At 35.7% G+C, this 57,671-nt stretch carries 66 protein-coding genes, 1 pseudogene and 1 riboswitch (1 of these 68 cut by a window edge); of the genes and pseudogenes, 28 read left to right on the forward strand and 39 right to left on the reverse strand.

Features of this window, described 5'->3' with window-relative positions:
- Positions 1-207 precede the first annotated feature (207 nt).
- Positions 208-1,140 (forward strand): hypothetical protein, encoded by a 933-nt coding sequence (locus BW724_RS12290; protein WP_088075496.1) that lies wholly within the window; start codon positions 208-210, stop codon positions 1,138-1,140.
- 138 nt (positions 1,141-1,278) lie between these two features.
- On the opposite strand, the gene BW724_RS12295 is transcribed toward BW724_RS12290, so the two are convergent.
- The 5 genes from BW724_RS12295 to BW724_RS12315 all read right to left on the reverse strand — a co-directional run bounded on the left by BW724_RS12295 (position 1,279) and on the right by BW724_RS12315 (position 5,562).
- The gene (locus BW724_RS12295) at positions 1,279-2,178 is read right to left on the reverse strand and encodes a replication-relaxation family protein (RefSeq protein ID WP_140354962.1); all 900 of its coding nucleotides are present in this window, start codon (positions 2,176-2,178) and stop codon (positions 1,279-1,281) included.
- A 2-nt stretch (positions 2,179-2,180) separates the two neighbouring features.
- Positions 2,181-2,456: a hypothetical protein gene (locus BW724_RS12300; RefSeq protein ID WP_140354963.1), complete on the reverse strand. Its 276-nt coding sequence runs from the start codon at positions 2,454-2,456 to the stop codon at positions 2,181-2,183.
- A 793-nt stretch (positions 2,457-3,249) separates the two neighbouring features.
- Positions 3,250-3,879, reverse strand: coding sequence for a hypothetical protein (locus tag BW724_RS12305; RefSeq protein WP_088075499.1), 630 nt, complete (start codon positions 3,877-3,879; stop codon positions 3,250-3,252).
- 617 nt (positions 3,880-4,496) lie between these two features.
- Positions 4,497-4,976, reverse strand: a complete 480-nt coding sequence (locus BW724_RS12310; RefSeq protein WP_176371398.1) for an HNH endonuclease — start codon at positions 4,974-4,976, stop codon at positions 4,497-4,499.
- Between the two features lie 400 nt (positions 4,977-5,376).
- Positions 5,377-5,562, reverse strand: coding sequence for a hypothetical protein (locus BW724_RS12315; protein WP_088075501.1), 186 nt, complete (start codon positions 5,560-5,562; stop codon positions 5,377-5,379).
- Between the two features lie 207 nt (positions 5,563-5,769).
- Between BW724_RS12315 and BW724_RS12320 the strand changes: the two genes are divergently transcribed.
- The 3 genes from BW724_RS12320 to BW724_RS12330 all read left to right on the forward strand — a co-directional run bounded on the left by BW724_RS12320 (position 5,770) and on the right by BW724_RS12330 (position 8,305).
- Entirely contained in the window at positions 5,770-6,504 is a 735-nt protein-coding gene (locus BW724_RS12320; protein WP_088075502.1) for a hypothetical protein, read from the forward strand.
- A gap of 216 nt (positions 6,505-6,720) precedes the next feature.
- Positions 6,721-7,365, forward strand: a complete 645-nt coding sequence (locus tag BW724_RS12325) for a class I SAM-dependent methyltransferase (protein ID WP_176371399.1) — start codon at positions 6,721-6,723, stop codon at positions 7,363-7,365.
- A gap of 328 nt (positions 7,366-7,693) precedes the next feature.
- Entirely contained in the window at positions 7,694-8,305 is a 612-nt protein-coding gene (locus BW724_RS12330) for a class I SAM-dependent methyltransferase (protein ID WP_088075504.1), read from the forward strand.
- A gap of 65 nt (positions 8,306-8,370) precedes the next feature.
- On the opposite strand, the gene BW724_RS12335 is transcribed toward BW724_RS12330, so the two are convergent.
- The 3 genes from BW724_RS12335 to BW724_RS12345 form a co-directional block, all read right to left on the reverse strand.
- Positions 8,371-8,574 carry a hypothetical protein gene (locus BW724_RS12335; RefSeq protein WP_088075505.1) on the reverse strand — a complete coding sequence of 68 codons (204 nt, stop codon included), beginning with the start codon at positions 8,572-8,574 and terminating at the stop codon, positions 8,371-8,373.
- A gap of 69 nt (positions 8,575-8,643) precedes the next feature.
- The gene (locus tag BW724_RS12340) at positions 8,644-9,063 is read right to left on the reverse strand and encodes a universal stress protein (RefSeq protein WP_088075506.1); all 420 of its coding nucleotides are present in this window, start codon (positions 9,061-9,063) and stop codon (positions 8,644-8,646) included.
- Positions 9,064-9,120: 57 nt separating this feature from the next.
- Positions 9,121-10,557: a SulP family inorganic anion transporter gene (locus BW724_RS12345; RefSeq protein WP_419178076.1), complete on the reverse strand. Its 1,437-nt coding sequence runs from the start codon at positions 10,555-10,557 to the stop codon at positions 9,121-9,123.
- Between the two features lie 349 nt (positions 10,558-10,906).
- Between BW724_RS12345 and BW724_RS24080 the strand changes: the two genes are divergently transcribed.
- The 5 genes from BW724_RS24080 (at position 10,907) to BW724_RS12365 (ending at position 15,458) form a co-directional block, all read left to right on the forward strand.
- A complete protein-coding gene (locus tag BW724_RS24080) occupies positions 10,907-11,470 on the forward strand; it encodes a YncE family protein (protein ID WP_235848961.1) in 564 nt (187 codons plus the stop codon).
- On the forward strand, positions 11,467-11,823 hold the full coding sequence (locus BW724_RS24085) for a YncE family protein (protein ID WP_235848962.1): 357 nt from the start codon (positions 11,467-11,469) through the stop codon (positions 11,821-11,823). Before BW724_RS24080 ends, BW724_RS24085 begins: the two co-directional genes overlap by 4 nt.
- Before the next feature lie 199 nt (positions 11,824-12,022).
- A complete protein-coding gene (locus tag BW724_RS12355) occupies positions 12,023-13,471 on the forward strand; it encodes a SulP family inorganic anion transporter (RefSeq protein ID WP_235848963.1) in 1,449 nt (482 codons plus the stop codon).
- An 18-nt stretch (positions 13,472-13,489) separates the two neighbouring features.
- The gene (locus tag BW724_RS12360; RefSeq protein ID WP_088075508.1) at positions 13,490-13,903 is read left to right on the forward strand and encodes a universal stress protein; all 414 of its coding nucleotides are present in this window, start codon (positions 13,490-13,492) and stop codon (positions 13,901-13,903) included.
- Between the two features lie 268 nt (positions 13,904-14,171).
- Complete coding sequence (locus tag BW724_RS12365; protein WP_088075509.1) at positions 14,172-15,458, forward strand: MFS transporter; 1,287 nt, start codon at positions 14,172-14,174, stop codon at positions 15,456-15,458.
- A gap of 47 nt (positions 15,459-15,505) precedes the next feature.
- Here BW724_RS12365 and rnjA read toward each other — a convergent pair whose 3' ends face one another.
- Positions 15,506-17,170, reverse strand: a complete 1,665-nt coding sequence (gene rnjA, locus BW724_RS12370; protein ID WP_088075510.1) for a ribonuclease J1 — start codon at positions 17,168-17,170, stop codon at positions 15,506-15,508.
- Positions 17,171-17,919: 749 nt separating this feature from the next.
- On the opposite strand from rnjA, the gene BW724_RS23650 reads away from it, so the two are divergent.
- The 8 genes and pseudogenes from BW724_RS23650 to BW724_RS12395 all read left to right on the forward strand — a co-directional run bounded on the left by BW724_RS23650 (position 17,920) and on the right by BW724_RS12395 (position 23,402).
- Positions 17,920-18,084 carry a hypothetical protein gene (locus tag BW724_RS23650; protein WP_176371400.1) on the forward strand — a complete coding sequence of 55 codons (165 nt, stop codon included), beginning with the start codon at positions 17,920-17,922 and terminating at the stop codon, positions 18,082-18,084.
- A gap of 58 nt (positions 18,085-18,142) precedes the next feature.
- Positions 18,143-18,877, forward strand: a pseudogene (locus tag BW724_RS12375) (transposase); the annotation flags it as partial.
- Between the two features lie 459 nt (positions 18,878-19,336).
- The gene (locus tag BW724_RS12380) at positions 19,337-20,347 is read left to right on the forward strand and encodes a chymotrypsin family serine protease (RefSeq protein ID WP_088075511.1); all 1,011 of its coding nucleotides are present in this window, start codon (positions 19,337-19,339) and stop codon (positions 20,345-20,347) included.
- A 327-nt stretch (positions 20,348-20,674) separates the two neighbouring features.
- Positions 20,675-21,022: a hypothetical protein gene (locus BW724_RS12385; RefSeq protein WP_088075512.1), complete on the forward strand. Its 348-nt coding sequence runs from the start codon at positions 20,675-20,677 to the stop codon at positions 21,020-21,022.
- Between the two features lie 670 nt (positions 21,023-21,692).
- Positions 21,693-21,902, forward strand: a complete 210-nt coding sequence (locus BW724_RS23960; protein ID WP_205160370.1) for a hypothetical protein — start codon at positions 21,693-21,695, stop codon at positions 21,900-21,902.
- 47 nt (positions 21,903-21,949) lie between these two features.
- On the forward strand, positions 21,950-22,420 hold the full coding sequence (locus tag BW724_RS23965; RefSeq protein ID WP_235848964.1) for an APC family permease: 471 nt from the start codon (positions 21,950-21,952) through the stop codon (positions 22,418-22,420).
- 122 nt (positions 22,421-22,542) lie between these two features.
- Positions 22,543-22,962 (forward strand): APC family permease, encoded by a 420-nt coding sequence (locus BW724_RS23970; RefSeq protein ID WP_235848965.1) that lies wholly within the window; start codon positions 22,543-22,545, stop codon positions 22,960-22,962.
- Between the two features lie 53 nt (positions 22,963-23,015).
- Complete coding sequence (locus BW724_RS12395; RefSeq protein ID WP_176371401.1) at positions 23,016-23,402, forward strand: DoxX family protein; 387 nt, start codon at positions 23,016-23,018, stop codon at positions 23,400-23,402.
- Between the two features lie 1,073 nt (positions 23,403-24,475).
- Here the strand turns inward: BW724_RS12395 and BW724_RS12400 are convergent.
- The 10 genes from BW724_RS12400 to BW724_RS12445 all read right to left on the reverse strand — a co-directional run bounded on the left by BW724_RS12400 (position 24,476) and on the right by BW724_RS12445 (position 31,896).
- A complete protein-coding gene (locus BW724_RS12400) occupies positions 24,476-25,408 on the reverse strand; it encodes a type II secretion system F family protein (protein ID WP_088075514.1) in 933 nt (310 codons plus the stop codon).
- A 4-nt stretch (positions 25,409-25,412) separates the two neighbouring features.
- Positions 25,413-26,387, reverse strand: a complete 975-nt coding sequence (locus tag BW724_RS12405; RefSeq protein ID WP_176371402.1) for a type II secretion system F family protein — start codon at positions 26,385-26,387, stop codon at positions 25,413-25,415.
- A 1-nt stretch (position 26,388) separates the two neighbouring features.
- On the reverse strand, positions 26,389-27,741 hold the full coding sequence (locus BW724_RS12410; protein WP_088075516.1) for a TadA family conjugal transfer-associated ATPase: 1,353 nt from the start codon (positions 27,739-27,741) through the stop codon (positions 26,389-26,391).
- A gap of 11 nt (positions 27,742-27,752) precedes the next feature.
- Positions 27,753-28,952: a CpaE/TadZ family protein gene (locus tag BW724_RS12415; RefSeq protein WP_088075517.1), complete on the reverse strand. Its 1,200-nt coding sequence runs from the start codon at positions 28,950-28,952 to the stop codon at positions 27,753-27,755.
- A complete protein-coding gene (gene cpaB / locus BW724_RS12420) occupies positions 28,949-29,497 on the reverse strand; it encodes a Flp pilus assembly protein CpaB (RefSeq protein ID WP_176371403.1) in 549 nt (182 codons plus the stop codon). The genes BW724_RS12415 and cpaB overlap by 4 nt, the downstream gene beginning before the upstream one ends.
- A 41-nt stretch (positions 29,498-29,538) precedes the next feature.
- Entirely contained in the window at positions 29,539-30,444 is a 906-nt protein-coding gene (locus tag BW724_RS12425) for a pilus assembly protein TadG-related protein (RefSeq protein WP_088075519.1), read from the reverse strand.
- A 1-nt stretch (position 30,445) separates the two neighbouring features.
- Positions 30,446-30,829: a TadE/TadG family type IV pilus assembly protein gene (locus tag BW724_RS12430; RefSeq protein WP_176371404.1), complete on the reverse strand. Its 384-nt coding sequence runs from the start codon at positions 30,827-30,829 to the stop codon at positions 30,446-30,448.
- Entirely contained in the window at positions 30,826-31,317 is a 492-nt protein-coding gene (locus tag BW724_RS12435; protein WP_088075521.1) for an A24 family peptidase, read from the reverse strand. Before BW724_RS12435 ends, BW724_RS12430 begins: the two co-directional genes overlap by 4 nt.
- A 155-nt stretch (positions 31,318-31,472) precedes the next feature.
- The gene (locus BW724_RS12440) at positions 31,473-31,640 is read right to left on the reverse strand and encodes a Flp family type IVb pilin (protein WP_088075522.1); all 168 of its coding nucleotides are present in this window, start codon (positions 31,638-31,640) and stop codon (positions 31,473-31,475) included.
- Between the two features lie 85 nt (positions 31,641-31,725).
- Positions 31,726-31,896: a Flp family type IVb pilin gene (locus BW724_RS12445; protein ID WP_088075523.1), complete on the reverse strand. Its 171-nt coding sequence runs from the start codon at positions 31,894-31,896 to the stop codon at positions 31,726-31,728.
- An 84-nt stretch (positions 31,897-31,980) separates the two neighbouring features.
- Positions 31,981-32,064, reverse strand: a riboswitch (cyclic di-GMP riboswitch).
- Between the two features lie 165 nt (positions 32,065-32,229).
- Here BW724_RS12445 and BW724_RS12450 point away from each other — a divergent pair.
- Positions 32,230-32,568, forward strand: coding sequence for a DUF192 domain-containing protein (locus BW724_RS12450; RefSeq protein WP_088075524.1), 339 nt, complete (start codon positions 32,230-32,232; stop codon positions 32,566-32,568).
- A gap of 141 nt (positions 32,569-32,709) precedes the next feature.
- Here the strand turns inward: BW724_RS12450 and BW724_RS12455 are convergent, their stop codons facing one another.
- The 6 genes from BW724_RS12455 to BW724_RS12480 form a co-directional block, all read right to left on the reverse strand.
- Positions 32,710-33,249: a hypothetical protein gene (locus tag BW724_RS12455; RefSeq protein WP_205160371.1), complete on the reverse strand. Its 540-nt coding sequence runs from the start codon at positions 33,247-33,249 to the stop codon at positions 32,710-32,712.
- Between the two features lie 1,095 nt (positions 33,250-34,344).
- Positions 34,345-36,189 (reverse strand): muramidase family protein, encoded by a 1,845-nt coding sequence (locus tag BW724_RS12460; protein ID WP_176371405.1) that lies wholly within the window; start codon positions 36,187-36,189, stop codon positions 34,345-34,347.
- Between the two features lie 283 nt (positions 36,190-36,472).
- Positions 36,473-37,096 carry an NUDIX hydrolase gene (locus BW724_RS12465; RefSeq protein WP_088075526.1) on the reverse strand — a complete coding sequence of 208 codons (624 nt, stop codon included), beginning with the start codon at positions 37,094-37,096 and terminating at the stop codon, positions 36,473-36,475.
- 46 nt (positions 37,097-37,142) lie between these two features.
- Positions 37,143-37,706 carry a hypothetical protein gene (locus BW724_RS12470; protein WP_088075527.1) on the reverse strand — a complete coding sequence of 188 codons (564 nt, stop codon included), beginning with the start codon at positions 37,704-37,706 and terminating at the stop codon, positions 37,143-37,145.
- 87 nt (positions 37,707-37,793) lie between these two features.
- Entirely contained in the window at positions 37,794-38,351 is a 558-nt protein-coding gene (locus BW724_RS12475; protein ID WP_140354965.1) for a hypothetical protein, read from the reverse strand.
- A gap of 70 nt (positions 38,352-38,421) precedes the next feature.
- Entirely contained in the window at positions 38,422-38,931 is a 510-nt protein-coding gene (locus tag BW724_RS12480) for a hypothetical protein (protein ID WP_176371406.1), read from the reverse strand.
- 303 nt (positions 38,932-39,234) lie between these two features.
- On the opposite strand from BW724_RS12480, the gene BW724_RS12485 reads away from it, so the two are divergent.
- The gene (locus tag BW724_RS12485) at positions 39,235-40,404 is read left to right on the forward strand and encodes a muramidase family protein (RefSeq protein ID WP_088075530.1); all 1,170 of its coding nucleotides are present in this window, start codon (positions 39,235-39,237) and stop codon (positions 40,402-40,404) included.
- A gap of 70 nt (positions 40,405-40,474) precedes the next feature.
- Here the strand turns inward: BW724_RS12485 and BW724_RS12490 are convergent, their stop codons facing one another.
- The 3 genes from BW724_RS12490 to BW724_RS12500 are packed head-to-tail and all read right to left on the reverse strand — an operon-like array spanning position 40,475 to position 42,213.
- Entirely contained in the window at positions 40,475-41,611 is a 1,137-nt protein-coding gene (locus tag BW724_RS12490) for a zinc-dependent alcohol dehydrogenase (RefSeq protein WP_088075531.1), read from the reverse strand.
- A 19-nt stretch (positions 41,612-41,630) separates the two neighbouring features.
- Entirely contained in the window at positions 41,631-41,990 is a 360-nt protein-coding gene (locus BW724_RS12495; RefSeq protein WP_088075532.1) for a spore coat protein, read from the reverse strand.
- Positions 41,983-42,213: a spore coat protein gene (locus BW724_RS12500; RefSeq protein WP_088075533.1), complete on the reverse strand. Its 231-nt coding sequence runs from the start codon at positions 42,211-42,213 to the stop codon at positions 41,983-41,985. The genes BW724_RS12495 and BW724_RS12500 overlap by 8 nt, the downstream gene beginning before the upstream one ends.
- Positions 42,214-42,436: 223 nt before the next feature.
- Between BW724_RS12500 and BW724_RS12505 the strand changes: the two genes are divergently transcribed.
- Positions 42,437-42,643, forward strand: coding sequence for a hypothetical protein (locus BW724_RS12505; protein ID WP_088075534.1), 207 nt, complete (start codon positions 42,437-42,439; stop codon positions 42,641-42,643).
- Positions 42,640-42,936, forward strand: coding sequence for a spore coat protein (locus BW724_RS12510; RefSeq protein ID WP_088075535.1), 297 nt, complete (start codon positions 42,640-42,642; stop codon positions 42,934-42,936). The genes BW724_RS12505 and BW724_RS12510 overlap by 4 nt, the downstream gene beginning before the upstream one ends.
- 118 nt (positions 42,937-43,054) lie before the next feature.
- Here BW724_RS12510 and BW724_RS12515 read toward each other — a convergent pair whose 3' ends face one another.
- Positions 43,055-43,774, reverse strand: a complete 720-nt coding sequence (locus BW724_RS12515; RefSeq protein WP_088075536.1) for a polysaccharide deacetylase family protein — start codon at positions 43,772-43,774, stop codon at positions 43,055-43,057.
- 157 nt (positions 43,775-43,931) lie between these two features.
- Positions 43,932-46,712, reverse strand: a complete 2,781-nt coding sequence (locus tag BW724_RS12520) for a YhgE/Pip domain-containing protein (protein WP_088075537.1) — start codon at positions 46,710-46,712, stop codon at positions 43,932-43,934.
- 625 nt (positions 46,713-47,337) lie between these two features.
- On the opposite strand from BW724_RS12520, the gene BW724_RS12525 reads away from it, so the two are divergent.
- Positions 47,338-47,910 carry a hypothetical protein gene (locus BW724_RS12525; RefSeq protein WP_088075538.1) on the forward strand — a complete coding sequence of 191 codons (573 nt, stop codon included), beginning with the start codon at positions 47,338-47,340 and terminating at the stop codon, positions 47,908-47,910.
- A 14-nt stretch (positions 47,911-47,924) separates the two neighbouring features.
- Positions 47,925-48,854 carry an OmpA family protein gene (locus BW724_RS12530; RefSeq protein WP_088075539.1) on the forward strand — a complete coding sequence of 310 codons (930 nt, stop codon included), beginning with the start codon at positions 47,925-47,927 and terminating at the stop codon, positions 48,852-48,854.
- Between the two features lie 80 nt (positions 48,855-48,934).
- Here the strand turns inward: BW724_RS12530 and BW724_RS12535 are convergent, their stop codons facing one another.
- Positions 48,935-49,567 (reverse strand): vitamin K epoxide reductase family protein, encoded by a 633-nt coding sequence (locus BW724_RS12535; RefSeq protein WP_088075540.1) that lies wholly within the window; start codon positions 49,565-49,567, stop codon positions 48,935-48,937.
- A 264-nt stretch (positions 49,568-49,831) separates the two neighbouring features.
- On the opposite strand from BW724_RS12535, the gene BW724_RS12540 reads away from it, so the two are divergent.
- Entirely contained in the window at positions 49,832-50,797 is a 966-nt protein-coding gene (locus BW724_RS12540; RefSeq protein WP_088075541.1) for a phosphotransferase enzyme family protein, read from the forward strand.
- A gap of 94 nt (positions 50,798-50,891) precedes the next feature.
- On the opposite strand, the gene rsgA is transcribed toward BW724_RS12540, so the two are convergent.
- Positions 50,892-51,971: a ribosome small subunit-dependent GTPase A gene (rsgA, locus tag BW724_RS12545; protein ID WP_088075542.1), complete on the reverse strand. Its 1,080-nt coding sequence runs from the start codon at positions 51,969-51,971 to the stop codon at positions 50,892-50,894.
- 547 nt (positions 51,972-52,518) lie between these two features.
- Between rsgA and BW724_RS12550 the strand changes: the two genes are divergently transcribed.
- The 3 genes from BW724_RS12550 to BW724_RS12560 are packed head-to-tail and all read left to right on the forward strand — an operon-like array spanning position 52,519 to position 53,854.
- Complete coding sequence (locus BW724_RS12550) at positions 52,519-52,818, forward strand: DUF2089 family protein (RefSeq protein ID WP_088075543.1); 300 nt, start codon at positions 52,519-52,521, stop codon at positions 52,816-52,818.
- A gap of 5 nt (positions 52,819-52,823) precedes the next feature.
- Positions 52,824-53,123: a hypothetical protein gene (locus BW724_RS12555; RefSeq protein WP_088075544.1), complete on the forward strand. Its 300-nt coding sequence runs from the start codon at positions 52,824-52,826 to the stop codon at positions 53,121-53,123.
- A gap of 44 nt (positions 53,124-53,167) precedes the next feature.
- Complete coding sequence (locus BW724_RS12560; protein ID WP_088075545.1) at positions 53,168-53,854, forward strand: hypothetical protein; 687 nt, start codon at positions 53,168-53,170, stop codon at positions 53,852-53,854.
- Positions 53,855-53,934: 80 nt separating this feature from the next.
- Here BW724_RS12560 and BW724_RS12565 read toward each other — a convergent pair whose 3' ends face one another.
- The 7 genes from BW724_RS12565 to BW724_RS24095 form a co-directional block, all read right to left on the reverse strand.
- On the reverse strand, positions 53,935-54,306 hold the full coding sequence (locus BW724_RS12565) for an iron chaperone (RefSeq protein WP_088075546.1): 372 nt from the start codon (positions 54,304-54,306) through the stop codon (positions 53,935-53,937).
- A gap of 97 nt (positions 54,307-54,403) precedes the next feature.
- The gene (locus tag BW724_RS12570) at positions 54,404-54,862 is read right to left on the reverse strand and encodes a hypothetical protein (RefSeq protein ID WP_088075547.1); all 459 of its coding nucleotides are present in this window, start codon (positions 54,860-54,862) and stop codon (positions 54,404-54,406) included.
- Between the two features lie 46 nt (positions 54,863-54,908).
- Complete coding sequence (locus tag BW724_RS12575) at positions 54,909-55,724, reverse strand: GNAT family N-acetyltransferase (RefSeq protein WP_088077900.1); 816 nt, start codon at positions 55,722-55,724, stop codon at positions 54,909-54,911.
- Positions 55,725-55,769: 45 nt separating this feature from the next.
- A complete protein-coding gene (locus tag BW724_RS24285; RefSeq protein WP_268876151.1) occupies positions 55,770-55,895 on the reverse strand; it encodes a hypothetical protein in 126 nt (41 codons plus the stop codon).
- Positions 55,896-55,946: 51 nt separating this feature from the next.
- The gene (locus tag BW724_RS12580) at positions 55,947-56,495 is read right to left on the reverse strand and encodes an SMI1/KNR4 family protein (protein WP_088075548.1); all 549 of its coding nucleotides are present in this window, start codon (positions 56,493-56,495) and stop codon (positions 55,947-55,949) included.
- Between the two features lie 42 nt (positions 56,496-56,537).
- Positions 56,538-56,867 (reverse strand): hypothetical protein, encoded by a 330-nt coding sequence (locus tag BW724_RS24090; RefSeq protein WP_235848967.1) that lies wholly within the window; start codon positions 56,865-56,867, stop codon positions 56,538-56,540.
- 30 nt (positions 56,868-56,897) lie between these two features.
- Complete coding sequence (locus tag BW724_RS24095; protein ID WP_235848968.1) at positions 56,898-57,077, reverse strand: hypothetical protein; 180 nt, start codon at positions 57,075-57,077, stop codon at positions 56,898-56,900.
- A gap of 168 nt (positions 57,078-57,245) precedes the next feature.
- Between BW724_RS24095 and BW724_RS12590 the strand changes: the two genes are divergently transcribed.
- Positions 57,246-57,671, forward strand: partial view of a hypothetical protein gene (locus BW724_RS12590; RefSeq protein WP_235848969.1) — the 5' portion only. The gene runs 189 nt beyond the window's last position; only the first 426 of its 615 coding nucleotides appear in the window; it begins with the start codon at positions 57,246-57,248; its stop codon lies off the right edge, out of view.

The raw sequence follows: 57,671 nt of genomic DNA on the forward strand, positions 1-57,671 counted from the left end.
TATACCCCCTAACGAATTTGGCTATTTTCCTTTCGTCTATTAATCTATGGTTATACAGGTTGAATTACTTTATTGGCCAATAAGTCTTTCGCATACATTATGGAGGTTCTTACCTTCTATCCTGTAAATCAACAAGTGCTTTTACTTCTAAGTAAGAGGAAATTCAATGATACACGAATTATAGCATCTAAGAAAAGAGGAAGCTAAATGCCATTAACAGCAGAACAAATAGATGAAATAAGAGCACAATCGTTTCTAAACCATATTGACAAGGTTTGGATTAAAGAAAACTATAATGTTTCGGTTAGAACTGCCGATAGAATTATTAAACGACTGGGATTAATACATGCCAAGCAAAGGACGATCCAGGTTATTAAAGGCTATCTTTCAGGTGATTCAACCAGGAAATTAGCTAAAACCTATAATATGAGTGCCCAAAACGTTAGACAACATCTTAGGGTTAGAGGCATAAAACTAAGAGAAGCACGGAACATGTATCAAGCAAATTTTAATTACTTTTCAAAGATTGATAGTGAAGAAAAGGCGTACTTTTCGGGCTTCGTATACGCCGATGGATGCTTGACCAGAAAAGGGACATTGACGATTACAGTTTCAAAGAAAGATAGGGATATATTAGAAAAATTTAAGAAGGCAATGGAGGCAGAGCACCCTATAAGGCACCATGTAGCAAAAACTCGTGTTGGAGATTTTGAAGTTACATCATTTGATGTAACTTCTCCAATCTTAGAAAAGGACCTACAGAAAATAGGGGTTGTTCCTTGCAAAACTTTAAAGATTACATTCCCTAAAAATTTGAAGAAAAGTCTATATAAGCCCTTTATTAGAGGTTATTTAGACGGCGATGGTACATTTGGTCTTTATAAAAATGAACAATACTCTCTCGATTTGGAAGGAACAGTATCCTTTTTAGAGTCGGTACGTGAAATAATACAAAAAGAGGTGGATGTTCCAGCAACTGCAAAACTTTATGGCGCACATAAGTCCAAGAACATACAACGTCTTCAATTGCGAGGAAAACACCAAGTCATGTCCGTGTTAGAATGGCTATACCAGGATTCTAAGATACACTTAGATAGGAAATATAATAGATTTCTAAAGATGTATAATATAAAAAAATAAATTATAGTATGAAGAGTTTCATAAGTAAGTAGTAAATGGATGTCAATTGACATCCATTTACTTGTGAAAATTGCTCCAACAAAATATATCCTCTTACGCAATTATTGGGATAACGGAAAATCCCCCAAAAAATTTATTTTAATCATCAAAAAATAATAGCGGTACTTTTATTTTCTTTATTCGGGCGTCTATATTTGAATCAAAGTACTCATTAATTAACCGTTTCTTCTTCTCAGTATTTTCGACTCTTTCTCCACCTATAAATCCAAAATGTGCACCTATCACAATCGTTCGATTCTTTTCAGGGAGTTCATACCACTTTTTATGGGCTTCTTTATATAGCTCTTTCCTAATACGTTCTTCTTCTGCCTGAACATATTTCTGGCGTTTTTCTTCCCAACTTGTTTCTGTTTTTTCTACAACTGGTTGTTGTATTGCTTCATTACTTTCTTTATAAGTCTCCACTTTGTCAATCTCCATTGATGTTGCTCTTGAAGGGATGGGGATGTTATTATTCAGTAACAATTCTTGATTATTTTGAAGTAGCTGCATTAATCTGTATTCCCCAACTAAAATATCCACCTCCCAACAATAATGCACTAGCCCAATTGAAGCAGCACTAAAAATACGTTTTAAGTTTGCATTTTTTTCCAATGGCACATCGTCTTGACTAGTTACAAATGTTATAGCAATCCATGGAATTGGTTGATTCTTATTTAAGCAGTGATCGAAAAAGTTTTTATAATTCTCAAATTTCCCCACCAGTTGACTTAGACGCATTGAACCCGTATCAACTTCCACTGAAATAATTTCCCCATTCACCAATTGCAATTCTCCATCTGGGAGTAACTTGTTGTTCTCATAATTTTGTGGACAATATAAATTATGTCGGACAAAATAACCATCTCGCTCTTTACGGATCGCATATTCTACAAACATCAAATGATGTTTAATTGTTTTTTTTATATCGGAGAGCCTTTTTGCAGTAAAATCACCATACACGCCACCGAAACCAGCAGTGGGATCTTGTTGGTCCACTTTTATATAACCCTTAACAAAATCCACACCTTTTTTTTTAATAAATGAATATCTTCCTTTGAATCATTGTCACTACTCTTTGAAGATATTAGCCCTTCTTCTTCACGAAGCCTCTTTATAGCCTTTGACACATACGTTTTTTTAGTATCAATACAAGAGTCTAAGTGGTTAAAAAGAATTAAAGCTAATAGTTTGTTCGTTAGAAAACGATACTTATAAATCTGTTCCAATATTCTTTTCTCTAGTTTTGTTATGCTGTTTCTTGACTTTCGTTTCATTGTTATTTCTCCTTCGAAAAAAAATTTTTTGAAAGCTTGATAAGGGGATATTGCAGAAATCAATTCCACCTATTGTATATATTTTTGAAGGGCAGCTATGATGGATCTTTTTCTTCTCTTATCTCATCCCTTCCCCATATGAAAAAGCCCACTTGTAGACATCTAGAGATAATGTCAACAAGCGGGCTTTTTTCCCTTTTAGAAATAAATAATAGAATTACTTACTTCTTACGATTATATTCTAAGTCATTTTTTCTACAAAAATTGAAACGACTTAACAAACAATAGAATAGTTTTCCGCATTGCGCGGCACGATACATCCTATCCTCAGATAGAAATTAGAATAAAAGATTAACTTATATTTTTATTATAGATAGCCTATTCGTTTCGGTAAACTGGTAAAAGAACCCATACCTTGTGGGTGATGTTCTGTTTATGGGATTATGTGAAACAAACAAAATTGCAATCAAGCGGCGAAATTTAAAGTGCAATTTAAGCTATATATTCACATAAGAAAATCAGCTCCTAAATGTAGCCCTAACCCTTGAATAAACAGGGTATTTGCAAACACAAAAAAATACACAGGTTATGCAATTAAAAATGCTACGACTAAATGAGCCACTGGCAAGTAAAAATATCCTACATCCCCAATAACACAAGGAAAATTGTTCCTTTTTTACCACCAATTATATGTGGAAACTTTGGAAAAAAAATAGTCCGGCATTCGTTTATCTTTTTGAAGAGAAGATTAAATCAGTAGAGAAGGCAAACAACTTTCTCCACTGCAGGTCATTTATTCATTTAAAATATGCTTGTTAACCAATTCACTAAAGTTGTCATTCACATAATTTTTAACGAATTTGTCTCTTTCTAATGAATTATCTTTTTTGAAGATCTTCATCCACTTATATTTAACTTTATTATTTTCCTGCCAAGTATTTAGCGCTTTAACCTCTAATGCAATAATTATATGGTGGAGGTCCCGAAGTTCTTTAATTCTTCCCTCTTTATCAATTTCCATATAAGTGGATCTAATCAATTCATGAATTTCTTGTTTATATTTTTCCAATTCATCAGCTACCTTTTCCCATATTTCTGTATCTGTAAAACCTTGTTCAGATGGTATATCCATCATCAATAGTCCTTCCTCATTTTGGTCTACACCTATTCTTCTTAAATCAAAAAACATGTGTAGATTATCAAAGATATCGTCCAAGGGGATATTTTCTTCGGCACTCAATCTATTAATGTGAATTGCAATTTTTAAATCTAAACTATCATAAACCTTAGTATTTCTAGCTCCTACCTTTTTCGTATTTAAATGATGAATATTCCTTTGACTTAAGGAGTTAAACCAATTATTTAAAGTATTCGCGTGAACTCCTACGTTATTCGCTACTTTGCTCACAGTTATTTGTTGCACTTTGCTCGCCTCCACTATGGTTAGTAAAATTTTACACAAGTGCTAAACTAGCTTAGTAGTCAAAGCTTTTCCGTAAAAATGCTTTTACTCCAACTTGCTAATTTAGTCCGTACTAACCTTATCGGCAGATTCATGGCAATCTCGTGGATGTAATTTCTTCCATTAAGCAAGAAAAAAGACTAAGGTATTTTACCACCTTACTCTCCCTAAACATTTCTGTTTTCAGGACGTTATATCAATACATAATTATTGCGTTAATTTCATCAATGCGTGAACAATATTGTTACAATGTTGGAACAACTTCTGCCATTAGATTGTAGTTTAGTACCAATGCACGTTATGAATACTACAACAAAGCCTTCTCTACTTAAATATATAGTTAGTATAGATGTTTTATATATGTTGTATGTGTGTTGTATATACATTGTACATGTTTTCGGTATAAACTATGCCACATCATCTATCATTTGTTTCTCTCTACACTTCAATCAGACAGACTTTTTAATCTTCAATTCCTAATCCCTATAAACAGCTATTAAGAATAAACTTAGATTAGTTTAGCACCCGTGGTTAATTGACATATCTTATACGTTGAGAAAAAACAATAATCCTGTAAACTACTTACACAATCCCTTTTCTATAAAATTTTCATAATCTTTATATCCCTTGTTTCGGTTACAGACAAAACAAGCGCAAACACAATTTTTTACTGTCTTCTTCCCACCCTTCGATCGAGGTAAAACATGATCAATAGTATTTCCAAACTCACCACAATAGTGACATGTATAATTATCACGATTGAAGATAAACTCCCTGAAAGTTTTCCTATTAAATAAGTTAAGTATAAGTTTCTCATGGACAACTCTAACATTGCCCTCGTTTACTAGAATACAAGCTACATCGTAATCGATCGCACTCTTGTATCGTTTTCCGCTACTAGTCTTACCTTTTATATAAATTTGTTCACTATCACTTAGAATGCTGCTGTCATAACTGAATAATATATCCTCTACCTTATGTTCCTCTCTAAAAGGGGTACATTCTAAACAATAACCTCTTCGCTTTCCTTTACCGCCGCCTTTTGCTCTAAACTCCATGTAATATTTAACCTCTTTGCATATTCGGCATTTTTTATAAATACGACAACAATTCCCTTTTACGACCGATATCTCCATTTTACATTCACCCTTTTCTGTGTAGTAACACTCTACATTCCACTAAACTACTACCACAACATTCGTGTTTGAATAATTCTATAATTATTATTATGTTACTTATATATCTTTTCACGAAAAGAGACCCCTTAAAAACTCCTAAAATCAAATTTTTGAAACCCAAAGATGTTCAACTTCTTAATCCCTCTTCCTCGAAATGGAATGTTAATTAGGTGTAACCGGAGGTGTGTTTATTTAATTGGGTAAGGGGTGAGGTCAAAGCAATAACTAATCACCTCTTACCCCGAAGTGATCAGTAGTGCCACTCTATAAGAAATAGGCACTAATCGTTTACTATGAACTGACGCATTTCTTCTTCGGATAAATCCTTAGGTAATTTACCGTTTTGCTTACAGTATTCTGCCAGCGCTCTTGTCCTCACCTTTTGTTCGTTAGGACTAGGCGGAAAAGCAAAGACTCCATCGGGAAAAGCATCATCAAATTCTTCTATCTTCTTTCGATTCACCATAAATTACTCCCCCTCTAAAACATCATTATAGTTTCCAAAAAAGAACAAACGTTCTTTAATATTATATTAATACAACCTACGAAGCCATATCAAGATGATTTTAAGCTTCAATCGCTATTCCTTTGAAATAAAGTCAAACACAGGGCACACCTTAAATATGTTTTCGTTTCATTTCCTGTTATGATGGTTAAAAAGGAGGTGTTGGATGTGGAAATTTCTGAGGGTAAAGCACAAGTCATTCATCTTTTAGTAACACAGATTCAAGAAAATACTTCTATTGATTGTGTAACAAAATTCTCTCTATCGACTTATGCTACGCAATTGAAATTCAATAGTTACGTAGTAGGGATTTCACCGACTGATGACACGGTGTTTAGCAAAAACATCGACATCGAAAAGGTCCAATACCTAATGACTTATATCGTTGAATACCTTGTTAGCAACACACTAAGTGTTGAAAATTTTGCACTTACTAAGTATTACTTAGACTCACTGTACTTGCTCCTAACGGATCATGGGGCCCTTCATATTACATACCAACCATCCTTTTTATTACGAAGCAGTGAATTGGGTGAGCAGTTAGGCGTTTCTCGAACGACTATCAAGAGTATGGTTAAAAATGGAATGGAGACTATTGAACAGGTAGGATATTCTTCTTTTCCGAAACATAACGAGTTTTACTGGAAGGATGGCATCTGGGCTTCGCGGATACAAAGCATACACCAACAACAAAAGATACGAAATCAAACGAAAGAAGATCTAATTAGAGAAATTGAACAGGATATTAATGATTTTACTAATCGCTACAACGGGGATTTTCATACTGTATTTGCTGATGTGTTAAGTGGAATAAAGAACAAATATGACCTAGCAGAACCAGATGACTTTGCAGATTGGAAGGGTTTATTAGAGGACTTAGAATTGTTAAAGAGGAATAGTTGATTTTCATCATTAGTTTAGTGTTATACAATTACCGTTTATGAAAATAAACGATTGTTAATAAAAGATATATTGTTTTACTATCTGTACTCCTAGAACTTAACATCCCAATTACTAAAAATCTCAGGAACAATTTTAAAATCTTAACTTTTATTCAGTCCCTTGATATAGTATAAGAACATACATTCATTAAAAATATAAAAGATAGCGGTGAAAAGTTTGATAAAAGAAAATGCAATACGATCAATACCACTTAAGGTAGACCCATCAAGTGGTGAATTTTTAGAGTATTTAGCACGGTATTATTTTATACTCCCCTATTGTAAGGGACGAGTTTTAGACTTAGGTTGTGGGTTCGGATATGGAACTAAATTAGTGGCAAAAGCAAAGAAGAAGGTTATCACAGAATTAAGAGGAATGGATTTCAACAAAGAAGCTGTAGAACTTGCACATAAATATCACTATCATCCACTTCTATCTTTTCAACTAATTAATCCTAATAATTGTTTATTGGATAATAAAGACTTATATAATACAATCGTGTCTTTAGAACTTTTTTCAGTTATACAAAACCACAAAGAATTTTTAACAACAATATATCATTCCCTACACCCCGGTGGTATGCTTATTCTGTCTATTCCATTAAAGACCAAAAAGAAACAGCCCCAAAAGAGTCATGACCATTTATTTGGTTTAACCGAAAAGGAAATTTATGATTTATTGTATAACGATGGATTGGGAATAGCATTCATTCAAGTAGAAATTTATTTCCAGCGAGGAGTTGTCATTGAGAAAAATAAACAAGACAATATGGCATATCCCAAAGCGATTGTTGTGGCAAGAAAGGATACTGCCATTTTGTAGCTGAACATTGAATAATATTCTAAAAAACGATGTTCTTACTACAATCTAACCACTCCCTGTGGTAATATGGTTTATAAGTCATAAGTAGTAGGCGATATCCAAATAAGATGATATTTTCGTTTTATGTAAGTCTTGTGCAGGAACAAAAAAACAAAAGACAAACGTTTCTCTTTGAAAAAATACTAGATTTTTTTAATTGTAATAATAAAGGAAGTGTTCAAAATTCCCTTAAAAGATTCCTCTCTATCCTCGGAACCCTCGTAACAAATCATTTTTCCACCAATCCGGTGAAAATTTAAAACAAAATAAAATAAGCGGTGATTATTTTATGTTGGATTATACTGGAGAACGGGTAATCCCAGAACAAATGAAGCCAGATAATGGACTCTTGTTAGAACACTGTGCCCGGTATTATTTTGCTAGCAGCCATGTTCATGGACGAGTCCTTGATATAGCTTGTGGTGCTGGTTATGGTAGTAAAATGCTATTAGATTATTCTGTAAACAAAGTAACGGAAGTTGTGGGAGCAGACATTGACGAGAAAGCGATAGCATATGCTAACATTCACTACCTGAATCCAAAAATGACTTTTACTACAGCTGATGTCATGGACAAAAACTTAAAAAGTAAGATTAATACGTTTGACTCGATTGTTTCATTTGAAACTATTGAGCACGTTAAGGATGATCGTTACTTTATAAAACAAATGCTTTCATTACTTAATCCGAAAGGAACTTTAATTTTGTCCACTCCTTTTGGAGAAGGTAGAGACTATCCATCTAAATGGCCATATCATTATTTTCAACTTACTCAGGAGGAATTTAAGGCACTCTTTAACGACTTTTCAACTGTGGAGTTTTACTTCCAAAACGGAGTAATGTTCGAACCTCCACAAGAAAGTCGCCATTATCCTCTCGGTGTAGCTATTGCAACCAAATAAGAGTTGATAAACCACTTTCTATCATTGGAATCGTGGTTTATTTTTATAACAAAAAAACGTCCATGCTAATATTGCACATTAACGTTTTTTATAGGAATCCTAATAGTTTTTAAGGTGGCTAAGAATTCATTACCTGCAAAACCTTCTTTTGGAGTAATTTCTACTAGATCATCCTCCTTAAAACAGGAGATACCACGATAAAAACCCACATATAGCCTTACTTTTTCCTGCTCTTCTTGTGTCAATGAGCGTTGGAACTTAATTTCCATATATATTCCCCCCTTATTTCAAAGGAATCAAAAATTGGACCATACACATAAGTGTTGGTCCAATCACTTTTATTTAACCATTAATACAGGCGCTTTTACGTACTTCATTACTTTATGACTAACACTTCCTAATATCATGGTTTGAACTCTACTTCTACCACGACTACCTAAAATCAAACAATCAAAATTGTTATCATTAACATGTTTGATGATCGTTTCAGCTGGAACTCCGTGGAGAATCTTGATACTAGAAGGGATACCTTCCCCTGCTATTTTGTTGCTAAAAATGGATAACATCTCTTCCCGCTTTTTCGTGACAGTAGCTGTATCACCGTATTGCAATACGTCAGATTTGGATTTACTTCCATCTACCACGTAAATAATTTCAATACTTGCATTTCCAGATAACTTTGCTAGTTCAATAGCTTTGTCTGCTGCACGATGGGAATGATCGGAACCATCGGTAGCCAATACTAGTTTCGAAAACATGTCAAGGCCCCCTACTGCGCCATATAGTATTGACTCCCTTCCAATACTACTGACCCATTAATGTCCTGAAGCTTTACTTAGGCCTCCGATTTTATCCATTAAGAGCGAGCTTTCCTTATTTAATCCTCGTATGACCACTTCTATTCCCTTTTGTTCATACTTCGATTCTATTTTATCCATTGCTCCAACGGCAGAGTCATCCCATAGATGTGCTCCAGATACATCTATTATAACCTTTTTTACATCATCATTGAAGTTAAAAGATTCTAATAAATCTGTTACGGATGCAAAGAACAACTGCCCTCTTACGCGATAGACTTTTATAGTCTTTGATTCTAAAGAAGACTCCACTTTCACCTTAGATATTTTCATAGCAAAGAAAATGGCACTTAAGACAACCCCAGCTAATACCCCTTTAGACAAATCATGGGTGTACACAACCGTACCAACCGTTACTACCATTACTGTTGCGTCTGTTCGAGGAATCTTATGAAGATTACGTAAGGAACTCCAATCAAATGTACCGATAGATACCATGATCATGACACCAGCAAGGGCTGCCATTGGGATTTGTACCACGACACTACCTAATACAATAATTAAGAACATCAGTACTACACCAGCTACAAGGGAAGATAACCGTCCACGTCCACCAGATTTTACATTAATGACAGATTGCCCAATCATGGCACATCCTGCCATACCACCGAAACATCCAGTTACCATGTTTGCAATCCCTTGACCACGACTTTCTTTATTTTTATCACTTTCCGTATCGGTCATATCATCAACGATGGATGCCGTTAAAAGTGATTCCAATAAACCAACGATTGCAAGTGCTAATGCATACGGAAAGATAATCGCAAGTGTTTCAAAAGTCAGTGGAATATTAGGTAGCGCGAAGATTGGTAATGTTTGCGATAACGCCCCCATATCACCTACTGTACGAACTCCTGCATTCATAAAGATAGCAATTGCTGTTACCACGACGATGGCAACAAGTGTTGACGGAACAGCTTTCGTAAAACGAGGTAAAATGTAAATAATTAATAATGTTAATGCTACCAAGGAATACATAATCCACGTCTCACCAACAAAGTGCTGTAATTGGGAGGTGAAAATGAGAATTGCCAACGCATTAACAAAGCCAATAAGCACCGACCTAGGAATGAATTTCATGAAGCTTGCCAATTTAAATACCCCAAATAATAATTGCAAGATACCAGTCAAAATGGTTGCTGCCAATAGATACTCTAATCCGTGATCAGCAACTAATGTAATCATAAGGAGGGCCATCGCTCCTGTTGCCCCTGATATCATACCAGGACGTCCCCCAATAAAAGCAATTACAAGACAAATACAAAAGGATGCGTATAGACCTACCATAGGATCTACTCCAGCAATAATAGAGAAGGCAATAGCTTCTGGGATTAAGGCTAATGCAACCACAATTCCTGCTAAGACATCTCCGCGAACATTCCCCAACCATTCCATATTTAGTTTTTGTGTTAAATTCAATTGATGCACCTCTTTCATTTATTTTTATTTGTTTTTTGAACTCTCCCGCAGAAAGTTCGATCGGCAAGAACGTTTATGAGTGTACCATTTTGTCTCAAAAAACGAAAATAGGATGTAAGCGTTAGTCATCCTATTTTTTCTTCAAATTTCTCTAAATTTCTCTTATTTACTATTTAAGTTCACAAAATGGACATATTTAAATATATCTATAATTCTCAATATTCAAACACACCCCCTTCATTATCTATTTCCTTCGCGAAAATATTTCTGCTCTCGAAATATTTATGTTAAACTTGTTATAGTAAAAAAATAAGGAGTTGAAAACATGTCTGAACATTTAATTGTACTAAACAAAGACGAAGACACAATTTCTATTGTTAATTTAGACACAAAAGAAGTAGAAAAAACGATTGCAACGAGTCATAATCCCCATGAAGTGGTTGTTACACAGGACGGCAAAAAAACGTATGTAGCCTGTTCCCTAGGCAACAAAGTAGATATTATCGATAATGATACGTTTGAAATCGTTAAACGGATAGAACACCCCGATTTTAACTTCCCACACGGCGTTGGTCTTACAAAGGATGGGAAAAAGCTTTACTTAGCATCTACATACAGTGAGAAAGTATTTATTATTAATACGGAAACGGATGAAATTGAGAAGGTTATCCCTACATACCAAGATAAATCTCACATGATTTCCTTTTCTCCTGATGGAAATACCGTTTATATCCCTAACATCGGAAGTAATAATATTACAATTATGGATGTTGAAAAAGAAGAAATCACAAACCACATTCCTGTTGGCCCTGGACCTGAAGGGGTTGCCGTACATCCAAACGGAAAACATCTTTATGTAGCGAACCAAGGGGACAATACTTATTTGTGATTGATACAGAATCGTATGAGGTTTTATTTAAGCGTCGTGTCGGTGGAATTCCAGTACGACTTGTATTTTCACCAGACGGTAAGTATGCCTTAATTGCTAATCGCGAATCGGGAGATGTTTCTATCATTGAAACAGAACAGCAAATAAATGGACAAGTCCGGCCGTGGGAAATTAAACGACTTCCTGTAGGTGTTTGGGCTGGAGGAATTGTATTCAATGATGAGGGGTCTTTTGCTTACGTGGCCAATAATAAAACAAACGATGTATCCATTATTGATATGAGTACATTAAAAGAAGCAGGTCGCATTGATGTTGGCATTCACCCTGATGGGATCGCTTATTTAAAACGTTAATAAAATAATTTTTTTACGAAAATGCCTGAAGAAAAAATTTTTAGGCATTTTTCATTTTCCCCCACTCCATTTACCTCAGCTCAGGTTCCGTTTACTTTTATGTTATTAAACCCAAAGGTATATTCTACTATTTACCAATTTAAACCTCCCTTTATTATCACATCCTTAAAGTAGGATTAAACAAAAAAGGAGGTTTAAAGTGAATACAGTAAAAGAACAATGGTTCGGAAACATTAGGGGCGATATTTTGTCAGGCATAGTTGTAGCGTTAGCATTAATTCCAGAAGCTATCGCATTCTCTATTATTGCAGGAGTCGACCCTATGGTTGGTTTATATGCTTCGTTCCTAATACCAGTGGTTATCGCCTTTGTCGGTGGCAGACCGGGAATGATTTCAGCTGCTACTGGTGCGATGGCCCTACTAATGATTGATCTTGTAGCGAGACACGGACTAGAGTATTTATTAGCGGCAACCATATTAACTGGCGTTTTACAAATCCTAGTTGGGCTCTTTAAATTAGCCCGATACATGAAATTCATCCCCCGTTCGGTTATGGTTGGATTCGTAAATGCTCTTGCCATTCTTATTTTTGAGGCACAAATCCCCCATTTATTTGGACAAGGTTGGCTTGTATTGGCTTTGGCCGCTGCCACATTAGCGATTATTTACCTTTTTCCGTATATTACTACTATCATCCCTTCTACGCTGATAGCCATCGTTGCTCTTACGGCATATACCATGTTTTCGGGGACAAGCGTGTTTACGGTTGGAGATATGGGAACATTAACGCAAACGTTACCAGTATTTCTGCTGCCACAGGTACCGATTGCTTATGAAACATTGGCAATCATTTTTCCATACGCAATATCATTAACCATCGTTGGTATTCTCGAGTCGCTACTTACAGCTACCATTGTGGATGATATGACAGATACAGATAGTAATAAAAATAGAGAAAGTAGTGGACAAGGGGTTGCTAATATCGTTGCGGGCTGTTTTGGGGGAATGGCAGGATGTGCTATGATTGGACAATCGGTTATTAATGTTAAATCTGGAGGACGAGGTCGTCTTTCTACCCTCGTCGCCGGTATTGTCCTTATCTTATTAATTATGGTACTTGGAAATATTGTCGTACAAATACCCATGGCAGCATTGGCTGGGGTAATGACAATGGTGTCCATTAGTACATTTGATTGGAACTCATTGCGGACGTTATTCATCGTTCCTGCCACCGATTCCATCGTAATGGTCGTAACCGTTGCTACAGTTGTCATTACTCATGACCTCTCTAAAGGGGTGTTTGCCGGAATTCTGTTAAGCGCCATCTTCTTTGTTTCCAAAATTTCTAAAGTGACGATTGAAAGTAAACTTGATGATAGGAAGAAAAAACGGACGTATTTCATTACAGGGCAACTTTTTTTCGCTTCTGTCACGGAGCCAATCGCAGAATTTGATTTTAAAGAGGATTTGGATGAAGTGGTACTTGACTTTACTCATGCTCATATTTGGGATGACTCTGCTGTTGCAGCGATGGAAAAAATCATCACAAAATTTGAAGAAAACGGAACAGGTGTGGATGTTACAGGCCTAAATGAAGCCAGTACACTTTTAGTAAACAAACTGAGACATAAGTTAAGCAGTCATTGATAAAAGGAGGGATTGCTATTGTTCAAGAAAATATTATTAGCTTCTGACGGGTCTGAATATGCTGTACGAGCAACGGAAAAAGCCATCGAAGTGGCAAAATGTAACCCAGAAACGACCATACATGTTGTGTATGTTGCTGGAGATTCAAAAGGAGATGTACTCCAAAATTGGAACACTCTAGGTGCCCAAGAGAAGCGAAAGGAAAAGATTAGTCCTAGTGTAGAAAAAATCGAAGCAGCAAATGTTAAATATGAGGTTAAATACTTACATGGCGAACCAGGTCCAGCAATCGTTAAACACGCTAACGATAATGATTTCGATCTCGTCGTTGTGGGCAGTCGTGGCCGTAACCGTCTACAGGAATTAGTTCTCGGTAGTGTCAGTCATAAGGTTGCTAAAAGAGCTTGCTGCGCAGTGATGATTATTAAGTAATATCACATTTTATTTAAGAAAAATGTATCTTGATTACCGTCTTTTTTATTAACCGAAAATCTAGATCATGAATAGTATGATAATCAAGGTTCAAGATTGCCTTCTCACTAATGAATCTCTTCCATTATACGAAGAGATTTCTTATTTTTTTAAGAGTATCATTTTCTTCCATCCTGAGTTCATGTTTACGTGCCTAAAGTTGTTTGGTATATTATACATGGAGAAAATTTAGACAGTCTAAATACTTAAACAGCGTATGGAGGGAGAAATGAAAGAGAAAAATGGTATTCCACTAAATCCACCTTTTTTCTATGGGTGGATTATTGTTTTCTTGGCAGCGATGTCCGTGTTCTTCTCAGGGCCAGGCCAAACGTATTCCATTTCCATATTTATTGATGCTTATTTAAAACATTTTGGATGGAGCAGCACGTTAGTCTCCACCATGTATTTATTTGCTACTGCTTTAGCTGGATTCCTTCTCTTTATCATTGGTAGATTAGTTGATAAGTATGGTCAGAGAAGTATGACGGTAATGGTTGCATTATTATTGGCTGTAGCCTGTATTTTTAATAGTTTTATTATGAATCCCGCCATGTTGTTTATCGGATTCTTTATGCTCAGGTTATTTGGGCAGGGTTCCATGACACTAATCCCTGGTACACTAATTCCGCAATGGTTTGTAGGAAAAAGAGGTCGTGCTATGAGCTTCATGGCATTCGGTAGCTTTACGAGTGCTGCTGCACTTCCGCCTTTAAACGCATGGTTAATTGATCAGCTTGGTTGGCAATTGTCATGGCTACTATGGGCTGGTTTACTCCTGTTGATTTTTGTTCCCCTAGCTTTTATTTTCATTCGCAATAAACCTGAAGATGTGGGGTTACTTCCAGATAATTTATCAAAAAAGGAAGTAACAGAACAAGCCAAAGAGAAATCTTCCATTCATGAAGAAACTTGGACAGTGAAAGAAGCGATGAAAACAAAAGAGTTTTGGTTATTACTTTTTTGTGTCGCTGTTCCCTCTATGGTGAATACTGGAATTGTATTTCACTTTGTCCCTATATTAGGGGAAAGCGGTATTGAACGTACGCAAGCAGCATTTATTTTAAGTATCATGGCGATGGTATCCTTCCCGATTACGTTCCTGGCAGGCTTTATTGTAGAACGAGTAAAAGTTAATTATATACTTGCTGTAACTTTTGCCGGACAAATTGGGATTATGTTTTTGCTCGTAGCGACGGAGTCCTATTCTGCAGCAGTTGTCTTCGGAGTGGCACGTGGTATTGTCGGGGGCTTTGAAGCAATCAGTCTAGGAATCGTTTGGCCAAACTATTTTGGTCGGTACAATATTGGAAGTATTAAAGGGGTTTCCTCTACCATTATGGTCATTGGGTCTGCTTTTGGCCCCCTACCATTTGCCTTAGCCTACGATTATTTCCAAAGCTATCAAGAAATTATCTATCTCATGATGATTTTTCCCTTAGTCGCTATGATTTTTGCTGTTGTCTCAAAAAAACCAGTTAAAAATAAGGACAAAATTCGTAGCAATGCAGTTTAATTAATATTATTGGCACAAAAAAACCGTCCTCGCGACGGTTTTTTCATTTATACTTCCATAATAATTGGTAGAATCATTGGTTTACGTTTTGTTTTTGCATATAAAAATGGACCAAGGACATCGGTAATTTCATTCTTTATTTCAGACCATTGGGTTGTTTTGTTTACCATTAATTGACGGAGGTGTTCCTCCATTTTTTCTTGTGCTTCATTTATTAAGTCACTTGATTCTCGCATATAAACAAAGCCTCGTGAAATGATATCCGGTCCTGCAGTCACCTGGAATTCCTTCATATTTAATGTAACTACAACCACGACAAGTCCTTCTTCCGAAAGAATTCGTCGGTCTCTTATGACAATGTTTCCAATATCTCCGATTCCACTTCCATCCACATACACAGATGACGATGGTATTTTCCCAGCTAGTGACGCTTCCTTTTGATCTAAAGCTAAAACCTCACCATTTTCCATAATAAAACAATTTTCTTCTTTAACGCCACAGCTTTCAGCTAATTTAACATGATGCTTAAGCATACGATACTCACCGTGTATGGGAAGAAAATACGTTGGTTGTAATAGACGGAGCATTAGCTTTTGTTCTTCTTGTCCACCGTGACCAGAGGTATGAATATCATTTAATGGGCCATGGATCACTTCCGCACCAACGCGGTACAGTTGATTAATAATTTTGTTAACACTCAGCGTATTTCCCGGAATTGGAGAAGCTGAAAAAACAACAGTATCTCCTGGGATAATTTGAATTTTATTATGTCTCCCATTAGCAATTCGTGAAAGAGCTGCCATTGGTTCTCCTTGACTTCCTGTACATAAAATCATTACTTGATCACTGGAAAGCTTATTCAACTGTGCAGCATCAATAAAGGTGTTCTTCGGTACTTTTATATATCCTAAGTCTAAAGCCAAGTCTACTGCTCTTTCCATACTTCGGCCAAAAACAGCCACTTTTCTTCCATATTTCACTGCCGCTTCAATTGCTTGCTGAAGTCGATAGATGTTAGATGCAAAGGTTGCAAAAATAATTCTTCCATCTACATTTCGAAAAATAGTATCGATGCTTTCCCCTACCTTACGTTCAGACATTGTAATTCCAGGCATTTCACTATTGGTACTGTCTGATAGAAGACATAAAACTCCCTCTTCTCCTATTTTGGCCATTTTCGTCAAATTTGCTGGTTCACCAACTGGTGTAAAATCAAATTTAAAATCCCCTGTGTGAACAATGTTTCCAGGTGGTGTTTTTATAACGATACCGTAGGAATCAGGGATACTGTGGGTTGTTCTAAAAAAAGAAACGGAGGTTTTTGTAAACCTTACTACGTCATCCTCTTGAAATTCGATTAACTGGGCTTCCCTTAGTAAACCGTGTTCCTCTAAATGATTACGAATCAAGCCTAAGGCTAATTTCCCTCCATATATAGGAATATTTATTTGACGAAGTAAATAAGGAATCCCACCTATATGATCTAAATGCCCGTGGGTAATAAAAAGTCCTTTAATTTTATCTTTATTTTTCTCTAAGTACGTATAATCTGGAATCACTAAATCAATTCCTAACAACTCATCTTCAGGAAATTTAAGTCCTGCATCGATAATTATAATCTCGTCTTGAAATTGTACAGCATACATATTCTTTCCGATCTCCCCCATACCTCCGAGGGCAAATACGGCAACTTGATGATTTTTTACTTTCATTTTTCTATTCTCCAATATAAATTATTTTGGTTATGTCCAATACATCCTTACTATGTAAACTCCGAAAACTTATCCTATTTTTTCCTATCCTTCCTACTCCAATATATCATAATAAACGGCACAAGAAAAAAAGTTGATGATATGTACCATCAACTTTAAAATCGTGAGTGCCATGCGAGTGCCCATTTTAATAAATTTATTTGATACTAAAAATACTAGACGTCACAGAAACCTTATTATATAGCACTTTATAGCATTCTATGACACTATTTATCACGGTCAAATCTTTCGCATTACGGGGTACCTCAATTACATACCTACCGCCTTATTTAATACGAAGCATTGAATTAAGGGAGCAGTTTGGCGATTCTCTTTCAATGATCATGTGGGAAACCGTTGATAAGGTTGGACATTCTTACTTTCCAAAACATAACAAGTCATGTTGGAAGGGATGGCATCTGTCTTCACGTATACAAAGCTTGCACAAACAACGGAAACTAAGTAATCTAGCTAATTGTGAAATATCATTTTCTATTGAATAGTATATTTGTACTACGCAGTATATGGATCTATTGTTTTTTCGTCTTTCTTCTTCACTTTATTCTCCGAGAGAGTTGATAAAAGAGATTGTTTAACATTGTTACAACCTAATAAAAGAAGTTAGGTTTTTTATCTCCTAAACGGAACTCCTGAATATCCATTTTCTTTTCGCCTATTCTAATTAAATAGTCGTGAAAGGAGAATATATAATGAATCTATATGATAAATGGGATATTGTTGAAGTAAAGTTAAAGTGTATCCGATTACTTAGTTTTTTAGAATATGATGAAATCTATACTAAAAAACATGCTGCAAAAGAACTGAGAGAAATCATAACAATGTTAGACGAAATGGACGAAGAATTGTGTTTATGATAAAAAGCAAATTCCCATAATTTTATTGGGGTAATTATTAAGAAGCCTGTATCGTAGAATACGTTCTTTGGTAGATGATGATGCAAGAGTAGGTCGGAAAAGTAAATCCCAAAGTTTCTATGGATACAAGACTGAATTTGTCATGACAACAGAGGAGCGCATAATTACTTCTGTCCGAACAGCCGATGGTTCTTACATGGATGGTAACTATGCAAAAGAAATGTTAGAGGAGACAAAAGGTGCTGGAATTAAACTAGAAGAAGTGTTTGGAGATAAAGCTTATTTTAGAAAGTCCATTTTGGATGTGATAGAGGAAATAAAGGCAACGCCTTACGTACCAGTTAGCTCCTTAGTGTACAGAATCGTTGAAAGTAAATATACCTATAACAAAGATGCCGATGAGTGGCAGTGTGATCAAGGGAATAATACTGTAAACAAAAAGTATTTTTCAACAAATACAAAAAGTGGACAATTTCAAGGTTATAGATATTATTTTGAATTAAACCAATGTAAGGCATGTCCATTACATGATGAATGTACTGGAAAAAGTGCTAGAAAAATTATGAAGGTTGGAAAAAATACAACCGAGTTCTATGAAATATCTCAATTTCAAAAATCAGAAGAGTTCAAAGAGAAATATAAGAAAAGAGCTTCGATTGAAGGGAAAAATGCAGAACTCAAAAGGTTTCATGGCCTATCTCGAGCCAAGGGGTATGGTCTATTAAGTGTGTCGAAACAATCAAAATTAGCTGTAATCGCAGTTAATTTAAAGAGAATAGCAGCACTGATATCATAAAAAAAGAGAGAGGATACTAGCAATCCCCCCTCACCTACCATATATATGGTAAAACTGACTTTTATAAAATTACTTTTGAGAATTTTTCTGTAATTACAGAAGGCGAAGAAATATAAATGGACTTTTTCACTAGTCTCGAACCGTCCCCGTTTGCCTCTATGTAACCAATTAAAACCCATTTAGTTTCCATTTCCCTCGAAGAAATCTGTTTATTTGTAATAATTATACAATAATTGTTTTATTTTGGTAGTTTTCAATGTACAATTACTTTTATACTAATATATAGGAGAGATTAAAGATGAGAAAATTACAGACCGGAATTATTTTTGCAAATTATTATTAGTAACTTCCTTTTTTACTTTTTTTGGCGAAAGTTCTGCGGAAAAAGATTTCACTACAGAGTACCTTGAAAGGTCAAATAGAGGTGTTAATCTATATGAGGTACTTGCAAACAATTTGGAAAAAAACCCAAACTTTTCAGGTGTTTATATTGATGATAAAGGGTTTCTCAATTTAGGATTTAACGATAGAGTTCCTGAAAATAAGGCTGTCATTATGAATACAGTTAATACAGAGGATATTAAATTTTTCAAAGGTAGATATAGTATTAAAGAACTAAGAGATATAGAGGATAAATTTAATAAGAAGTGGGACATTCTTAGAGAGAAAGACATTGAAGTAATAGAAACTTATGTAAAAAATCAGGATAACATCTTTTATATAAGTGTTAATGAACTCAATATAGAAAAAGAAAAAATAATATTGGAAATGGTTGGAGATCATCCAGCAGTAAAAGTTGTTGAAGGGTATTCTATTGAAGAAACAAATAGATACAACCCCCATGACCCTCTTATAGGTGGTGTTAAAGTCTCACTTAATAGTAACGGTACAGGTACTAGTACATTAGGGTTTACAGCTGTCGACCGTGATGGAAAAGTTGGTTTTGTATCTCATGGACATGGTAGTTGGTATAATAATACGGGTGCTAATGTTTATCAACCAAGTGGCACAAGAGTTGGTTATATATTTAGAAACCCGACTAGTAACCGTCAAAGTGATTCATCCTTTGTTCTCAGAGTAAATAACAGACAATTAAACGGAAGATTATATGGTTCTAGACCGATAAATGGTATAGTAAGACTTCGAAATCAGATTGAAGGTATGCATGTCACTCAACATGGAGTTGCTAGTGGCATAACTAATGGAAAAATTGATTGGATAGGGAGTGTAAAAAGTAATACCTATGGTACTCTCCCTAATCAAGTGAGAACTACTTATTATACAAAAATGGGAGACAGTGGTGCTGCAGTAACTAATAGATATTCCGATAATAACGAGTGGTATATATACGGAATACATTGGGGTATGAGTACCAGTAGCAATTATATATCCTACTATAGTCCAATAGATGGTGTAATGGCAGATTTAAACCTAAGTAGACCTTTATATTTTTATGAGACTAGATAAGACTGTTTTTAAAGAGTTTATATTCTAAGTTTTAATTGGTGGTTTGATAGCTATCGCGAAAAAACATATTGAACTTTAAATCGGTACTACGAAAAATGTATTTATAATATAGCGAAACAAAATTAATCAAAAGTATTAATACTCCTAAAGAGATGCAACGTTGCCGATTTTAAGATTTGGAAAAGGTCGGGGATTTAAGGGCATTAGTAGTTACGATGTCCTTAAATTAATTATCTTTAGTTATTGTATAGACTCATGTCTTATAATTTTAATAACTATTTGTAACACTGTAAGTTCTCTTATATTAATAATAAAGGGGAAATTATTATGAAGCTGAACAATTTTTTATTACTTTTATCACTAATGTTTCTTGCAGGTTGTGGAACAATAAATGGATCAGATGAAGAGATTTTAAGTGGAACAGTTGTAGAGACTTTCACCTATGGGAATATGAATTTAACTATTGAGGGTGATTTTTCAAAGATTGGTATACAAAGTAATCTATTAGTACTTATTGTTACAGAAGCTGATATTTTTGACCAAAGCGGTAAAATAATCAATCTAGAATCTGTGAGTGTTGGAGATACAATTGAGGCTGTCCTTCCAGATGACAGTATAATACTTACTGAGGACCCACCACTAATAGCTGTTGAAAAACTAACAATTATAGATTAGTTAATTCGGCGTGCGGCAAATGGGATGTTGTTCTAACGGACACCAGAGACCCTTACTCCCTTAATTTCTTCGGTTCTACTAACTTAACGGACTCAGATGACCTTTAGCCACTAAAACCGAGGCTGATCCACCGCTTTCTGGCGTGTAAGCGTCATCTGAGTCCCTTAACTGCACAAAAATAGTGTTTTACATACAATTAGAGTCTCCTGAGTCCGTTACATATTCTGCAGCAGCTCTATGAACTTCCCACCGCTTCTTTACTTCTAAACTTACTTATCTGACTATAACTTACCACCTAAATAGCATCCCCTGTGTTTGAATCACATTTAATAAAGTATTCTAGTGTTCACTCTATATCATTTCAAATACGCTGTCCTTACGGACTGTTTATTAGTTAACGTACTTGCGCTATGCCTTTGAATCCATCACAGACAGCTTTCTTTTTATTAATTCGTTATTATACCTCAAAACCAGTAAGAACTACTTTTCGTAGTTTCTTACTGGTTTTATTTTTAAATGTATTGTCCTGCCCAATTCCTCTGATTACTAATATTTCAATTTATCCATCGATCAAAGTACGTTTAAAAGTTAAAGTGCGTAACCTAATCTAAATAAGACAATTTTATTAATCGAGCTTAATTATTAATTTTTACACCATGAGGTGATCACATTGGCTGAAGATATGAATGTTTCAAAAGGAAAACTACAGAGGGATCTAGGCCTTCTAGATGCAGTGGGGATTGGAGTAGGTGCTGTCATAGGTGCCGGTATTTTTGTCGTAACGGGAGTTGCTGCTGGCGTTGCTGGTCCTGCCTTTTTAATTGGTTTACTAATCGCTGGTTTCGCAGCTACATGTAATGGCTTAAGCTTGCCCAATTAGCTTCTGTCTATCCTCAATCAGGCGGTACCTACGAGTATGGTTACCAGGTGCTATCTCCCTGGTTGGGATTTAGCGCTGGGTGGATGTTCTTAGCGAGTAAAATATCTGCCGGTGGAGTTGTTGCCATTGGCTTCGGAAGTTATCTATCACAATTACTTCCCATGATTCCTGAAAAAGCAGGTGCTATTGGTGCGGCCTTGTTATTAACGGCCGCTAATTATTTTGGAATAAAAAAGGTAGGTAAAATAAACTTATTTATTGTGGGAGTGACCTTTCTCTCTTTATTATATTTCATTATATCAGGCATACCATCCTTCGATATTGCTAATTTAACCCCCTTTGCGCCAACCGGGTTTTTCGGAGTCGCTGAATCCGCAGCTTTATTGTTTTTTGCTTTTACAGGTTATGCACGGATTACTACTCTAGGAGAAGAAGTGAAAAATCCAAGAAAAACAATTCCAAAAGCCGTAATAGCGACATTAACATTATCGGTACTTTTATACTCTCCATTGCTCTAGTCGCAGCTGGAGGAGTTGGCTCAGAAGCATTAAGTGAAACTTCCTCTCCTCTTAGTGTTGCAGCTTCACAGTTCACTTTTCCAGGTGTCGTTTTTATCATCGCTCTAGGAGCTACAACGGCGATGCTTGGAGTATTATTAAGTCAAATCATTGGAATTAGCCGGATGATGTTTGCCATGTCAAGAAAAAATGATTTTCCAACTTTTCTTAGCAACATTCATCCAAAATATAATGTCCCTCATATTGGGATACTTTTAAGTGGATTTATCATCGTTTTACTTAGTATATTTGGAACGCTCGAGTTTATCGTTTCCGCTGCTTCCTTTACTATTCTTTTGTATTATAGTATTGCTAACCTCGCAGCAATGAAAATGAAAGAAGAAGATAAACTTTATCCAAACTGGATTCCTATTCTTGGCTTAATTACATGTCTATCAATGGCTGTATCTCTTGAATTCATGACAATTATTTCTGGAATTTCATTACTTGTCGCTGGCTTTGCACTTAGGTGGGGTGTTCAAAAGCTTTCTATCCGTTCTTAAATGGAGACAAGTTGCATACTCTCTTACAAATTCATTTTAAGGGGGGATCCAATTTGTATCCATTATTACTGATCAGGATTGCCGTAGGGACTGTGTTCTTTTTTGAAGGTATATTTAAATGGATTCAGCCTGAACTAGGTGTACTTAGATTTCAATCCATTGGTTTTCCATTTCCTGAAATATTTGCGTTGTTCATAGGTACAGTAGAGATTGTGTTCGGTTCACTACTGTTAATCAATCATCAAGTTAAATATGCAGTGGCTCCCCTTTTCTGTATTTCACTAGGTGCTATAATTACTACAAAAATACCGATTTTCTTTGAATTCGGCTTTATTAAAGTTTTCCATGAAGGGAGATTAGACTTTGTTTTATTAATGGCTACTTTATTCCTCTGGATGAAACAAAGTAAAATTACAAAGAAGTTTCCGTTGCCTACTTAGGGTACTTTCATAAATAAAATGTAAAGACTGAAAGGACTATACCGTAGTTTCTAGTATTTTCTGTGGAACTCTATATCAAGTGACAGAATGCTTATAATTGCTTTTAGAAAGAGTTAAGACATTTATTTGAAAATAATATTAAAATGCCATTTATATCAACAAGCACTACAATACATTCTTTTCAAGTATAGAGAGGTTACTTATTCCACAATACCACTTTTGACCTGGTTACTGATCTATCCGCATAAAGAAAAGTCAAATCATGGTTAAATACATTCTTAAAAAAAAGAAATCCCTGTTGCGCAGTATAACGTCTACTACGTAATACAAGTAGTTTGTCTGGACCATTTGCAGAAGACTACACCTTATTGAAAATGAATCAAATTTCTATAGCACTTTTCCTTCTCCAAGATATGCGTTAATATCTTTCAACAAGGAGGATTGCAGCGGTAAAACAGTCTGTGGTAAAAAGTATGTAATTCTTTAGTAAACCTTTTGTCAATAGGTGGTAACTGTTATGTCAGAAGTGGTACATTTTAATAACTGTAATCACTTCAACTTTCAAAAGCTCTCTTTAACATAGTCAATTATACGTTGTATTTATTTCGTCTTTAATCCCTGTTGATATCCGTAAAATCACCTTTAATTTTTCCATCTCCATACTAGTTAAATAGGATAAAAATACGTGTACCCTTTCGTTAAAACGAATATATAACTTCAAAAAAAATAACCCAATTCTACAAGGATTATTTCTAAAGAGTGCCATGCGAGTGCCCATTTTAAATAAATTATATGATACTAAAAAATACTATACGTCACAGAAACCTTATTATATAGCACTTTAAAGCATTATATGACACTATATATAACGGTCAAACCATAACTTCAAAACCTTCAGGGAGGCGCGTGTCGTCTCCGGTGGGTTCGATTCCCACACGGTCCCGCCAAACCTATACATACCAAGATTTATTTCTTTCAGATCGTAAATCGTTTCAATAAACTAATAGATAATAAAAAATCCTTGGTAAATGTCATAAAGACATTAACAAGGTTTTTTCATTGAAGAGACTTATCTATAAAAACTGCATTACTAAATTTACTACTACAGGGCCAAGAAGAACTATAAATAAGGTTGGAAAAATAAATAGAACCATCGGAATGAGCATTTTTACTGGTGCCTTCATCGCCTGTTCTTTTGCACTGAATCGTTGCTTTTCTCTGATTCGTTGTGTTTGTGTTCTCAATACTTTACTTATTCCCAGGCCCATTTGATCCGCTTGAATAAGAGAGCTCATGACACTTTTAAAAAACTCTGATGGGACACGGTCTCTTAGTTCCTTAAAAGCTTCCTTTCTTGATTTTCCTAGCTTCATATCCTCTAAAGCAGATAAAAATTCCTTTGATAATGGTGAATCCATTTGACTACAGACTTTTTTTAACGCACTGTCCAAACCCATTCCCGCTTCAATGGAGACATTCAACATATCAAAAAAATCAGGCATCCCTTTTTCAATTAGTTTTGTCCGTTGTTTACTCTTTGCCGATAAATAATAATTCATATAACCGTATACAAAAACAGCTACAAAACCGGCTAACGTAATGATTTTAACCGTTTCCTCCGACGTTGGTGCAAACAAAATCATAAATAATAAAAATATACTAACAGGCAAGGTCATTTGTAATAAAATAAAATCTCCAGCCCCTAAACGTAACGGTTGCCCTGCTGCTTGAAGCTTTTTTTCGATTTCATTCATCTTATGTTTTGGCATTTTTCCTAATACAAACTGACGTGCTTTTATAACCAATGGTTGAAACAGGCGAATATATAGAGACTTATTCTCTAGTACCTCTTTTGAGTCTGACAGATTTTGTTGTTTTTGCGTCGATAAAAAAGGTGCTATTCTTTTCCCAATCTCTATTCTATTTTTATATATTCGCATGAGTAGGAGTAAGCCAATAGAAGTAAAAAAGATGAACGAACATATCCATAAACTAAATAGTACCATTTTTTTACACCTCGATTGTGACAACCTTTTGTATGAAAATCCAGCCTAACAGCCCTGAACAAGATCCGCCTGCTAACAACACCCAACCTAAAGGATGTGAGAACATTGGTGTAAAATAATCAGGATTCATAACATTTAATAGCAACCCTAAAACAACAGGTAATAATGTAATTACCAACGCAGACATTCTCCCCTGGGATGTGAGTGCTTTTAACTCGTCCTTTAATCTGACTCTGTCTGATATCGTATCTTGTATCGTTTCTAAAATAGTTGCAAGATTACCGCCTGTTGAACGTTGAATTAATACAGCATTAACTACTATTTCTAAATCTTTATTCGGCAACCGTTGTAACAGATTCTGAAAAGATGTTTCTGTCGGAATTCCCAAGTTTATTTCTTTAATGGTCCGTTGAAACTCAATTCCTATCGGGTCAGGAAGTTCTTTTGAAACAAGTTGCATCGCTTGCATAAAGCTAAATCCCGATTTCATTGCACTTGCCATTGTTTCTAATGCTTGTGGTAATTGTGAAGCAGATGCTGCTATTCTCGTTTCTTTCTTCCTTTTCACATAAAAATTGGGTAGGATCCACCCAATTAAACTAATAACTATAGATACTGTTAATGAAACGCCAATGATCATTAAAAATATAAAGGCAACTCCAAATATTATAATCCTTATGGCAATAAACTCTTCTACCTTTAAAGGAAGTCCCGCACTTTCTAATTCTAGCCCTAACTTACTTCTCTTTTGTTCTGATGTTTTTATATTTTTTGAGAAATGCTCAAAGGTATTTTTAAACATAGAATTTTTCGCTATTTTCGTTGGAACCACATTCTGTTTTGTGACAGAAATCGTTCCATGCTGTGGAAAAAACTTTTCAATTCGTTTCTTTACATTTTGTTTCTTCCTAAGAAAATATAGGGACGTGAAGGCGAAACTAAGTGTTGAAAGTATAAAAATGACTGCAATCATCGCCATATTAGCCTCCATTAAACAAATGAGATGGTAATTCATATCCATACTGCTCTAGCTTTTCGGAGCAATATGGACGGATTCCCGTTGCGGTATGCACTCCAATGACTTTTCCATCCACATCAGTTCCTTTTTGCTTGTAAACAAATAAATCCTGTAAGACGATGGTGTCTCCTTCCATACCAATTACTTCCGTTATATTTACTATTTTTCGACTCCCATCCTTCAATCGTGACTGCTGAATAATGAGATCAACTGCACCAGCAATCTGTTCTCTTATTGCACGAATTGGCAAATCCATCCCTGCCATTAACACCATCGTTTCTAAGCGAGACAGCATTTCACGTGGTGAATTAGAGTGCCCTGTCGCTAATGAACCGTCATGCCCAGTATTCATTGCTTGAAGCATGTCCAATGCTTCTCCACCTCGAACCTCTCCGATAACAATTCTATCAGGTCTCATCCGCAATGAATTTTTTACTAAATCTCGGATAGCAATAGCCCCTTTACCTTCAATATTTGGTGGACGGGTTTCTAAAGACACAACATGATCTTGTAATAACTGTAGTTCTGCTGCATCTTCAATCGTGACAATTCTTTCATCATGCGGAATAAACGATGACATGATGTTTAGTAAACTAGTTTTACCACTACCAGTCCCACCGCTTATAAAGATGTTTAAACGTCCTTTTACACATGCGTCCAGAAACTGTGCCATTTCTTCTGTGACGGAACCAAATCGGATAAGGTCTTGAATTTGCAAGCGATTTTGTGGAAACTTCCGGATCGTAATTACTGGTCCTACTAGCGATAATGGTGGAATAATTGCATTCACCCTTGAACCATCAGGGAGGCGAGCATCAACCATTGGACTGCTCTCATCTATTCTTCTACCAAGTGGAGAAACTATTTTCTCAATCACTTGTAATACGTGGTCATCATCACGGAAGAAATTAGAACTAAGGCTTAATTTCCCATTTTTTTCAATATATATTTGATCCGGACCATTTACCATAATCTCGGATACCTCAGAGTCATTTAACAGTGGAGTGATTGGACCGAATCCAATCAATTCATGCGACACCCTATCAATTAGCTCTCTTTTTCCTTCGAAAGTTGATCGATCATTTTTATCATTTAAGAATTTCATCGCTTCAATATCAATGAGTTCTTTTTGTTCCTTATCAGTTAATTCTGGCTTCTTTTTTAACTCTGTGATTAAATAATTTTGAAGTTCAATTTTCAGCTCAGAATCCTTTGGTTTTACAGCTTCCCTAATCTGAGATATACTATCGGGCTGCCCATTCCCTTTCAAGGAAGAAGCCGCATTTTTTTCATTGATTCTTTTCAATAATGACATTTCTTCCCCCCCTATTTACGCTTAGCAAAGAAAAACATTCCTTTTTTCTTCTTCTTCCTTGTTGTTGGTGGATCATTTTCATTTTCAGAGAAATGATGGATTAGCTGATTTCCGATATTCAACACTGCTTTGGCAACAGCGGATCTAGAGGAAATCTCTACAAACGGTTCTCCTTTATTGATTGAGCTTATGACGGTTTTGTAGTCACTTGGAATTGTAGCATGAACATTCATCCCTAAGACATCCTCTGTTAAATCCTTGGTCATCCCTTCCGTTTCTGCGTCTCGATTTAAAATAACACGAATATTATCTTTAAGTCCTAGTAAATTTAATGTATCGATCGCGAGTTTCCCATTTTTTAACGCAGGTAAGTCCAACGATGCAATTAATAAGATGACATCAGAATGTTCAAGGGCAATTAAGCTCGTTTCTACAAACGCTGGAGGTGTATCAACGATAATGATGTCATACTTTTTTTTCAATTCTTCTAACAAGTAGCTAATGTGTTCCCCTGTAATCAGTTCAGCAAATTCCGGAAGAGGAGGTGCTGCGAATATATCAATCCCCGATTTATGTTTCAGTACAAAGTCTTCAATTGATTTGTCACCATGTTCATATGACCCCTTGACCCAATCATAGATCGTTCGGGACGGTTGTTGGTCAAATAAAAGGGCCACATCACCAAATTGGAGATCTAAGTCTATAACCACTACTTTCAAATGATGTTTATTTAGTGCGACAGCTGTATTTACGCTAATCGTTGTCTTTCCGACGCCACCTTTTGTACTGCAGACCGTAATAATTTTGGCAGTATTATCATTTTTCGCAGAAAGGTCCCCTTCAAGTTTTAAGCTGACAACTTTTTCAGCTTTTTTGATCGAGTCGATTACCTCTTGCTCATCACTCTCGATATCCAGAACATCAACGGCACCTGAGAACATGGCTTTTTTATAATCAATATCTTCTCGTTGTAAAAGTAAAATAACAGCTGTTTGTGGAAAAAGTCGTGTGACCTCCTGACATATATCATAGGGGTTTTGGATAGAGTTTGGACCAAGCACTACAATGTTCCCTTTTGAATTCGTTAATTCTACTTTTAATTCAGAATAAGTATTGAAGGTTTTACTCCGAATTTTCAACTCGTATAGCATACTTTGCACTGCAGTAGAGTACATATTTTTTTCAGACAAAATGTAATAATTTAGTTTCATTTCGGCATCTTTCCTTTGATGAGTTCTTCTAAGGAAATTTGGACATTTGAAGATACTTCTTTGTCTTCTTCTCCTCTCAACATCAATGTTATAGAACCAATTTCTTTTGCAAACGCAAGAGAAGTACCTTGTTCGGGAGTAACTTCAAGTGTAACCATTTCATTAAGCTGGTTGAGTTCATATTGTTCATCATTAAACGTTTTTCCAACTGCTAACACTTTAATTCCTTGTAATAGAATTTGAGAGGATGTAATTTCACTCACAGGTATTGGTAAAATCGCAACAACATCTACATAAGAGCCTGGCGTAACGAAACCTGACACATTTTGAACTTCAGTAACTGAAATTGATATTGCTCTTTTACCAGATTCAATTTCTATCGTGTGTCCGTGTTCTACATCACTAACTGCTTCTGCCTCTTCAACAATTGTTGTTGTATTAACCGTCTGGTTAGTATCCCCAGGGTTGGCTGCTAATATATAAACAAATAAAGACATTATCATTCCGAATATGATAGCTAACATCCAAATTTTTTTCGTATTCATTGGCATCACCTTTATGTTCTTTCCCTGTTTTATGATGGATCTTATTGTGTTAATCCATATCCAAATGTTCCATAATTAGATTGAGCTGGCGCAGCCTGTCCCGAACTAGACGCTTGGATAAAGCGCCCTGTTACTTCAGCACCGTCTCTTGTTGACGACACGCTTTCTAAAAAGAAAGTAGCAAAGCCTACAACCCGTACTTGTTTTATTTGATTCTGTTCTGTTTGAACAGGAGTATAGACTGGAATTAGAACAACCCTTGCGCAGTTTGGCGGGTAGTTTAAGTAGGTTGCATCCGGACAGCTAGCAATTCGATCATTTACCGCACGTTGTGTAGGTCCAGCAATCTGACCTGTTTGCGTATTTAAAGTAGTGTTGACTTTTAATTCATAATTAAAGCCATTTCGTAAATCGTTTTCATAATTATTTGCACCTGAACCTGTTAGAGCAATCGCCCCAAAGTTTCCACTAGCGGATTCACTTACTTTTATCGTTTGTAACGATCCGAATGCTAGATTATGTGATGGTTGGATACCTAATGGAATTGATCCAGTACCTGATTGCAACGGTTTAAGTTCAACAACAGCTCTAGCAGAAATGGTTGGCTCCTTTATTCCTATCGCCTTACCAAAAAATAGCGTCCCTTGTTTACTACCTGTCACTTCAAGCAAGGTATTGCCTTGGTTTGTCAAGCTTCGAAAATTGCTTGGATCGCCACTATTTAAGAGAATTGTATGGTGAACTTGTTGTTGTGCCCTTGAAAAATTACTTGGAAGCTCTTGGGCTCCAGCTAAAGCTGCAGCATCTGCGATTTTCTGCATACGATTTTTTTCTAGATACAGTGAACCGAAATCAATTACTAAAGCTAGCATGGCAATAAATATAGACATGCTAAATGCAACTAATATAATCACCGCTCCATCTTCTTTTTTTAGCAAGTTTTTCATATCATTCTATCCTCATGACCGTATTCGCTTTTATCTCCAATGATTCAGGTAATACATTATTGATTATTGGAACTGAAGGTGTTATCGGATAAGATAATTGTACCGTTACATAATTCCCTCTTGAGCGATTTACTCGTGAAGGTGTTTGTGAAATGGAAATTTGATTTGTATTAAGTGATCCAGCAGATGTTCTAACTCGCTCAACGACATCGGCATCAGTTCCCCCAACACTAGCAATTCTCGCCCCTTCTCGGCTCGCATGCTCTAGTGTTAAGTACACATGAAAAATTCGACCAAAATCGATGATTACAAATAAAATAAACACAAGAATCGTCAATGTTAAGGCTAATTCGACCGTTGCTTGCCCTTTTTCTGATTTAATCACAGGAACATCACTCCCGAATAACAAACTGTTCCTAGTACGATCGCCACACCATAAGGAAACGCATGGTGTAATTCATTTTTGTTTAATCCATCCAATGATCTAAACTGAGCAGAGAACAAGATCCGCCTTATAGTACAAATCAACTCTTTTTGTTTAACTAAAATAAGAAATGCAATCATCCCTCCAATAATGGCTATATATAAGAAGGAACCTAACGTAAAAGCTGCACCTTGTAGTGCGCCTATAGCCATTAGAAGCTTCACATCTCCAGCTGCCATTCCGCCTAAGGCATATGGTATAATTAACAAAGCTAACCCCGTTAATAGACCTAATAAACTAAATAAAAAACCGTCCCACCCATAAGTAATCGTATTCAAAGTAAGTCCCGCTATCATGGCAGGAAAAGTGACGATATTTAATATTTTTCTATCTTTTATATCTGTGAATATAGAAATAGCAAGAGCAATAAATAAAACTACAATTGTCATGGTTGTCACCTCTTTTTACGTGAAATAGATCTCTATACGAGATTAAACCACTTTTAACTTCTTTTTTTATTTTAAAAAAACCCTACTTTCTAAAATAAATTTGAAAGTAGGATTTAGTATCTTAGGAAAATAAACAGTTAATGAATATTTATTAGTTAATTGCCAAAAACAGAGTTTCTTACTTCGTTAACTTTATCAATTAAGGCACCGCCGAATGCTGTAAATGCTGCAATTGCTCCAATTGCAATTACTCCTAAAATTAAACCATACTCAGTCATACCTTGACCTTTTTCTTCTTGCATAAATCTTTTAATTTGTTTCATTCTATTTTATCCCCTTTTTTAATATATTGTATTTATATATTTAACGGACGTTGTGAACTGAAAGTTTATAACTATGAAAATATACTTAATTTGAAGAGAATACAGAATCTTTCACTTCATTAATTTTATCAATTAAAGCCCCACCAAAAGCGGTAAATGCAGCAACTGCTCCAATTGCAATTACTCCTAAAATTAAGCCATACTCAGTCATACCTTGACCTGTTTCTTCGTTCATAAATTTTTTGAATTGTTTCATTATTTGTGACCACCTTTTTATTTTTTTGTTTTATTGCATAAAAAAATACTACACCCGAAGAATAGTATAATAGTGATCACTATTTTCGGTAACTGGCTGGCATATCGTTTTGACTTAGCCCCTAAAGCTTTGCGTCCCATAGTTTCCTATGGTTTGCCTTTATCATATTTTTAAACAACGTTCGATGTCGTATTTTGTCGTTGTTTGTAATGCGATTATAGCACGCGTTTTATTCAAGCAACAATATCAAAATGTTACAATATATACATAAATATGGAAATTTATATTTTTTTTAATAACTAGGATATTTAAGATCACTAAGGACGTGAAAAAATGCAAGTCATTACAGAATCTAACATAAGACAAGTTCAAATTACTATTCATCGATATGATACGTTCTTTCTAAGGTTAAAAGGCTTAATGTTTCGTTTTAGTCCAATTAAAAATGAAGGAATACTACTATACCCCTGTAATTCCATTCATATGTTTTTTATGTTTTTTCCGATTGATGTCATTTTTTTGAATGCCAAAAATGAAGTTATATTGACGAAAGAAGCTGTAAAACCATGGAAGGTTATATTTCCTGTTAAACAAGCAATAGCCGTCTTAGAGCTTCCAGTTGGGAGTATCTCACAGTATGAAATTCAAGCAGGGTCCGTCATAAATGTTTAAATTAGTTGTTATGCTAACTAATTGAAAATTAATCCTAAACAAACATCCACTAATGCTTTAACTCCAGTACTATACCCTAACGGCCTGTAACTTGAAAATCCTTCAGTCGAAATAGTAACTGAAGGATTTCCAATGTAATTATCAGTAGCATTGAAATGATGATATTTGTCTTAAATCCACTCCAAAGTATAACCAGAAAAATCCATTCCAACGATAGCCCGCAATCGAGTTTCTTCCAACAAATACTGGATAGAACCAAAACTGTTGTCTATTATTTAACCAAATATACGTATAACGGTACAAACAACGACGAATGCCACCTGGGTCAACTGCCATCACACCTATTCCCCCAACTCCACCTGGTTGTGATGATGGTATAAATGATGGTGGTGGACTACTTGGCGGACCTTCTTGAGGTGATTGTCCCGGCCCAAAACCTGGTGGTGGACCAAAACCGGGTGGTCCTGAAGGTGGTTGTCCGGGTCCAGATGGTGGACCAAATGGCGGCCTCCCCCCTGGTGGACCAAAAATACCAGTTAATCCACCTACTATCGGGCCTAAGCCAATAGGTTGAAACTGTCTTTGTTCATATGTTCCTTCCCACATTCCATTATCTACTTGATCATTGTATGTTTGTCTGTAGTCCAATTCTAGTTCATTATTATGGTTTGGATACACCATAACCCCTCCCTTTATTAGGTATAAACCTGTAGGCTATTTTCCATATTTATACTATGCAGATTCACAAGCGAATCAACTTGTACTTATGTAAATAGGCAAACGACGTGGGTTATTAAGGAAATGGATAAAAGACGACGGAATGAATGCTAGAATTGGAGAATAACATTCCTTTTTAGTCCCATCACTTAATTATTAAGTTTAATATTTATTTCGGTTTTTGCTTTCTTATAAACTACTTTTATCGACTTCACTAGCTAATTCTAGTAAAACACATAAAATAACCCCTAGCTTTGCTAGAGGTTATCAGAGGTTAACACCTTAGGGGACCCAACCACTTACATCACACTATTGTACATTCCATGCCATTGTCTCAATCTTTAATTGAAATTGACAATAACAGTCAAGAGCGATGTGTGTTTATTCCGTTTTGGGTACAGTAACGATTTCCTAGTTATTCATTAAAAATAACTTGTAATCTCGTTTTGCATATCCTTATGCTACTTATTAACATACTAAATTTGATCTTTAACAAAGTTTAACATAAGCTTACTTCAGTTATCTTTGTAACTTCAGTTTACTTCCGCTCACTTCGGTTAACTTTCTAACTTTAGTTTACTTCGCTCACTTCAGTTAACTTTCTAACTTTAGTTGCTTCGACTAACTCAGATCATTTTTAGTTACAGCTAAAACTCAGACATAAGGTGAGACTGTCAACCGGTTTGTTTCATTGGTTTGGAAACGGAACCAACTTTTATGGTTGAGTCTCCTACGGTGTTAACAGATTTTTTATTGTGTGCTTCTCTCTCTTTCTTTAATTAGATTATAGCATAGCTTTCAGGTTATTTTTTTGAACATTCTATGAATTTAAAAAATAACCCGTTATACATACATTAACGTCATTTTTTCAGGTATTTACTTTCACTTAAGAATTCTTAAAAACAAATACTATATAGCTAAAAATCCCAATGAAGAAGCTTAAACCAACCACAGTTAGTTTAAGCTCTCTATATTTAAGATATTTGGTAACCATCTAATTTTCAGTACCCAGTTAAAAGAAACAAGCTGCTGTCTAATAAGTATATTTTTTCATATTAATCACCTAGAAATAGTTCTTCCCGCAGCGATTTCAATTTGTCTATGCATCGAATCCTGGACTAGTCCGTCACTATGTCTCGTACTATTAGCAAAATGAATACAAAAGTGACCGTTATAATTATTATCTCTAATCACTTGGTCACCATGTGGCATTGAATGCATAGCTGCTGCTAAGTTTCTTCCATCGACCGATACAATGATTGCCCTAGGCGTCCAAGAAAAACTTCCTCCCCAAATTTCTCTCATAATTTGAGCGTCCCTTGCAGTGAGAGGTTCAGAATCTGCATGATTCCCCCCCATCGTATGTCTCACCTGAAACTGTTTGCCAGTTTGAAAATCAGTAATCGTCGCTACTTTTCCAGTTGAAAAAACATATCTTGCTTCAGTCCACCAGTCAAGGACTTCACCATGTCGAGCAGAAACAACAGGGCGGACAGGCACTTGATATTGTGGAACTTGAATAATCTGACCGATGCTTAACATACTTCTTTCAGTCATGTTATTGTGTCTTAATAAATCAAGGTATGGAACGCCATATTGTTGGCTTAAATTCCACATGTTATCCCCTGAACGTACTGTATGTTGAGTATTCGTGACTGTTACAGGATCCAGTGACCCATTTTGTACTGGTGGCATAGTTGTTTCAGAACTAGTTGTGTCAGAACTAGTTGTTCCTATAGCAATAGTGAGTGTTAGTCCAAGTTGCAAGACATCTGACGTTAAATTATTTGCCCTTCTCAATGCATCAACAGTTGTTCCATAATGATTAGCGATCCTCCACAAATTATCCCCTGAAATGACCGTATGTTCTGTAGTTGTTGGTTTGGTAGTAGATGCTTGATTTGGTGTCGTTCCATTAGTCGGTATCGTTAATGTTTGTCCTACCCGAATTACATCAGATGAGAGATTATTTGTTACTCGAAGATCCGTAACTGTAGTTCCGAATCGATTTGCAATTACAGATAGACTATCTCCTGAAACCACCGTATATGTTACTGGTGTAGGTGCCGGCTCAGGAGTTGGTTGATTAGGCGGGACTAAATCTGTGTTTCCATTAGGAATTACTAGTTTCTGTCCAAGCTGCAAAACATCCGTTTTCAAATTATTCGCATCTCGTATAGCATTTACTGATGTACCGAACCTTTGGGCAATAGAAAACAAATTATCTCCTGCAACAACAGTGTAATTCGAATCAATGATTTGTGCATTTGGTGTAGATGGCATGTTGGATTTAGGAATCGCTCCACTATCATTATTAATAACTGCTGGAATAATTAAGATCTGACCGACACTTATTAGATCGGTCGTTAACCTATTTGCTTCACGTAATAATGCAGGTGTTGAATGGTGATTTCTTGCTATCGAAAATAGCGTATCTCCTGACTTGACGGTATAAAATGCTGTAGGTATAACTAGGATTTGATTTGGTTGTAGAATATCTGTTGTTAAATGGTTACCACGCCTAATATTATCCACAGTAGTATTGAATTGCCTTGAAATACTCCACAGAGTATCTCCTTGTGATACTCTATAAAAAATAGACGACATGTGCTCAGTTTGAGTAGTACCAGTATTTGAAGCTGCTTCTACAGAGCCAGTGTTTGTAATATAAGGTATAGAGGTGACTAACAATCCTCCAACCATGACCTTAATGACAGATACTTTCGCCTTAGGATAATGGGTTTTAATTAAGCTTTTCGCTGTAAAAAGAATATCCCTTTTTTGTTCTGGTTCTCTACCTAATTCTGTAGCAAATTCAGTCCATTGATCATTCAGATACAGGTATAAAGCAACCTCGTTTTCATTATTGTGAAGTTTCCTTATCTCAAACCTGTCGATATTCATGATGTATTCACTCCTACGTTGTGTGGTTTGAATAATGGTTAAAGGCATCATTTATTTTTCCAAAGGAAGCTAAATAAATACAAAAACGATATGAAAACATCATGAGATACAATTGGAAAACTGAAGTTACGTAATGAGAGCAATAAAAAAGCCTGTAAACAGGATTTTTAAGTAATCCTAGTTTACAGACTGTTTTTAAAGGCTTTTTCCTCAAATCGGTTAGTCGCATCAAAAATCATATTCACTACCACCCAAATAATAGCCTGTATCAAGTAATGTTTTATCAAACCTGTTCCTGTATCTTTTGAATAACCTCTTTGTAAAAAAGAACTTGATGTGGGACAAACTTATCTCTAGCAACATATTCTTTAATAATTTGCTTGTTTCCATTTTCATTTATTTTAAATCCATTGATTTCAATTTTGTCTTTATCACCAAACCAAAGTTGAGCAAAATCAATCAATTTAGCTTTTACTATCCCTGAGACCTCTTCCACTTGCAAGGTAAAATCATCAAAATTATATTTGCTCTTATATAAAAAAACGTTTGCTAATTCTTTGTCAATAAAATCTTCTTGCTCAACACAGTATTCAATTACCCCTAAACTTATTAACTCCTTAAATGCTACATCTATTCCGATCTCTTCTTTAATTTCCCTTACTCCATCTTCGACTGTTTCATCAACTAATAAATGTCCAGCAGCAGTGATATCCAATAGATTAGGGTAGTCTTTTTTATTTTTACTACGTAGTTGTAAATAGATATAATCTATTCCGTCCTCATTACTGATGAACCAACAATGAAACACCTCATGCCAGTATCCAATCCTATGTACATCACTCCGAGAAGCGACACCCAATACGTTTCTATTATCATCAAAAAACTTTAATTGTTCTTGCTCGCCCATAAGTGCCTCCTCAATTCAAAATCCGTACCACTAATTACCTTTATAATTACTGTAATTTAATTTCGTCGATCTTCCACTCGTCCTCTTTAACCATAACGAATCCATACCAGTGCCTAATTCCACGATCGGCACTATAAGTAAGTATTAATTGGTCATCGGCAATTGTAAATTCCCTTAGTTCTTCAATCGCATTTGGTCTCCAATCGATTAGATTATCATTAAAAACAATGACATTATGTTCCTCTTCAAATTGAGCCATTCCCACATTACTGGAAAAATACTTCATCGCCTCTTCAAAGTCTTCTGCTTGTTTATAAGATTCAACCGTCTCTATTGCATCAGAAAAAACGCGATAATCGATCATTAGAGGAGTATCATTAAGATCAGCAATTACATCTGCCTGCTCTTTATTTTCCTTCTGCAACTCATTAACGAGAGCGCTTGACTCTGTTAATGCATCTTCTAATCTTCCATTCTCGTTTATTAAGTAATCCATCTGTTGCTGTAGTTCCTCCAACTGAATGGACTCTTGACTGGGCTCGCGAAAAATAAAGAAGGTAACAATAACTAAGAGTACTATTACCCCAAATCCTATATAATTGTTTTTCAAATTAGAACCTCCAATATAATGATGCGATTGCTTGATTTTATACTATGATATCGTATTCCCTATTATTTCTACAATTGTACAAGGGCTTTAGTCAAGGGGAAACATTACTAAATGACTATCAAAATATTCATTTTTTGCTTCTTGCATCATGATAATCCCTGTTGGTGTGGTTGGAACTGGCGACAACGATCCTGGTACAGGTACACAATTTTTCAAATCAAAGTACATTCTATTTTTATCAGCATCTTCTTCATAGGATAAGCTTGAGCAAATACTAGTATATGATTGTATTTTATTTCCTTGTAGCTCCAACTGAATAGTTTTATGCTTTATTTTATCTCCATCAAAAAACACGTGTCTAATGGACTCGCCATTGTATATATCTATAGCAGCTTTTTCTCCACCATTTACATCTTCATAAAACTGAAATACCCTATCTCTACTTTCATCTATTCTGTCACTTCGAGTAAGTATGATATATCCTCGTTCCTGAAAATCAGTTATATCATAGTCAAACTTATCATCAGAATACATTTCATATGCGATTTGTTGATTCTCCTTGTAGTCCTGGTACAACATAATCCCTACATAAGAAAGAACCTGAATCACCAATATAGAAGATAATAGTATGGTTAATTTATGCAAGTTCATCATCTCCCCTTATAAGTAAAAGTAAGATTCTACTTTTACAAAGACGTACTTTTACTCATATTTATTAACTGTTCGCATATCCCCCAACTGGCTCAGGGAGCTCCTGATATTCTTCTTTATGAAAAAGCATTTCGTGTATATAGTCCTCTAAATCTGATAGATTTTTTAAATCATCAGAGGAATTCTTACAAACACTACCGTATCCAATGGATTGACTTTCTCCGTTCATTTCTATATACCAAACGGATATAGTCCCTGGTATAGACCCACAATTCTGTTCTTCTGGTATATCTAAGTCTCCCATGATGTCAATATCCATCATTTTTGTATAGATCTCTTCCATTTCTTCTTCTGTAAAACTTATATCTGCTTCTATTCTACCGGCGCTAACAAGATCCTTTACTATGGTTCCATCAAAAGTATCAATTTTCCTTTTGCCATCTACCCCATAACTCAAGCTAAAATTAAAGTCTTCTGGCATTCCAACATCATTACTTACTAGACTGGAACACCCCACAATTAGGAGAGCTATGCTCAAAGAAAAAAAGGTAATCATTGGAATTCTACAATGCAAAAAATCACCCCAATTCAATTTTAACATAAATATCCAAACCTTTGTTTTTCATATTCAAATATACTATTTCAATCATAATTGACCCTAAATAAAGAACCATTTTTATGTTTTTACAATTCAAAATCTCTTCACACACTCATCCATTATTTTCTTTAAAATCAACCATTCTATGAAACTTCCAATTTTTCACTACTAGGCAATTACAAATAAATGATTACAATTAACCTTAGCGCTTCTTTTTGTGTGACGCGTGTTTGTCCAAAAGACAACTAACAATACAGACATCATGAGAGGAGTTATTATATGTTAAAGAACAAAATTACTATTGCAGTTATCATTATTTCTTTTCTTAGTTTAGGAGTTTTCCAGTCTCCTTTCATTGTTAACGGACAGACCACAGAGGCAACAGCTTCTACGCAGTTTCGACCACTTCCGTTCGAAAATGCAGAATTAGGAAGAAACTCTCATGCTTATTTAGGTAGAATCCAAGCACCTTCTGAACAAGAAAAAGAAGAATTTGTTAATCAAATTACAGAGTTTGGAATTAATGCAAGTAAACAATATGGCATGCCAGCTAGTGCAATTATCGGTATGTCAATTATAGAAAGTGGTTATGGTACAACAAGAACAGCCCACTTTGCTAATAACCTTTTCGGAATTAAAGTATGGGGCTACAATCCACCGAACGCATGGCAATTAAAAGGACAACCTGATGAAGATTTCGACAGGGAAATTCCTGTACTTGCTAATTATGGACCAGATCGCATTGTTTTTGATGAAACACAAAGAAGAGATAATTGGTATCGTCAATTCGATTCGTATCAGCATGCTGTTCATTTCTTGACAGGAACTCTATTAGTGAATCAACGGTATGGTTTTGCAATCCAAAACTATCAAACTAGAATTGCTAACGGATGGGATCTAAAAGATGCTTCAAAGGAATATCTTTATGAGATTGCTAATGCCGGATACAATCATTTAGGCGGAGATTATTATAAAGATGTAGTCGGTAAACTCATGGATCAATGGGATTTATACCGTCATGATATTATTGAAAAAGAAGAAGATACAACTCCCCCCATAACTGGGATTTATCACACTGTAGTTTCAGGTGACACATTGTGGAGATTATCAATTGTGTATGGAACGACTGTCGATACAATTAAGACGATGAACAACCTAACATCTGACATGCTATTTATCGGACAAGTTTTATTTATTCCTGTTAATCAACCTGTCTCAGAACCAATCATTGAAGAGCCTGTTACAAGTGAACCGGTTATCGAACCTCAACCTGAACCTATTGGAGAAGAGCCTGTTGTTGAACCTCAACCTGCACCAATCGTTGAGGAACCTGTGGTTGAAGTAGCTCCAATCCAAGAGACTGTCGTTCAGCAACCAGCAAAAGGGAACGGGAATAACAACGGTGGAGGAAACAATGGTGGTAACGGTGGCGGACCTAAGAAAAGATAATTAACTTATTTTAAGAAGATAGCCCAGTGGCTATCTTCTTTATATTCTCCACAATACACCATTCCTCACGTTAAGGCTGTAAAACGACTTTAATACAATCTTCCATTTTCGTATCGAAAATTTCATATCCATATTTCGCTTTTTCTAATGGAAGTTTATGTGTGATAATATCACTCAAATCTACCTTACCATCTGCAATGAGATCATGTAAGTAAGGCATATAATGGACTACTGGAGCTTGCCCTGTCCTGATATTAACATTCCTTTGAAAAATGTCTCCAAACGGGAAGGCGTTGTATCTAGCAGCATAAACACCTGTGACTTGAATGTTGCCGCCTTTCCTAACTGCTTGACTAGCCATGACCAGTGCCCCCATCGAACCCCCTTGAAGCTTCAGACCAGTTGCTAAAAATTCTAGATCCGTCATCTTTCCATCCATCCCAACACAATCAATGACAACATCCGCACCACCTTTTGTCATGTCATGAAGAAAAGATCCTACATTTTCATAGTCCTCAAAATTAACGATTTCCACTTGATTTGTCCGCTTCGCGTGTTCTAGACGATAACCTATGTAATCGACAGCAATTACTCGATTTGCGCCCTTTAGCCATGCAAACTTTTGCGCTAACAACCCTACAGGTCCACAACCTAAAATGATGACCGTATCCCCTTCTTTCATTCCTGAATTATCCACACTCCAATAAGCAGTTGTTCCAGCATCAGAAATGAGGACTAAATTGTCATCGTCCACTTCACTATTTTCAGGGATTTTATAAGGGGTGAAATTCCCATATGGTACACGCATATACTCCGCTTGTCCCCCAGGATAGCCACCAGTTGTGCCAGAATATCCAAAGTATGCACCCATCTCACCATTATCATTGGCTTCATCACATTGGCTTTCTAATTCGTTTTCGCAGAACCAACATTTCCCACAACTTACATTAAAGGGAACAACAACACGATCCCCCTTCTTTACTTTTGTTACTTCAGGACCTGTCTCTTCCACAATTCCCATTGGTTCATGGCCAATGATATAGTTTTCTTGAATGTTCGGAATCATTCCATGAATGAGGTGTAAATCAGATCCACATATAGCTGTATTAGTTAACTTAACGATAATATCATCTGGCTTTTGTATACTTGGGGCTTCCACATCTTTTACAACAATATTTTTTACTCCTTGATAAGTAACAGCTTTCATTAATTTTCTCTCCTCCTCATTATTGTGGTGGGGTTGGAAATAACCCTTTTCGATTTGTGTTTTCTGGGAAGAGCTTGAGATTAGCTATGTCAATCGCTGTTTGTGCAGCTTTTAAGTCAAGTACTTGCTGCTCACTTATATCATAAGGATGAAACCATTTCTTTTCGATCATTAAGTCAATTACCTCTGCTTGGTAGTCCAATGCTGCCTCCATTTGGTTTCTAATGACCGTACGTACCTCAGGACTCGCTGCCTCCGTTAAAGCAACAGAGTAGTTTCGAACCGCTTCTTTAACAGTAATTAATAAATCGAGGGCTATAGCTGAATCAACTTGCTCTGGCATTCCAATAGAATTAATAGGGTCTAAGTAATCATTCATCATTATTACCTTCTTTGTTGTCAGTTTTTGAATAATGATAGAGTCGTTGAAGCTCCTTTACATCAACGATAGACATTTGTACGTTTTTTTCTAATAAATGACGTAAGTCTTGATCAAAGACAATTCCCTGCATCATCTTTGACTTTAATAGAGCAACAGTTTTTAGATTTAATAGTTCATGCGTATCCATCATTTCATGGTATGCTAAATCTTCCTGTCCCACAGAATACCTCCTCATATTTCGTTTTCAAAATAAGAGCTATTATTAATGAAAATTTTAAAATGCGTTTTAAAATGGAATTGTTAAACTAAAGATATTTTCCCACTAATACGGTTACCTATGCATAATCTATAATTTTAAATAGCATATAGAAAGTCGTATAATAATGCATAGATTACGTAAGCTAAAAAAAGATAATAGAATAAATAAAGTAGGAGTGAGAAAAATGGCCGATAATTTAGCTCTCCATGAACGGCTAGAACTACATGAAATTCTTACATTCAAAAACCTCTGTTTAACAAAAGCTACTACTATGAAGGGATTAGTTGGGTGTGAGCAATTAAAAGATATTCTTTCTGATGATGTAAAAGCGGGGAAACAGCACATAAAACAATTATCAAACTTATTAGAGAAAGGAGATGTATCCCAGTGACTAACATGCTACAAAAAGTGGCTGGAATGGGTGGAATGACTGATCAAGTCATTGCAACTGACTTTCTAATTACGACAAAATCGGCAGTTAGGAACATCACCTTTGCATTAACAGAATGTGTATCTCCTGATGTAAGGAAAGTCTTACGGTCTCAACTTACCTATGCCATTGAAGCCCATGAGAAAATCAGTCAATATATGATAGAAAAAGGCTATTACCATCCAGATAATCTTAAAGAGCAATTAACTGTTGATTTAAAAGCCTCAAAGACCGCCTTAAGTTTAGCTGATTAAAAAGAGATATCCTATCTCTAAACAACGTGCCCCTAGAATAAATACATCATACTCCTAGGGGCACACAAAATACCTTTATAAAGGAAACCTACTGTTACGTATGTTTCTGCTTTTATTGTTAATCCTTCCTCTCTTCATTTAGTAGTTCAGAAACAGTCAAAAATGTATATCCCTGTTCTTTTAATTTCTTTATGATACCATCTACTGAATGGAGCGATTCTTTTCTACTTTCATACATAACATGTAGCAATATTATAGATCCCGGCTCTATATTTTCAACAACATACTCAACAATATATTTGGAGTCAGATGCTATCTCAGGATATGTTTCAGGCTCAATATTCCACATGATTGTATCTCTTTTATTTTTTGATAGATAGTGTGGTAAAAAAAATAATTTTCTTCCGAAAGGTGGTCGAAAAGTAATATCTCCTTCATACCCAATATCTCGTATTAAATCATCTGTTCTTTCAATTTCATCTTTAATAAAGCTTGGAGATTTGAAAACCATTCGCGGATGAGAATATGTATGATTTCCAATTTCGTGCCCCTCTTGCACTATTTTTACTCCGTCCTCAAAACTACTCTCTATCTCTTTACCAGTTAAATAAAAAGTAGCCTTCACATCATTCCTATTCAATATATCTAAAATTGCTTGTGTATTGACACCAGGTCCATCATCAAACGTTAATGCCACTACCTTTTCATTTGTTTCTACACTTGAAACTAAACCACCATAAAGTTGAAAGGTTCTTGCACTAGATAATTCATCTAATAAAAAAACGGTAGCAAACAATAAAAACATTGATACACTAAAACTTATTATAATCTTTTTCATATTTCCCCCTAAAAACATAGTAACTCATTCTATCATACTATACTTATCAGATGGGGGAGACAGGTTTTTCAACCCTAGTTTTTTGTAGATGCTTGCATAAAAAAGAGGCACCAAACACTGTTATGTCGGTGCCCCCATATACACTAGGTCAATCTATTTATACTTCTGCCATCTCCCGCTCCATGTTAGATTCCGAGAACGATGTTCCCCTGTTTTTAACAAAGATAGTTAAGAGTGTTAACAAGGCAAACAATCCGAAGAATCCAAGTAATACTAGAGCGTTTTGCAATACATACCCTAGGTTTGAAAATGAAATAGCTGTATTAAACCCTGCAATAGAATACGTGAAAGGTACAAACGGACTTATACTTTGTAACCCTTCAGGTAATAAAACAATTGGCAGTGGTCCTCCAGTTATACCTAACTGTAAGACAAGCAATGCAAAAGCAATGATTCTACCAAGATTTCCAGCTAATGTGACCAAGAATAAAATAATCATCGCAAATGTTAAACTTGCAATTATTGTGAAAATCACAAATTGTAAACCATTTAATATATCTAATCGTAGAATGAACATCACTATAAATGATACGAGTAGCGCTTGTGCTACTGCTAATATTCCAGTTAACAAAAATTTACTGAAGAACCATGAGAATGCTGATCTTGGTTCATGTTCTGGCTTTGCAAAATTTATGAAGAGTGACATTACCAACATACCGATAAACAAAGCAATAGATATATGATATGGAGCAGTTGAGTTACGATATTGTGAATATGGATTCGCAACTTCCCCGATTGCTTCTACAGGCGTTGCAAACATATCATAGTTTGCCTCTCCCACATTCACTGCACCAGTTTCCTCTGCCCCAGCTGCTAAGCTTGTATGCAGCTCTTCACTTCCCTCTTTCAATTGGTCTGCACCAATGTTTAGTTCCATTACACCTTCCGTCAATGTTCCCCAGCCTGTTTCTACGGCAGCGGTTCCCTCTTGAATTTGTCCTGAACCGTTATTTAACTGAATAACACCTTCCGTAAGGGCTCCCCAGCCTGTTTCTACGCTAGCCGTTCCTTCGCGAATCTCACCTGAGCCAGCATGTAGTTCACTAGCTCCTTCTGTAAGGGCTCCCCAGCCTGTTTCTACACTTGCTGTACCTTCGCGGATTTCACTAGATCCAGCGTGAAGATCACCTGCTCCCTCTGTGAGAGCTACCCAGCCTGTTTCTACACTGGCAGTTCCTTCGCGGATCTCACTTGAGCCAGCATGCAGTTCGCCTGCACCTTCAGTGAGGGCCTGCCAGCCTCCCAGTAACGAGCCTGCACCTTCTTTTAACTGACCAGTTCCATCTTTTAACTCACTAGTACCAGCAATTAGTTCTTTCCAGCCTCTGTTAACAGACGCTGTTCCTCCCGCTAGTTCCTGTGAGCCAGCAACTAATTGAGTAGATCCTTCATGGACTGCAGTTTGACCAACTACTAACATGCCTAATCCATCATCTAAATCATCAATACCTTGTTTTGCGTCGCCGAGTCCTGCTGCAATCAGATCAGCACCATTTTTCATATCAGCTACGCCATTTGATAAATCGTCTAACATATTTAAATCTAGCTCTATACCTATTGCTTCTAATAGTCCACCTAATAGATCAGGTGGCAGAGCAGCCAATTCAAGTAACGGTCCAATACTCCCAGAAAACTCTTCCATGCCAGCTGCCAATTGCTGACTTCCTTCCTCTAATTCACCTAATCCATTTCGGAGTTCACTTGACCCTTCTTTTGCACCCTGTAAGCCCACTAATACTTCTCCAATCCCATCATGCAAATCTTGATTTCCTTCTGCAACATCTTTGCCCCCTGCAGCCATTCTTTCAACGTCATCTTCACTGGCTAGTAAGTTTTGTAAAAGGAAATCTGTGCCTTCATCTACTTCCACCGTACCACCGGCTAATCTCGAGACATCTGGAGCCCCGTTCTTCAATTCAGTATAAATTTGATTGGTACCTTGATTTAATTCCACAGCACCATCGGCCAGTCGCGATATATCTGAGGCGCCATTTCTTAGCTCCATATAAATTTGATTCGTTCCATTATTTAATTCAACAGCACCGTTAGCTAATCTCGATATATCTGGGGAACCATTCCTCAGCTCAGTTAAAATTTGATTTGCCCCATTATTCAAATCGACAGCTCCATTAGCTAATCTCGATATATCTGGAGCCCCATTCCTTAACTCAGTTAATACCTGGGAGGTTCCTTCATTTAACTCCTCTGCTCCAGAAGCCAACTCGGATATACTTGGTGATTGTTCCTGTAGAGACTCCAACATTTCACTTGTACCGTCAAAAACCTGAATAGTACCATCATGAATTTGTTTCGATCCATCTGCAGCTTGCTCAAATCCTACTGCAACCTCACCAATTGTATCAAATACGGTTTGTGCATACTGCTGTGTTATTGTAGCTGAAAGAGTTGATTTAATCTGTTCTAACCCCGTAGACGTTACAGTTGCCCCGATAAAACTTAGACCTTCATTTTGAATATAGTTCAACTCTAGTTTTTGTGGATTTTCTTCAAGTACGGTTGGAACATTTGCAGAAAAATTCTCTGGAATTTCTATTACCAAATAATAGTCTAGGTTTTCTAATCCTTTTAGCGCCTCTTCAGCAGTAACAAACTCCCAGCCTAATCCTGGGGTGCTCTTTAATTCCTCAATCAAGTCTTCCCCAACGTTAAGAGCTTCTTCACCAAACACTGCTCCCTGATCATTATTTACTACAGCAACTGGCAAATTTTCAACATGGTCTTGTGGACCAAATGTTGCAGATAGTTGTATGGATGCATATATGACAGGAATTAATAACGCCCCAATCGCTGAAAAAAGCACGGCTTTCCGCTTCGTAAGTGCTGCTAAATCTGCAAGTAGTAATGAAATCGCTTTCAATTTAGTATTGCACCCCCTTAAGTAAACATTAAAATCCTCATGTTAATAACCAAACCAAATCACCTTATAAAAAATAGTATTATCTTGAAACAAAATCCCCCCTCTCAAAGAATACAACCTTTGTTCTAGTACAGCCATACTAACTAGAATAGTCATCTCTCTGATTACAAAGTTCTTTCACCTCTTTTTTGCTGAATAGATATAAAATAAACAGAAAATTTAGAACTTATTATCCAATGATATGTAATAGGGTTACTTTAAACAACCCCACTAAATATCGTGTATGTTTCAGCTTGTATTTTTCACCCTACATATGTAGGGGTTGTGTTATGTAACACATTTAACTCTATTGGAAAATAGTAAAGAGAGCCAAGAGAGAAAGTAGGGAGTTGTGAGTTGTGTAATAAGGAGTATCTATCATTACCATGTTGACGTGGTTTAATAGAGAAATCAAAAAACTGCAGGCGATTTGCATGCAGATCTTTAAAAATAGTTAATAGTACTAAGGCAAAAGTATCATAATGTTTAATCAATGATTTAGGCAATGTGGTTCTTGATATATTTAGGCATTATGCTAAAATTAGTTAGAAAATTCAAAATTATCCATCGGTGAGGTGTACATAGGGTGAAGGTAATGAAATCTTTATTGTTGATTTCTCTTTTTATAATTTATTTTGTTGCTTGTGATAAGGAGGATCTCGAGTCAATAGCTGAAAATGAAGCTAATGGTAATGATCAGCTTGATAGTCCTGTGGCAGATCAAGAAGTTGATGAACAAGAGGGTGAGGCTGCGATTGAAGATGACGAAGGTGATACGGAAGAAACAATGGCCAAAGTGGATGAACATCAAGAGATTACACCAAACATTTTCTTTTCTGGAAAACTAACCTTAACGGATGAAAAAGTCATAGTTGACGCTCAATCTAATTTACCTGCAGATGTGCATGTTGAGTTACGTGCCTCCGCTTCCCCATATGGAGGAAGGCCAACTACAACTTCTTTAGCTTATGAAAAAATTGAAGTAGATGAAGAAGGAAACATTAGAGGTTCTGCTTCATTTGACGAATCATTCTTCGATTCGAATATAAATGAACTTATCACGCTTGAACTACGTTTTGACCCTGCTAGAATCTCTTCTCTTCATGATCAAGCAAAAGAGATGCGATCTATTTATGGGGGGAAAAAGGTGAGAATTTAGACGGACCATTTGTTGTGGAAACTTATAAAACTTATCATATAGAACCTATTTTCTATGTATCAGCAGCAGGAGTTGTGCCTGTAAACAATGGAGAAGTATATACAATTGAAGTGCCAGACTTTGATGAACCACCTATCGATTACGGTGAAACGAATGTTTGGATAGATGGTGAAATTGTGGATATCGATCATAGGTATGTTTACGTTGAAGGGTCATCAAATTTAATAGAAGGAATGCTACTTCGCGGTAATATCAAGAGTAGTGAAGATGCTATGCATAATCAGAATCCATTTAACTTTACTACAACAATAAAAAAAGATGGAACATATACAATACCAATAGAATATAAATCCCTAACTGATGAAGGCTTTATTATCATTAATTCTATTGCAGGTTTAAATCACCCTCGCGGTAGAGTAATCTTAGATACTTATGGTGAAGAGTTTGAGAATATGCAAGGTGATCTTGTAAGAGAAAGATATGCTGGAAAAACAGAACAGCTAATTGAGTTAATTATCCCCTTGAATCCCGAGTATGAAGATGCTCCAGATCAAGTTGACGTGACTAGAGATGGAGATGAAACGAAGCTCCTATTATCAGATGATATATTATTTGAGTTTGGAAAAAGTGACATTACTGAGGACGGTAATCGTGTTATTCAAGAAATAGCAACTTGGCTTGAAACTCAAGAATACGGTGGCCAAATAAAAATCTATGGTCACACTGATAATATTGGTGGTGATGATATTAATCAACCCTTATCTGAAAATAGAGCTGAGAATGTCTATCAGTCATTACTTTCCCACCTAGAAGAAACAACCTTTTTTGATTTTGAAGTGAAAGGTTTCGGAAAAAATGAACCCATTGCAACGAATGAGGATGAAGAAGGAAGACAGCGTAATAGGAGAGTTGAGATTATTCTAGGGGAATCTAGTGAAAATTAATATTAATAAATAGATGAAGCCAAAAGCCCAATGTAGCATAGCGCAGCTACATTGGGCTTTTGAACAAACTTTTGAAGCTATTATCCACCTGGAGCTGGGATAATTGTTGCAATCCAAAAGCTAAGCACAGGAAGTACAGATACCATAAACATGAGGAATAACCATGTCAGGCCTCTTCTATCCACGACAGACTTAACATCAGGCAAAAATTCTCGAAGTGGTGGTAACTTACTCATACGCAACATAATTAACTCAAGTATGAAGAGCAATGTGGAAGCTGCTGCTGACACCATACAAAATGGACAAATAGCGCCAATTACAAATAATTGTAAATAAACAAAGAATGATGAAGCTATAACACCTGTTGCTGAAATTGGCGTTAAAATTTTTAGCACTAAGGGATTGCGAGAGTATAGCCATAATCCTGAAAATAATAATACTGTAAGGTAATAAAATGCCCCTAATAATGCCAATGGAATTCCTAACACATATGCCCACTCACTGGTCATAACTGCCCAAGGTGTTCCTGTTACATCAAAACCTGCTGGTAATGGTAATACCCAAAAGTGAATACCAGTCAAGAAGACACTTACTGCCCAACCGATTGCAGCAATTACAGTGAATATCACAAACAGTTTAGGTACAACTGATCCATAATTATATGATGGATCATTAGGTGACTCTTGTTTTACTTTTCTTCTGATTTCTTTCATTTATAACCCCTCCAAATTATTTCCTCTTTATATACCCCCTTAGGTATATTTGAATTATAATATACGGTATGGGGTATGTCAAGAGGTTGTTAAAATTAACCTTTATGTTCAGGGAATTGGGATGATTTGTCATATTGTTCTCAATATACATAGATTAGTTTCTGTGGCTCACTCCTCTCAGAAGGTACTGAATTGTTGTGTTAAAATATACTTGAAGCAACGACATTGAACGAGTAAACCATAGTAAAGTTGGAGGAAAAATTAATGCACTTTATAGAAGTAAGACATTCATTGCTTTCAAATAAAACAATTGAATATTTATTGAGGTTCTATGACATTGGTAATATACTAAATTGTTCATTTTTAACTAGGGGGTTAAATGATACTTACTTCATTCTTACTGAGAGGAAGAAGTATATATTTCGAATTTATAGAAAAGGTTGGAGAGAAAAATCCGATATTCTCTTTGAGCTTGATGCAATCAATCATACTTCAGAAAATGGTATATCTGTATCCAAACCATTGATCCGAAAGGATGGGCTATGGCTAACTGAAATACCTACACCAGAGGGAACTCGATACGGAGTTTTATTTCATTATACAGAAGGTGATAGACCTGAAATTAACGAAGAGAATTGCTTTATTATCGGAAAAACATTAGGAAATATTCATCAAGCAACTGACTCTTTCACTTCAAGTTATGAGAGAGATGTTGAATTAAACCTTTCCCATTTATTAGATAGGCCTGTAGATATAATTACGCCTATATTACGGGAATTTAGTAGTAAGAAAGAAGCTACCTTCAATACGATCATATCAAATATAAAAAACTACTTATATGAGAAAAACAGTCTTGATTATGGTTTCTGTCACGGTGATTTCCATAATTTTAATATGCACATAGATAACAAGAAGCTTGAGGTTTTTGATTTCGATTGTTGTGGTTTTGGATATCGTGCATATGATGTATCTGTATTTTTGTGGAACTTAAAGCAGAACTACCCTAGTCTAGAACAATCATGCTGGGACTCTTTCATGAATGGTTACCTGAGTCAAAAGAGCATGAGTAAAAATGATATGAAAGAGATAATAAAATTCGTTACCCTAAGGCGCATTTGGTTTATGGGGATTTTAATAAAAAATGACGATATTTGGGGAACGATTTGGAGAAACGGAAGCAATTTTGAGCATTTCATTTCACAACTAGAGCAGGACGCAGAACATTATTAATTTTTTTATTCATACTTAAAGAGTACAAATAAAACATAGAGGTTGGGGCAGTTCACCCCAACCTCTTATTCTTTAATTGAATATCATCATTTGATTATCCCCATTTTTTCTTTTGCTTGATCCACTTGGCATGTTGCTTCCCTCTTTGTTTTTCTACTATTCTTGCCTTTCCTTCTGCCTTTTTCTCTATATAAGCAAGTTCTCGCTGCAGCTTTTTATAGCTTTCAAACCTGCTTTGATCAAGATCACCCGTTTCTATCGCTAACTGAATGGCACAACCTGGTTCATCATTATGCATACAATCCCTAAATCTACAGTTACGTCCGAACCCTTCAATATCAACAAAACTATGTTGGAAGCCGTATCCTTCGTCACTACCCCAAAGCTGAAGCTCCCGCATCCCTGGAGTATCAACTAATATACCTCCTTCAGGAAGAACAAATAGCTCCCTATGAGTTGTCGTATGTCTCCCTTTTGCATCGTCTTCCCGTATATCCTTTACCTCTTGTACTTCTTCCCCTAGTAAGGCATTAATGATTGTTGACTTCCCAACTCCAGAAGAACCTAGGAGTGCTACTGATTTCCCCTCACCAATATAGAGTTCCACTAACTGATCCAGCCCCTCATTCTTAACTACGCTCACCACATGAACAGGGACACCATAAGCTACCCCTTCAACTTCTAGTATCTTTTCATCTAGATCCTCGCATAAGTCGGCTTTACTTAGAATAATAACTGGATTAGCACCGCTCTCCCAGGACATGGTCATGTATCTTTCAAGCCTACGAACATTAAAATCCTGGTTTAAGGCCATGACGAGGAAAACCGTGTCAATATTTGCTGCTACTATTTGTTCATTCGTTACTGTTCCTGCTTCTTTCCTAGAAAAACAGCTTTTTCTAGGTAATAGCTTGTGAATGGTTGCTTTACCCTCATTAGTTCGTGGCGCTAAGAGAACCCAGTCCCCTACAGCAGGATAGTCCCTCCGCTCCACTGCATCAAAACGATACTTTCCTGATACCTCTGAAAGCATTGCCCCTTCTTCTGTCCAAACCTGATACAAACCTTTATGCTCTCGCGTGACTCTGCCAGCCACTAATTCTTTTTCCTGTGAAAAATAAGCTGATGCCTTTACTTCCCACTCTTCATCCCAACCATATTTGATTAATGACAATTCTAATTCCTCCTAAAAAGATAGTTTGCTTCAACCGCTCCCTTGCGCAAGTAACGGTTTTCTCCAACACAAAAAACCATGAGCTACTGTTTGCACAGCCCATGGTTTATCTTATTAGAAGTCAAGGATTGTCATTGTAGTACTCTAAAGAAACGTAAATACATCTATATAAGACGTTATTTTACGAACAAAATACATCCTCCACGGGCTGTGCATATGCAATTAGCTGACCATATGAGAAAACACTTTTTACGTTACGCATATACAACCCTCCTTGGAAAAATATTATTACCTATCCATTATATTCCTTTATCCTATTAAAAACAAGTACAATTCATTTTATTCCGCATTTACTGTCTAACCTTCATTAACTATGAGACCTTACAACCCAGTCTCTGGAAATCTCGGTAAATAAGGCTAATAGGTTTTTTACCCGTTTCCATTGTTTCCTAATTTAATTCTTGACTTTAATAAAGTTAAAGTATATCTTTAATATAATTTAAATAATTATTTAATTGTAATTCACTTTTATGAAAGGGTGTATTGTATGACACGTGACGCAATCCCAGATTGGTTAGCATCTTTAGATGATGAGGATCTCAGTTTTATTAAAAAATTTATATTATCATCAGGGTCACTCAAAGAAGTTGCAAGTATTTATGGAGTGACTTATCCTACTGTTCGATTAAGGTTAGACCGTTTAATTCAGAAAATACAAATAGCAGAAGACACATCTAACGACCCCTATGTTTCACTGATTAAAAGATTAGCAGTAAATGAAAAACTAGACTTTCATACAGCAAAGATTCTAATATCTGAATATAAAAAAACAAAACCTGGAGAGTGATTTTAATGGAAGAGTTGATTTTATTAACGATTGTATTAGTTGTAATAGTTGGTACGGTACTTCTTCAAATATTTTTATCTAAAAAGGAGAATAAATCGTTTGGTTTAATCCTACCAATGATAAGCGTGTTTTTTTCTATAATTGTTGTACTGAATTTATTAAGTCCAACATTTGCTGAAGTTCTGGTAACTTTTTTGTTGGCCAACATCCCAACAGCCGTACTTATGGCAATATATTATGCTTTCAGGAGTAAATGGAAGAAAAATAAGCAAATTGAAAAAATGAATATCCAAGACTTAGATTAATGGTTATTTATGATGTATCATTAAGAATAAAGGGGGGATTTTGTATGAAATTGAAACCACTTTTTAATCAAATAAAACTATTAATTTTTGATAGACTTCATTTTTTAAAGGAAACTGAATTGAACTTATCAGATGGAGTAATGAGAGAGTTTGATGAAATATATGAGCAGTACGTTTTGAATGGTAACGGAAGTGTATTGCCTTTTAACAGCAAGCAGTCAAAATATCTGTTTCTAAACTACATCATAGAAAATAAGAATGTACTTGTTCATGGTTCAAACAACTCAGAAATTGATCGCTTTGAACCTCGTGAGCAATTATTGGCGAATAATAAACCAGTAAAAGCTGTATTCGCTGCGTCTGATAGTATTTGGTCAATGTTCTTTGCTGTCATAAACAAAACCGAACTAGCTTCTATAAGGAATATTTGCTTATCTATTCCAACTAAAAAAGGTATTAAACGCTACTATTACTTTTCAGTAGATAAAGACTTCAAGGGGAAATTATGGAGAGACGGCATGATATATATACTGCCTAACAAGTCCTTTAAACCAGGGGGTGTCAAGGATGAATGGATTTGTGAAAGCACCGTTAACCCCCTTGCTAAAGTATCAGTAACACCAAAAGACTTTCCCTTTCAAAATAAAGTACATAAACATGACCAAGGGGAAGCTGTTATAAAAACAATTTTTAAAGTAGTTGTATTAAATAAAAGCTCTGTTAATGTTTAAATTGCTAATTTACATTTTAAGCATCATTAACATTTTCAACTAGGGATTTTCTCTTTAGAGTAAAGTTACCACTTGAAGATCTATTCTCTCCAAAAAGTTGTGCAGTTTGCTTTATCCTGTATATTAAATGTGATCATTTTTTCTAGTAATTCGTAATTAACAGGCTTGTTCCACGGAATTCGAAACAATCCTTTTGTAGAACTGTAACCAGCCTCTGTAATGTCATCAGAAAAATGAGCAATCCCTACTTCTTCAGGTGATACACTCATATGATGCTTAGCAGTGGACAAACCAATGATATATGTACCGTGATCGGAAAACATTGGTGTATTCCATTTCAATTGTGGCTCTAAATTCGGAAAAGTATCAATAATCCATGTTAATATTTCTTCTGTTCGGTTGCGATTGTCTGGGTTATCGATACCTTCTAAATACTTTGCAAAAACTTCCATATGCTATTTCCTCCTAAAGTTCTCAAACTAATTTTTTTCCGATACAAATCAATGAATTTTATACCCTTTTGCTAAGACCTCAATGATTTAGTTCTATTTAATTATACTTAATTAAGTCTTTCAAGTCATTTTCAGAAAGATTCTTAATAAAATGATCTAATTCCTTCGATGGAAACCAATCAATTTCAGATCCTTCTCCACCATATTTAATCGTATGAATAATTGTATGAGGAGATAAAAATAAATTGTGATGAACAAACGGCTTTACAAAGATGCTTTCTCCGTCCTTCAAAAAACGGAAGTCAACGTCTTCGTTCAAGCCTATTTCTGCATAAACAATCCAGCCGGACTGAATCACATAAAATTCTGTCACTCTTTTGTGATAATGACTATTTTGCCAAGCACCAGTCTCTGCAGCAACGGTTCGGCAATAATAACTGCCATCAGAGCTCATCAGCCTATAACGTTTTTCTCCATTCTCCATTTTCTCGAAATCAATATTTATACCGGATAAACGAGCATCTTCCAGACTAATTTTTGTCCGACTTGATGACATATATTTCCCCCTACTTTTATTTATGATCTCTTTATTTTATCATCAATCATTGAGGAATCCATATTGCCTTTGTATATGCTAGACCTAACCCTGCCCTTTCCATATTATTCTGACTGACAGAGCCAAATTTTGCTTGTCCCACTATTAAATCGCATTTTTCTAAAAGAGCTTTATTAATCCGTCTCTTAATTAGTGTGCTATGTATTCCCCTATTTCTATATTCAGGTATGGTTGTTGAAGCAGATAAAGTGGCTACTCTATCTTGAATGTAAATTACCCCTACTCCAGCTGGTACATCATTATAGAAGGCTATATAAAATGTCCAATTTTTCTTTTTAAATAATACTGCATTATTTTGAGCTACCCCATCTCTCAAAAATTCTGGCATTTGGAATCCTTTAGTGTAAATATCTGCAAAAATATCGAATTCGTGACTTTCTAATTTGCGAATAGTAATATCACCATGTGATTCATTACTTGTTTCATTATAAGTTGATATATAAGCATAAAGAGTTGAATGAAAATCATGATGATAAAATCCAGCCTCCATTAGACTGGCTAATAATTTTGGAGAAGTATGTGCTGGCGATATTTCAAAGCGTACGGGAATATCTTTTGACTTGTAAAATTCTATAATCCTTTCTATCTGCGCTTCATCGCCTTCTTGTAAGCCCTTTACTGTATTAAATGAGGGACCAGGGATATTCTTTATTGAAAATGCTGTAGCATTTCCAAACTTCTTAATATCAACACCCATTGGGTTTTCGTCCATACTCTGTATTAGTGTTAGTCTTGACATTAAAGTATTAATTTCTGATTCTTCTAATTTAAAAGCTAATTCTTTATTCACAACTAAGCTGATAGTCACGCACCCCCTAAAGATCTTATTTTTAAACTTCACTTACCCCTAATCTTTTTCATTTAACCTTTTTAGTAAATCTATTATTTCATCATTTTGTTTTGTAGTTTTCCTAAGTTTTGCTTCAATAGAAAAAAGAGTTACAAACAATGCAATAAATGCAAAAATCGCCATGGATAGACCTCCACTACTATTATATTAACTAATGCTTATCTACCTTAAACCTTACCTTAATTTTCGGTGAAATACTTTTGAACGCCATTCCCAATATAAATTTCCCTGAACGGTTATCATTCTGTCCAGCCATGTTTTAAAGTCACACTCACAATCAACAATGTCTGTGTCAATAATAAAAACAGATTCTCTATCCTTTGATGAAAAATGAGAATACACTAATACTACTTGTCCAATATCTGTTACATATCCAATAGGTATCCACTTTTCCTTCTGCAAAAAATCAATATGAGACAGAGACTTATTAAGCAAATTATATTGATTCGTTAGTTCTTCTATTGGATATAACTCAAACGCTGAACCAAATTCATATGTGAAGAATTTACCACCATTATGTAAAGATAAAAAATCAATATAGTCTGTAGGGAAGGACCAGCCAGTCTTAGACATCAATTTTTCCAACTCATTTGGATTAACTGGACTATTTAGTCTAATTCCCTTTTTAGGATAGAGGCCACTCCAATCATGAACAGCTATTAGATTATCATTGTCAAGTTGTCGTTTTAAGCTTCTCAATATGTTTTTTATAGTAAAATCCATGCTTTATGTAACCTCCATTTGATTTGGCTTCTAGTTCTTCTCCTATTTCTCAGAATTATTAAATCTGAAAACAAGCTTGTATCCATCAAAGGTATCCTCTTCTTTTTCTACATAAACCCCATTCGTATAGTTAGCAACCGTTTTCCTCCAGAACTTTTTTCCTACAATATTTTTTTCAGAAGGGTTAGTAAATAACTCCCAATTTCCTTTATGATGTTGAAATACCATTTTAGCCGCTTTTTCTGCAACCCCCTTCCCCCTAAGTGATTGAAGTAAAAAGAATTCGTTAATAAAAAAATCAATCCCTTTATTACAATGAGGTGGTGTGGCAATAAGAATAAAGCCTACCGGAATATCATTGACTGAGATCAAGTATGGGAATAATGTATTCGGTTTTTCCCATCAAACTTGTTGTACATCATATTGATCACTCAGAGTTTTGAACTCATTTCCCTCTTCATAAATACCGTGTATATTAGGTAAAAGGTCATAATGATTAGCAAGATCGTATAAACACAACGGGTATAGGTTCTTGATAATATAAGCTTTGTTTTTGTCCGTTAACTTTACTTCAATTTTCATTGTAAGTCTCCTTTTTGATTTTTGATAAACGAACGCCTCTATATAACAGATTCCTTTTTTACCCATAAAAATCCTTTTTGGTGCATGAAGAATTCGTGAATTACTGCAAACTACCTCAATATATCGCAAATAATGTCAGAAGGTGCGCTTGTCCGGGAAATATTAATGTTGAGTAGCATTTTAGGGAAATGTAATGTAGGAGGTTTTTGTATTATCGCGTATTTTGGTGCAATGAAAAAAATTGATGAATTTCATAAAGAATTAGCTGTTCAAAACAAAAGTATAAATGAGAATATTGCTTCAATCGGGTTTTGGCTAACTTCTGACATAGTTGCTGCAAAGCCATATGCTGTCGGAACAGAAATGATTGCTGTAAATTCAGAAACGGACTTTTGGGAAGATGGAGAACCTAAGGTTATTCATATTGAGAAGCCTGTGATTGGGTACATCTATAAAGTTTATATGCATGAACCTCATTTGAAAATTTATGGTTCAGGACATGATACCGCGTTTGAAGCGTTTATGAAGGAACGGGACAATTACTGTGATTATTTTAGCAAGAAAATAAAGAAGCCTACATGGAAGGATAAAGGG

The sequence above is a fragment of the Litchfieldia alkalitelluris genome (assembly GCF_002153425.1).
Lineage (GTDB): Bacteria > Bacillota > Bacilli > Bacillales > Salisediminibacteriaceae > Evansella > Evansella alkalicola.

Bases quoted from the DNA above. Each gene is read 5' to 3' on its own strand.
- BW724_RS12410 (WP_088075516.1), bottom strand. From the start codon at position 27,741: ATGTCATTATTGAAAAGAATCAATGAAAAAAATGCGGCTTCTTCCTTG.
- BW724_RS23970 (WP_235848965.1), top strand. From the start codon at position 22,543: ATGCTTGGAGTATTATTAAGTCAAATCATTGGAATTAGCCGGATGATG.
- BW724_RS12405 (WP_176371402.1), bottom strand. From the start codon at position 26,387: ATGGCGATGATTGCAGTCATTTTTATACTTTCAACACTTAGTTTCGCC.
- BW724_RS12400 (WP_088075514.1), bottom strand. From the start codon at position 25,408: ATGGTACTATTTAGTTTATGGATATGTTCGTTCATCTTTTTTACTTCT.
- BW724_RS12340 (WP_088075506.1), bottom strand. From the start codon at position 9,063: ATGTTTTCGAAACTAGTATTGGCTACCGATGGTTCCGATCATTCCCAT.
- BW724_RS12515 (WP_088075536.1), bottom strand. From the start codon at position 43,774: ATGAAAAAGATTATAATAAGTTTTAGTGTATCAATGTTTTTATTGTTT.
- BW724_RS12535 (WP_088075540.1), bottom strand. From the start codon at position 49,567: ATGAAAGAAATCAGAAGAAAAGTAAAACAAGAGTCACCTAATGATCCA.
- BW724_RS12540 (WP_088075541.1), top strand. From the start codon at position 49,832: ATGCACTTTATAGAAGTAAGACATTCATTGCTTTCAAATAAAACAATT.
- BW724_RS12455 (WP_205160371.1), bottom strand. From the start codon at position 33,249: ATGGTGTATCCAAACCATAATAATGAACTAGAATTGGACTACAGACAA.
- BW724_RS12335 (WP_088075505.1), bottom strand. From the start codon at position 8,574: ATGGAAATTAAGTTCCAACGCTCATTGACACAAGAAGAGCAGGAAAAA.
- BW724_RS12450 (WP_088075524.1), top strand. From the start codon at position 32,230: ATGCAAGTCATTACAGAATCTAACATAAGACAAGTTCAAATTACTATT.
- BW724_RS23650 (WP_176371400.1), top strand. From the start codon at position 17,920: ATGAATCTATATGATAAATGGGATATTGTTGAAGTAAAGTTAAAGTGT.
- BW724_RS12495 (WP_088075532.1), bottom strand. From the start codon at position 41,990: ATGAATGATTACTTAGACCCTATTAATTCTATTGGAATGCCAGAGCAA.
- BW724_RS12435 (WP_088075521.1), bottom strand. From the start codon at position 31,317: ATGACAATTGTAGTTTTATTTATTGCTCTTGCTATTTCTATATTCACA.
- BW724_RS24080 (WP_235848961.1), top strand. From the start codon at position 10,907: ATGTCTGAACATTTAATTGTACTAAACAAAGACGAAGACACAATTTCT.
- BW724_RS12570 (WP_088075547.1), bottom strand. From the start codon at position 54,862: ATGTCATCAAGTCGGACAAAAATTAGTCTGGAAGATGCTCGTTTATCC.
- BW724_RS12300 (WP_140354963.1), bottom strand. From the start codon at position 2,456: ATGAAACGAAAGTCAAGAAACAGCATAACAAAACTAGAGAAAAGAATA.
- BW724_RS12550 (WP_088075543.1), top strand. From the start codon at position 52,519: ATGACACGTGACGCAATCCCAGATTGGTTAGCATCTTTAGATGATGAG.
- BW724_RS12565 (WP_088075546.1), bottom strand. From the start codon at position 54,306: ATGGAAGTTTTTGCAAAGTATTTAGAAGGTATCGATAACCCAGACAAT.
- BW724_RS12485 (WP_088075530.1), top strand. From the start codon at position 39,235: ATGTTAAAGAACAAAATTACTATTGCAGTTATCATTATTTCTTTTCTT.
- BW724_RS12425 (WP_088075519.1), bottom strand. From the start codon at position 30,444: ATGAAAAACTTGCTAAAAAAAGAAGATGGAGCGGTGATTATATTAGTT.
- BW724_RS12465 (WP_088075526.1), bottom strand. From the start codon at position 37,096: ATGGGCGAGCAAGAACAATTAAAGTTTTTTGATGATAATAGAAACGTA.
- BW724_RS12560 (WP_088075545.1), top strand. From the start codon at position 53,168: ATGAAATTGAAACCACTTTTTAATCAAATAAAACTATTAATTTTTGAT.
- BW724_RS12415 (WP_088075517.1), bottom strand. From the start codon at position 28,952: ATGAAACTAAATTATTACATTTTGTCTGAAAAAAATATGTACTCTACT.
- BW724_RS12310 (WP_176371398.1), bottom strand. From the start codon at position 4,976: ATGGAGTTTAGAGCAAAAGGCGGCGGTAAAGGAAAGCGAAGAGGTTAT.
- rnjA (WP_088075510.1), bottom strand. From the start codon at position 17,170: ATGAAAGTAAAAAATCATCAAGTTGCCGTATTTGCCCTCGGAGGTATG.
- BW724_RS12290 (WP_088075496.1), top strand. From the start codon at position 208: ATGCCATTAACAGCAGAACAAATAGATGAAATAAGAGCACAATCGTTT.
- BW724_RS12490 (WP_088075531.1), bottom strand. From the start codon at position 41,611: ATGAAAGCTGTTACTTATCAAGGAGTAAAAAATATTGTTGTAAAAGAT.
- BW724_RS24095 (WP_235848968.1), bottom strand. From the start codon at position 57,077: ATGAAAATTGAAGTAAAGTTAACGGACAAAAACAAAGCTTATATTATC.
- BW724_RS12385 (WP_088075512.1), top strand. From the start codon at position 20,675: ATGAAGCTGAACAATTTTTTATTACTTTTATCACTAATGTTTCTTGCA.
- BW724_RS12330 (WP_088075504.1), top strand. From the start codon at position 7,694: ATGTTGGATTATACTGGAGAACGGGTAATCCCAGAACAAATGAAGCCA.
- BW724_RS12345 (WP_419178076.1), bottom strand. From the start codon at position 10,557: ATGGAATGGTTGGGGAATGTTCGCGGAGATGTCTTAGCAGGAATTGTG.
- BW724_RS12440 (WP_088075522.1), bottom strand. From the start codon at position 31,640: ATGAAACAAATTAAAAGATTTATGCAAGAAGAAAAAGGTCAAGGTATG.
- BW724_RS12445 (WP_088075523.1), bottom strand. From the start codon at position 31,896: ATGAAACAATTCAAAAAATTTATGAACGAAGAAACAGGTCAAGGTATG.
- BW724_RS24285 (WP_268876151.1), bottom strand. From the start codon at position 55,895: ATGGCGATTTTTGCATTTATTGCATTGTTTGTAACTCTTTTTTCTATT.
- BW724_RS12580 (WP_088075548.1), bottom strand. From the start codon at position 56,495: ATGGATTTTACTATAAAAAACATATTGAGAAGCTTAAAACGACAACTT.
- BW724_RS12505 (WP_088075534.1), top strand. From the start codon at position 42,437: ATGGCCGATAATTTAGCTCTCCATGAACGGCTAGAACTACATGAAATT.
- BW724_RS12315 (WP_088075501.1), bottom strand. From the start codon at position 5,562: ATGGTGAATCGAAAGAAGATAGAAGAATTTGATGATGCTTTTCCCGAT.
- BW724_RS12365 (WP_088075509.1), top strand. From the start codon at position 14,172: ATGAAAGAGAAAAATGGTATTCCACTAAATCCACCTTTTTTCTATGGG.
- BW724_RS12460 (WP_176371405.1), bottom strand. From the start codon at position 36,189: ATGAATATCGACAGGTTTGAGATAAGGAAACTTCACAATAATGAAAAC.
- BW724_RS12555 (WP_088075544.1), top strand. From the start codon at position 52,824: ATGGAAGAGTTGATTTTATTAACGATTGTATTAGTTGTAATAGTTGGT.
- cpaB (WP_176371403.1), bottom strand. From the start codon at position 29,497: ATGAATACGAAAAAAATTTGGATGTTAGCTATCATATTCGGAATGATA.